Source organism: Variovorax sp. F042 (assembly GCF_057814215.1).
This window is the reverse complement of the sequence record NZ_JBVASX010000007.1, coordinates 218,496-273,448: the sequence shown is the minus strand read 5'-3', so window position 1 is coordinate 273,448 and position 54,953 is coordinate 218,496. Positions and strand designations below refer to the sequence as shown.

Annotated in this window: 55 protein-coding genes (2 of these 55 cut by a window edge); 24 read left to right on the top strand and 31 right to left on the bottom strand. The window is 66.7% G+C overall.

Going from position 1 to position 54,953, the window contains the following annotated elements; genetic code table 11:
- Positions 1-1,204: the 5' portion of an aspartate transaminase gene (locus ACZYSP_RS22665; RefSeq protein ID WP_093077579.1), read on the bottom strand. It extends 5 nt beyond the left edge of the window; 1,204 of the gene's 1,209 nt are visible here — the first part of the coding sequence; it begins with the start codon at positions 1,202-1,204; its stop codon lies off the left edge, out of view.
- A 171-nt stretch (positions 1,205-1,375) separates the two neighbouring features.
- Between ACZYSP_RS22665 and nac the strand changes: the two genes are divergently transcribed.
- From nac to ACZYSP_RS22605, 12 genes are all read left to right on the top strand, one after another.
- Entirely contained in the window at positions 1,376-2,314 is a 939-nt protein-coding gene (nac, locus tag ACZYSP_RS22660) for a nitrogen assimilation transcriptional regulator NAC (RefSeq protein ID WP_176928866.1), read from the top strand.
- Positions 2,315-2,450: 136 nt separating this feature from the next.
- Positions 2,451-2,879, top strand: a complete 429-nt coding sequence (locus tag ACZYSP_RS22655) for an acetyl-CoA carboxylase biotin carboxyl carrier protein (RefSeq protein WP_489016672.1) — start codon at positions 2,451-2,453, stop codon at positions 2,877-2,879.
- A 13-nt stretch (positions 2,880-2,892) separates the two neighbouring features.
- Positions 2,893-4,245 carry an acetyl-CoA carboxylase biotin carboxylase subunit gene (gene accC / locus ACZYSP_RS22650; RefSeq protein ID WP_489016670.1) on the top strand — a complete coding sequence of 451 codons (1,353 nt, stop codon included), beginning with the start codon at positions 2,893-2,895 and terminating at the stop codon, positions 4,243-4,245.
- Complete coding sequence (pxpB, locus tag ACZYSP_RS22645) at positions 4,242-4,913, top strand: 5-oxoprolinase subunit PxpB (protein ID WP_489016668.1); 672 nt, start codon at positions 4,242-4,244, stop codon at positions 4,911-4,913. Before accC ends, pxpB begins: the two co-directional genes overlap by 4 nt.
- A complete protein-coding gene (locus tag ACZYSP_RS22640) occupies positions 4,910-5,893 on the top strand; it encodes a 5-oxoprolinase subunit C family protein (RefSeq protein ID WP_489016666.1) in 984 nt (327 codons plus the stop codon). Before pxpB ends, ACZYSP_RS22640 begins: the two co-directional genes overlap by 4 nt.
- A gap of 298 nt (positions 5,894-6,191) precedes the next feature.
- Positions 6,192-6,587 (top strand): acetyl-CoA carboxylase biotin carboxyl carrier protein, encoded by a 396-nt coding sequence (locus ACZYSP_RS22635; RefSeq protein ID WP_489016664.1) that lies wholly within the window; start codon positions 6,192-6,194, stop codon positions 6,585-6,587.
- A 21-nt stretch (positions 6,588-6,608) separates the two neighbouring features.
- A complete protein-coding gene (locus ACZYSP_RS22630) occupies positions 6,609-7,373 on the top strand; it encodes a LamB/YcsF family protein (RefSeq protein WP_093077571.1) in 765 nt (254 codons plus the stop codon).
- 165 nt (positions 7,374-7,538) lie between these two features.
- Entirely contained in the window at positions 7,539-8,291 is a 753-nt protein-coding gene (locus tag ACZYSP_RS22625; RefSeq protein ID WP_093057360.1) for an SDR family oxidoreductase, read from the top strand.
- A gap of 37 nt (positions 8,292-8,328) precedes the next feature.
- On the top strand, positions 8,329-9,030 hold the full coding sequence (locus tag ACZYSP_RS22620) for an amino acid ABC transporter permease (RefSeq protein WP_093057361.1): 702 nt from the start codon (positions 8,329-8,331) through the stop codon (positions 9,028-9,030).
- A gap of 12 nt (positions 9,031-9,042) precedes the next feature.
- On the top strand, positions 9,043-9,801 hold the full coding sequence (locus tag ACZYSP_RS22615) for an amino acid ABC transporter permease (RefSeq protein WP_489016660.1): 759 nt from the start codon (positions 9,043-9,045) through the stop codon (positions 9,799-9,801).
- Positions 9,802-9,854: 53 nt separating this feature from the next.
- Positions 9,855-10,589, top strand: a complete 735-nt coding sequence (locus ACZYSP_RS22610; protein WP_093057491.1) for an amino acid ABC transporter ATP-binding protein — start codon at positions 9,855-9,857, stop codon at positions 10,587-10,589.
- 47 nt (positions 10,590-10,636) lie between these two features.
- The gene (locus tag ACZYSP_RS22605) at positions 10,637-11,479 is read left to right on the top strand and encodes an ABC transporter substrate-binding protein (protein ID WP_093057363.1); all 843 of its coding nucleotides are present in this window, start codon (positions 10,637-10,639) and stop codon (positions 11,477-11,479) included.
- Positions 11,480-11,490: 11 nt separating this feature from the next.
- Here the strand turns inward: ACZYSP_RS22605 and ACZYSP_RS22600 are convergent, their stop codons facing one another.
- The 4 genes from ACZYSP_RS22600 to ACZYSP_RS22585 are packed head-to-tail and all read right to left on the bottom strand — an operon-like array spanning position 11,491 to position 16,395.
- Positions 11,491-13,875 carry an LPS-assembly protein LptD gene (locus tag ACZYSP_RS22600; RefSeq protein WP_489016658.1) on the bottom strand — a complete coding sequence of 795 codons (2,385 nt, stop codon included), beginning with the start codon at positions 13,873-13,875 and terminating at the stop codon, positions 11,491-11,493.
- 35 nt (positions 13,876-13,910) lie between these two features.
- Entirely contained in the window at positions 13,911-14,600 is a 690-nt protein-coding gene (locus tag ACZYSP_RS22595) for a response regulator (RefSeq protein ID WP_489016656.1), read from the bottom strand.
- Positions 14,601-14,604: 4 nt separating this feature from the next.
- On the bottom strand, positions 14,605-15,366 hold the full coding sequence (locus tag ACZYSP_RS22590; protein WP_093077565.1) for a nuclease-related domain-containing protein: 762 nt from the start codon (positions 15,364-15,366) through the stop codon (positions 14,605-14,607).
- An 18-nt stretch (positions 15,367-15,384) separates the two neighbouring features.
- Entirely contained in the window at positions 15,385-16,395 is a 1,011-nt protein-coding gene (locus ACZYSP_RS22585; protein WP_489016654.1) for a hypothetical protein, read from the bottom strand.
- A gap of 306 nt (positions 16,396-16,701) precedes the next feature.
- Here ACZYSP_RS22585 and ACZYSP_RS22580 point away from each other — a divergent pair, with 306 nt between their 5' ends.
- Both ACZYSP_RS22580 and ACZYSP_RS22575 read left to right on the top strand, forming a co-directional pair.
- Positions 16,702-17,862, top strand: coding sequence for a porin (locus ACZYSP_RS22580; protein WP_093057368.1), 1,161 nt, complete (start codon positions 16,702-16,704; stop codon positions 17,860-17,862).
- Between the two features lie 156 nt (positions 17,863-18,018).
- Positions 18,019-20,145, top strand: coding sequence for a type IV pilus secretin PilQ (locus tag ACZYSP_RS22575; RefSeq protein ID WP_093057369.1), 2,127 nt, complete (start codon positions 18,019-18,021; stop codon positions 20,143-20,145).
- A 21-nt stretch (positions 20,146-20,166) separates the two neighbouring features.
- Here ACZYSP_RS22575 and ACZYSP_RS22570 read toward each other — a convergent pair whose 3' ends face one another.
- The 9 genes from ACZYSP_RS22570 to ACZYSP_RS22530 form a co-directional block, all read right to left on the bottom strand.
- On the bottom strand, positions 20,167-20,715 hold the full coding sequence (locus tag ACZYSP_RS22570) for a hypothetical protein (RefSeq protein WP_489016651.1): 549 nt from the start codon (positions 20,713-20,715) through the stop codon (positions 20,167-20,169).
- A 307-nt stretch (positions 20,716-21,022) separates the two neighbouring features.
- Entirely contained in the window at positions 21,023-21,286 is a 264-nt protein-coding gene (locus tag ACZYSP_RS22565; protein WP_143042626.1) for a hypothetical protein, read from the bottom strand.
- 112 nt (positions 21,287-21,398) lie between these two features.
- Positions 21,399-25,457 carry a pilus assembly protein gene (locus ACZYSP_RS22560; protein WP_489016649.1) on the bottom strand — a complete coding sequence of 1,353 codons (4,059 nt, stop codon included), beginning with the start codon at positions 25,455-25,457 and terminating at the stop codon, positions 21,399-21,401.
- Positions 25,454-26,032, bottom strand: coding sequence for a pilus assembly PilX family protein (locus ACZYSP_RS22555; RefSeq protein WP_177142463.1), 579 nt, complete (start codon positions 26,030-26,032; stop codon positions 25,454-25,456). The genes ACZYSP_RS22560 and ACZYSP_RS22555 overlap by 4 nt, the downstream gene beginning before the upstream one ends.
- 38 nt (positions 26,033-26,070) lie before the next feature.
- Positions 26,071-27,255 (bottom strand): PilW family protein, encoded by a 1,185-nt coding sequence (locus ACZYSP_RS22550; RefSeq protein WP_489016646.1) that lies wholly within the window; start codon positions 27,253-27,255, stop codon positions 26,071-26,073.
- Between the two features lie 8 nt (positions 27,256-27,263).
- Positions 27,264-27,722: a type IV pilus modification protein PilV gene (pilV, locus tag ACZYSP_RS22545; protein WP_489016644.1), complete on the bottom strand. Its 459-nt coding sequence runs from the start codon at positions 27,720-27,722 to the stop codon at positions 27,264-27,266.
- Positions 27,723-27,724: 2 nt separating this feature from the next.
- A complete protein-coding gene (locus tag ACZYSP_RS22540; protein ID WP_489016643.1) occupies positions 27,725-28,399 on the bottom strand; it encodes a GspH/FimT family pseudopilin in 675 nt (224 codons plus the stop codon).
- Complete coding sequence (locus ACZYSP_RS22535) at positions 28,345-28,815, bottom strand: type IV pilin protein (RefSeq protein ID WP_093057377.1); 471 nt, start codon at positions 28,813-28,815, stop codon at positions 28,345-28,347. The genes ACZYSP_RS22540 and ACZYSP_RS22535 overlap by 55 nt, the downstream gene beginning before the upstream one ends.
- 179 nt (positions 28,816-28,994) lie before the next feature.
- The gene (locus ACZYSP_RS22530) at positions 28,995-29,228 is read right to left on the bottom strand and encodes a hypothetical protein (protein WP_489016640.1); all 234 of its coding nucleotides are present in this window, start codon (positions 29,226-29,228) and stop codon (positions 28,995-28,997) included.
- Between the two features lie 144 nt (positions 29,229-29,372).
- Between ACZYSP_RS22530 and ACZYSP_RS22525 the strand changes: the two genes are divergently transcribed.
- Together ACZYSP_RS22525 and ACZYSP_RS22520 are read left to right on the top strand one after the other, a co-directional pair.
- Positions 29,373-29,882, top strand: coding sequence for a hypothetical protein (locus tag ACZYSP_RS22525; protein ID WP_489016704.1), 510 nt, complete (start codon positions 29,373-29,375; stop codon positions 29,880-29,882).
- 38 nt (positions 29,883-29,920) lie between these two features.
- Positions 29,921-30,268 carry a hypothetical protein gene (locus tag ACZYSP_RS22520; protein ID WP_143047822.1) on the top strand — a complete coding sequence of 116 codons (348 nt, stop codon included), beginning with the start codon at positions 29,921-29,923 and terminating at the stop codon, positions 30,266-30,268.
- 19 nt (positions 30,269-30,287) lie between these two features.
- Here the strand turns inward: ACZYSP_RS22520 and ACZYSP_RS22515 are convergent, their stop codons facing one another.
- Together ACZYSP_RS22515 and ACZYSP_RS22510 are read right to left on the bottom strand one after the other, a co-directional pair.
- Positions 30,288-30,839: a pilin gene (locus ACZYSP_RS22515; protein ID WP_093179245.1), complete on the bottom strand. Its 552-nt coding sequence runs from the start codon at positions 30,837-30,839 to the stop codon at positions 30,288-30,290.
- A gap of 225 nt (positions 30,840-31,064) precedes the next feature.
- Positions 31,065-33,266, bottom strand: coding sequence for an ATP-binding protein (locus ACZYSP_RS22510; protein WP_489016637.1), 2,202 nt, complete (start codon positions 33,264-33,266; stop codon positions 31,065-31,067).
- 224 nt (positions 33,267-33,490) lie between these two features.
- Between ACZYSP_RS22510 and ACZYSP_RS22505 the strand changes: the two genes are divergently transcribed.
- Both ACZYSP_RS22505 and ACZYSP_RS22500 read left to right on the top strand, forming a co-directional pair.
- A complete protein-coding gene (locus ACZYSP_RS22505) occupies positions 33,491-34,297 on the top strand; it encodes a response regulator (protein ID WP_093057383.1) in 807 nt (268 codons plus the stop codon).
- A gap of 20 nt (positions 34,298-34,317) precedes the next feature.
- On the top strand, positions 34,318-34,617 hold the full coding sequence (locus ACZYSP_RS22500; protein WP_143047821.1) for a hypothetical protein: 300 nt from the start codon (positions 34,318-34,320) through the stop codon (positions 34,615-34,617).
- Here ACZYSP_RS22500 and ACZYSP_RS22495 read toward each other — a convergent pair.
- The 5 genes from ACZYSP_RS22495 to ACZYSP_RS22475 all read right to left on the bottom strand — a co-directional run bounded on the left by ACZYSP_RS22495 (position 34,562) and on the right by ACZYSP_RS22475 (position 39,143).
- A complete protein-coding gene (locus tag ACZYSP_RS22495; protein ID WP_489016634.1) occupies positions 34,562-35,155 on the bottom strand; it encodes a response regulator in 594 nt (197 codons plus the stop codon). The two genes, ACZYSP_RS22500 and ACZYSP_RS22495, sit on opposite strands and share 56 nt — an antisense overlap.
- A gap of 42 nt (positions 35,156-35,197) precedes the next feature.
- Entirely contained in the window at positions 35,198-35,578 is a 381-nt protein-coding gene (locus ACZYSP_RS22490; protein WP_489016632.1) for a hypothetical protein, read from the bottom strand.
- 139 nt (positions 35,579-35,717) lie between these two features.
- The gene (locus tag ACZYSP_RS22485; RefSeq protein WP_489016630.1) at positions 35,718-37,904 is read right to left on the bottom strand and encodes a TonB-dependent siderophore receptor; all 2,187 of its coding nucleotides are present in this window, start codon (positions 37,902-37,904) and stop codon (positions 35,718-35,720) included.
- A 97-nt stretch (positions 37,905-38,001) separates the two neighbouring features.
- A complete protein-coding gene (locus tag ACZYSP_RS22480) occupies positions 38,002-38,274 on the bottom strand; it encodes a hypothetical protein (protein ID WP_093057387.1) in 273 nt (90 codons plus the stop codon).
- 77 nt (positions 38,275-38,351) lie between these two features.
- A complete protein-coding gene (locus ACZYSP_RS22475) occupies positions 38,352-39,143 on the bottom strand; it encodes a fumarylacetoacetate hydrolase family protein (protein ID WP_093077540.1) in 792 nt (263 codons plus the stop codon).
- A gap of 190 nt (positions 39,144-39,333) precedes the next feature.
- On the opposite strand from ACZYSP_RS22475, the gene ACZYSP_RS22470 reads away from it, so the two are divergent.
- Entirely contained in the window at positions 39,334-40,248 is a 915-nt protein-coding gene (locus ACZYSP_RS22470) for a LysR family transcriptional regulator (protein WP_489016627.1), read from the top strand.
- 67 nt (positions 40,249-40,315) lie between these two features.
- Positions 40,316-41,080 (top strand): sulfite exporter TauE/SafE family protein, encoded by a 765-nt coding sequence (locus tag ACZYSP_RS22465; RefSeq protein ID WP_489016625.1) that lies wholly within the window; start codon positions 40,316-40,318, stop codon positions 41,078-41,080.
- Here ACZYSP_RS22465 and ACZYSP_RS22460 read toward each other — a convergent pair.
- The gene (locus ACZYSP_RS22460) at positions 41,065-42,291 is read right to left on the bottom strand and encodes an ABA4-like family protein (RefSeq protein WP_489016623.1); all 1,227 of its coding nucleotides are present in this window, start codon (positions 42,289-42,291) and stop codon (positions 41,065-41,067) included. The two genes, ACZYSP_RS22465 and ACZYSP_RS22460, sit on opposite strands and share 16 nt — an antisense overlap.
- 133 nt (positions 42,292-42,424) lie before the next feature.
- On the opposite strand from ACZYSP_RS22460, the gene ACZYSP_RS22455 reads away from it, so the two are divergent.
- Positions 42,425-43,051, top strand: a complete 627-nt coding sequence (locus tag ACZYSP_RS22455; RefSeq protein ID WP_489016621.1) for a TetR/AcrR family transcriptional regulator — start codon at positions 42,425-42,427, stop codon at positions 43,049-43,051.
- Positions 43,052-43,054: 3 nt separating this feature from the next.
- Here the strand turns inward: ACZYSP_RS22455 and ACZYSP_RS22450 are convergent, their stop codons facing one another.
- A complete protein-coding gene (locus ACZYSP_RS22450; protein ID WP_093057399.1) occupies positions 43,055-43,498 on the bottom strand; it encodes an Lrp/AsnC family transcriptional regulator in 444 nt (147 codons plus the stop codon).
- Between the two features lie 136 nt (positions 43,499-43,634).
- Here ACZYSP_RS22450 and ACZYSP_RS22445 point away from each other — a divergent pair, with 136 nt between their 5' ends.
- Positions 43,635-44,537, top strand: a complete 903-nt coding sequence (locus tag ACZYSP_RS22445; RefSeq protein WP_489016618.1) for a DMT family transporter — start codon at positions 43,635-43,637, stop codon at positions 44,535-44,537.
- A gap of 69 nt (positions 44,538-44,606) precedes the next feature.
- Here ACZYSP_RS22445 and ACZYSP_RS22440 read toward each other — a convergent pair whose 3' ends face one another.
- From ACZYSP_RS22440 to ACZYSP_RS22420, 5 genes are all read right to left on the bottom strand, one after another.
- Positions 44,607-45,149: an Rrf2 family transcriptional regulator gene (locus ACZYSP_RS22440; RefSeq protein ID WP_093057401.1), complete on the bottom strand. Its 543-nt coding sequence runs from the start codon at positions 45,147-45,149 to the stop codon at positions 44,607-44,609.
- A 30-nt stretch (positions 45,150-45,179) separates the two neighbouring features.
- Positions 45,180-45,878, bottom strand: coding sequence for a Bax inhibitor-1/YccA family protein (locus tag ACZYSP_RS22435; protein WP_093057402.1), 699 nt, complete (start codon positions 45,876-45,878; stop codon positions 45,180-45,182).
- 175 nt (positions 45,879-46,053) lie between these two features.
- Complete coding sequence (locus tag ACZYSP_RS22430) at positions 46,054-46,419, bottom strand: hypothetical protein (protein ID WP_256331010.1); 366 nt, start codon at positions 46,417-46,419, stop codon at positions 46,054-46,056.
- A gap of 79 nt (positions 46,420-46,498) precedes the next feature.
- On the bottom strand, positions 46,499-48,727 hold the full coding sequence (gene yccS / locus ACZYSP_RS22425; RefSeq protein ID WP_489016615.1) for a YccS family putative transporter: 2,229 nt from the start codon (positions 48,725-48,727) through the stop codon (positions 46,499-46,501).
- 47 nt (positions 48,728-48,774) lie between these two features.
- The gene (locus ACZYSP_RS22420; protein WP_489016613.1) at positions 48,775-50,112 is read right to left on the bottom strand and encodes an NUDIX hydrolase; all 1,338 of its coding nucleotides are present in this window, start codon (positions 50,110-50,112) and stop codon (positions 48,775-48,777) included.
- A 130-nt stretch (positions 50,113-50,242) separates the two neighbouring features.
- Between ACZYSP_RS22420 and ACZYSP_RS22415 the strand changes: the two genes are divergently transcribed.
- The gene (locus tag ACZYSP_RS22415) at positions 50,243-51,460 is read left to right on the top strand and encodes an acyl-CoA dehydrogenase family protein (RefSeq protein ID WP_354339473.1); all 1,218 of its coding nucleotides are present in this window, start codon (positions 50,243-50,245) and stop codon (positions 51,458-51,460) included.
- Positions 51,461-51,481: 21 nt separating this feature from the next.
- Here ACZYSP_RS22415 and ACZYSP_RS22410 read toward each other — a convergent pair whose 3' ends face one another.
- Positions 51,482-52,339, bottom strand: coding sequence for a PhzF family phenazine biosynthesis protein (locus ACZYSP_RS22410; protein ID WP_489016610.1), 858 nt, complete (start codon positions 52,337-52,339; stop codon positions 51,482-51,484).
- Positions 52,340-52,341: 2 nt separating this feature from the next.
- Positions 52,342-53,322: a Bug family tripartite tricarboxylate transporter substrate binding protein gene (locus ACZYSP_RS22405; protein WP_489016608.1), complete on the bottom strand. Its 981-nt coding sequence runs from the start codon at positions 53,320-53,322 to the stop codon at positions 52,342-52,344.
- 103 nt (positions 53,323-53,425) lie between these two features.
- Here ACZYSP_RS22405 and ACZYSP_RS22400 point away from each other — a divergent pair, with 103 nt between their 5' ends.
- Complete coding sequence (locus tag ACZYSP_RS22400; RefSeq protein ID WP_489016606.1) at positions 53,426-54,283, top strand: AraC family transcriptional regulator; 858 nt, start codon at positions 53,426-53,428, stop codon at positions 54,281-54,283.
- Here ACZYSP_RS22400 and ACZYSP_RS22395 read toward each other — a convergent pair.
- Positions 54,256-54,953 carry the 3' portion of an SDR family NAD(P)-dependent oxidoreductase gene (locus ACZYSP_RS22395; protein WP_489016604.1) on the bottom strand. 40 nt of this gene lie beyond the right edge of the window, so 698 of the gene's 738 nt are visible here — the last part of the coding sequence; its start codon lies beyond the right edge, outside the window; it ends in the stop codon at positions 54,256-54,258. The genes ACZYSP_RS22400 and ACZYSP_RS22395 overlap by 28 nt on opposite strands.

Sequence of the window (54,953 nt, the reverse complement as noted above, 5' to 3'; positions counted from 1 at the left end):
GCAGTGCGGCCACTGCACGGGCGATGCGCGTGCAGCCTTCTTCCAGCGTCTCGATCGACGTGGCAATGGAAAGACGGAAGTAGGGCGACAGGCCGTACGCGGTGCCCGCGACCACGGCAACGCCTTCGCTTTCGAGCAGGTACATCACCACGTCGCCGTCCTCGTTCAGGCGCTTGCCCTCGGGCGTGGTCTTGCCGATGAGGCCGCCGCAGTTGATGTACAGGTAGAAGGCACCGGGCGGCGTCGCGCAGCTCAGGCCGGGAATGTCGTTGATGAGCGCCAGCGTGCGATCGCGCCGCTGCTTGTACACGGCCACGCTCTCGGCCACGAAGCCCTGGTCGCCATTCAATGCAGCAGCCGCGGCCGCCTGGCTCACCGAGCAGCAGTTGCCGGTGGACTGCGACAGCAGCGTGTCCAGCGCCTTGATCAGGTCCACCGGGCCGGCCGCATAGCCGATGCGCCAGCCGGTCATCGCATAGGTCTTGGAGACGCCGTTCACTATCAGCGTGCGATCGCGCAGCGCGGGCGCCTCCACGAGGAGGTGCGGCGTCGCCTCACCGTCGAAGCGGATGTGCTCGTAGATCTCGTCGGTCATTACCATCACGTGCGGATGGCGTTCCAGCACTTCGGCCAGCGCGCGGTATTCGGCGGCCGTGTAGCTCGCACCGGTCGGGTTGCTCGGCGAATTGATCAGCAGCCAGCGCGTGCGCGGCGTGATGGCGGCCTCGAGCTGCGCGGGCGCGAGCTTGAAGCCCTGGGATTCGGGACAGGCCACGGTAACGGGCGTGCCTTCGCAGGCGAGCACCATGTCGGGGTACGACACCCAGTAGGGTGCGGGAATGATCACCTCGTCGCCCGGCTCCAGCGTGATCGCGAAGGCGTTGTAGATCGCGCTCTTCGCGCCGCTGGTGGCAATGATCTCGTTCATCGCATAGCGCAGGCCGTTCTCGCGTTCGAGCTTGGCGACGATGGCTTCGCGCAGCTCCACCGTGCCCGCCATCAGCGTGTAGCGCGTGGCGCCGCGCTCGATGGCGGCGGCCGCGGCCTGGCGGATGTGGGGCGGTGTGTCGAAGTCGGGCTCGCCCACTACGAGATTCACGATCGACTTGCCCTGCCTGCGCAGTTCGTTGGCGCGGTCGGCGGCCGAGGTGCTGGGCGAGGGCTTGATGCGCCGCACGCGGGCGGCAATGCGGGACGTGGTCACATGACTTCCTGTTCTTGCTGTGCAGAGGCTTGCATGGACCGAACGGTACGCACATCGAACAGCCGAGGCCAAGACGACTTTTCACTGGTTGTATAGGCGCAGCTTATGGTGAGCCCTGATACCGGCTGTGCAGGGCCGGTGCTAGGCTTGGCTTTTGCTTGGGGACAAGGCGTGAACCTGCGACGCCTCAAATATTTCGTGAAGATCGTGGACATCGGCAGCCTGACCCAGGCCGCCGAGGTCCTTTTCATCGCCCAGCCTGCGCTGAGCCAGCAACTGGCCACGCTCGAGGGCGAAGTGCGCCAGCAACTGCTGGTGCGCACCAAGCGCGGCGTGACGCCCACCGAAGCCGGCAAGGTGCTGTACCGCCATGCGCAGATCATCCTGCGCCAGTGCGAGCAGGCCCGCGTCGACATGGAGGCTGCGGGCGAAGGGCTCTCCGGTCAGGTTTCCGTGGGGCTCGCGCCCGGCACGGCGGCCTCGGCACTCTCTTTGCCGCTGCTGCGCACCGTGCGTGCGCGCCACCCGGGCATCCTGCTCTACCTGAACGAGAACTACGGCACTACGCTGAGCGAGCTCATCATGAACGGCCGCATGGACTTGGCCGTGCTCTATGGCGACAAGGCGATTCACGGGCTCACGTTCTTGCCGCTGCTCAAGGAGCCGCTGTTTCTGGTCGGCCCCGCATCGATGCCGGCGCCCTCGCAGCCTGTGAAGCTGGCCGACCTGCGCGACATCGAACTCTTTCTGCCGCGCCCGTACAACGTGGTGCGCAAGCTGGTGGATGCGGCCTTCGTGCGCGCGGGCATGGTGCCGCGCGTGGTGGCGGAGATCGAATCGGCCTTTACCCTCACTGCGGCCATTGCCGACGGGCTGGGCGCAACCATCCTGCCGGCGTCGATGGCGCGCGAGGTGGTCGCGAGCTGCGGGGCCTGGCAATTCCCCATCGTCGACCCGGTCATCGAGGCGCCGCTGGCGCTGTGCCAGTCCGACCACCTGCCGCTGTCCGAGCCCGCGCAGGCAGTGAAAGACATCCTGCTCGAACTCGTGGTCGACCTGGCCCGTACCGTCGCATCGACGCCTGAACCCGAGCTCGCCGCTCTGTCGTAAGGCCGCAAGGCGCCCGTCATAAGGCGCCCTTATCCCGGCACAGCCAATCCGTCTTTGGCTTCGGGCCCGCGGCCCGTTACCTTTCATGCATGCCGTCACGCGTTCGCGGAATGCGTCGGCCATCACAGCCATCGGCATGAAGCAGGAACAGATCAAGACGCTCATCGACGCTTTGGCCGCATCGGACCTGGCGGAACTGGAGTACAGCGAGAACGGCAGCACGCTGCGGCTGGTGAAGCTGTCGGCGCTGGGCGTCGCAACTGCCGTGCGAAGCCCGTCCGCTGCACGCAAGGCTCCGCGACAGGCTTTGGAAGAAACAACGGCGGTTGCCAGCACCGAGTGCCTTGCACCGCTGTTCGGCGTGGTGCACCTGCAGCCCGCGCCTGGCGAGCCGCCCTTCGTGCAACCGGGTCAGGCTGTGGAAGCCGGCCAGCTGCTGTGCGTGATCGAGGCGATGAAGATGTTCAACGAAGTCCGCGCCGATCGTGCAGGCACCGTGCAGCAGGTGCTCGTGCATTCAGGCCAGGAAGTGGAAGCAGGGCAGCCCCTGTTCCGCTTCGGATGAGGAGGCACGCGCGATGTTCGACACCGTGCTCATTGCCAACCGGGGCGAAATCGCCTTGCGCATCCAGCGCGCCTGCCGGGGCCTCGGCCTGCGAACGGTGGTCGTGCACGCCGAGGCCGACCGCGACGCGATGTACGTCGCGCAGGCCGACCAGGCGCTGTGCATCGGGCCGGCAGCGCCGAGGCTGAGCTACCTCAACCAGTCCGCCATCCTGTTCGCCGCCGAGGTGAGCGGCGCACAGGCCATTCATCCCGGCTACGGCTTTCTCTCGGAGAACGCGGGCTTCGCCGCGCGTGTCGAACAGGCCGGCCTCGTGTTCGTCGGCCCCAGCGCTGCCTGCATCCGCACCATGGGCGACAAGGTCTCGGCCAAGCGCGCGATGCGCAAGGCCGGCGTGCCCTGCGTGCCCGGTCCCGACGAGGCGCTGCCGGACGACCCGGCCGCAGTGCTGGCCCTGGCGCGCGACATCGGCTATCCGGTGATCGTGAAGGCCGCGGGCGGCGGCGGCGGGCGCGGCATGCGCGTGGTGCACGAAGAAGCCGCGCTGCTCGATGCCATGGCGCTCACACGCGAAGAAGCGCGCCAGGCCTTTGGCAACCCCGAGGTCTACATCGAGAAGTTCCTGCTGCATCCGCGGCATGTCGAGATCCAGGTGCTGGCCGACAGCCACGGCAACGCCGTGTGGCTGGGCAGCCGCGACTGTTCGCTGCAGCGCCGCCACCAGAAGGTGATCGAGGAAGCGCCCGCGCCCGGCATCGACGACGCATTGATGGCCGAGGTGGGCGAGCGCTGCGCGGCCGCGTGCCGGCAGATCGGCTACTGCGGCGTAGGCACCTTCGAGTTTCTCTACGAGAAGGGCGCGTTCTATTTCATCGAGATGAACACGCGCCTGCAGGTGGAGCACCCGGTGACCGAGATGACCACCGGCATCGACATCGTGCAGCAGCAACTGCGCATGGCGCTCGGCGAGCGCCTGTCGCTGGCACAGGCCGACGTGCGCTGCCAGGGCCATGCCATCGAGTGCCGCATCAATGCCGAGAACCCCGACACCTTCGCTCCCGCGCCTGGCCGCATCACCGGCTGGCAGGTGCCTGGCGGCTTCGGCGTGCGCGTCGATTCGCACGCGGGCGCCGGCTACCGTGTGCCGCCGTACTACGACTCGATGATCGCCAAGCTCATCGTGCACGGCGACACCCGCGCCGATGCGCTCGACCGCATGCACCTGGCGCTGGCCGAGACGCATGTGGAAGGCATTGCCACCAACGTGCCGCTGCACCGCGCGCTGCTGCGCGACGACGGCTTTGCCGCCGGCGGCGTCGACATCCATCACCTCGAACGCTGGCTGCAGCAAAGGAGCGCGGCGTGAGCGCACAGGCATCCCGTACCGAACCGTCCATCAGCCTTCTGGGCACCACGGCGTTGCTGTTCGAAGCGCCCGGCGACATGAACCTGCCGTCTCAGCAGCGCATCTGGGCGCTGGCGCATGAGGCCGAGAGCTGGCCCGAAGTGCGCGAGGCCGTGCCGGGCATGAACAACCTGATGCTCACCTTCACGCGTTCGCCGCGCCATCTCGATGCGCTGTGCGAGCGCCTGTGCAACGCCTGGAGCGCTGCCACCGCCGTGCCGCGCGAAGGCCGCGTGGTCGAGCTCCCCGTGGTCTACGGCGGCGAGGGCGGCCCGCACATGGCCGACGTGATGGCGCACACCGGCCTGAGCGTCGAGACCATCGTCGAGCTGCACAGCGCGCCGCTCTACCCGGTGTATGCGCTCGGCAGCCATCCCGGCTACTGCTATCTGGGCGGCATGGACCCGCGCATCGCCACGCCGCGGCGCAAGACGCCGGTGCTGAGCATCCCGGGCGGCGCGGTGTCGATCGGCGGCGCGCAGACGGGCGTGTCGGCATCGGCCGGCCCCAGCGGCTGGAACACCATCGGCAGCACCTCGATGGTGTTCTTCGACCCCGCGCAAGATCCGCCCGCCATGCTGCAGCCGGGCGACATGATCCGTTTTCGCGTGGAGGGCATCGTCCGATGATCGAAATCCTTTCATCCGCCGCGCTCGCCACCGTGCAGGACCTGGGCCGCACCGGCAGCCTGCGCTGGGGCGTCGGCACCTCGGGCGCCATGGACAACCTCGCGCTGGCCGCTGGCAACCTGCTGCTGGGCAACGCGCTTGGCGCGGCTGCCATCGAGGTGCCGGTGTTTCCGTTCAAGGTGCGCTTCGAGGAAGACTGCGCCTTCGCACTGACCGGCGCCGATTGCGCAGCCAAGCTCGACGAGCAACCCCTGCTGCCCTGGTGGGTGCATCAGGCACGCGCCGGCCAGGTGCTCACGCTGGGCCTGCCGCAAGGCGGTGCGCAGCGTGGCAGCCGCGCAGTGTTGTGCGTGGCCGGCGGCATCGACGTGCCCGAGGTGCTGGGCTCGCGCAGCACCCAGCTGCGCGGTGCCTTCGGCGGGCATGAAGGGCGCGCACTGCGCCGGGGTGACGTGCTCCGCGCAGCCGACGCAGGCAACGCGTGCCGCACCGGGTTCGGCCTGGTGCCGCCCGCGCTCGCACTGCCGCTGGAGCGCGATGGCGTTGTCGCCGTACGTGTGCTGCCCGCTGCCGAGTACCTGGCCTTCGAGCCGGCCTCGCGCGAAGCCTTCTGGGCCGGCGAATGGAAAATCACCTCCCAGAGCGACCGCTACGGCTACCGGCTCGACGGCGAGGCGCTGCGGCCCATTGCACCGATGGAACTGCGCTCCCACGGCATCGTGCCCGGCGTGATCCAGGTGCCGCACAACGGGCAGCCCATCATCCAGATGCGCGACGCCCAGCCTTCGGGCGGCTACCCCAAGTTCGGCACCGTGATCGAGGCCGACATGTGGCGCCTCGGCCAGGCGCCCATCGGCAGCCGCATGCGCTTCATCGAAACCACATGGGACGAGGCGCTGGCCGCGCTCGACGAAGTGCGTGCGTGGCTCGACAAGGTGGCGCGCGTGGTGGCTCTTCATCGGGGGGCGCCTCGTGTTTGAGCGTTGTTGTCGTTCGGGGCGCGATCACGCCGACGGGGTACCTTGCTCCGCGAATGTCCCCCGGCCTGCGGCCTCCTCCTTTATTTCGCTGCGCAAGGCACCCCATCGACGTGATCGTTGGACTGAGCGCAGGTTGATCCGCCGAACGCCAGCAGCGTGCCTCGTGCACAGGGCGTCGGGTGCTCCCCGCAGCGAAATAAAGGAGGAGGGCGAAGCCCGGGGGACATTCGCGGAGGGGAGTACCCGGCGGCCTGTGCACCACCCCGAACAAGAGCACCAAAAAGCGAAGGCCTGAAAAATGCAGGACACAGCACTGCGCGCCCCCCAACTAGCCGCCTGGCTGGCCAACACAGACATCGGCCTGCTCGAACTGCGCACGCCAAACGGAACCCTGCGCCTGGGCAGACAGGGCGACAACATCATCGAACTGCCGGATGAAGAAGCCGAGCTCGAACTCCTGGCAATCCGCGCCCCCTCGCTCGGCGTATTCCTGCAAAGCCATCCACTGGCCACCACACCACTGGTGCGCACCGGCCAGCGCGTTGAAGCCGGCCAGGCCATCGGCCTGCTGAAGATCGGCCCGCTGCTGCTCCCCGTGACAACACCGCAAGCCGGCATCGTCGACAGCATCCACGCAGCCGACGGCCTCGCAGTCGGCTACGGCGCCCAACTGTTCGACCTGCAACCCCTCTGACGAACGAGACAAGGATTCACGATGGACATCGATCTGAATGCAGACCTCGGCGAAGGCTTCGGCCCCTGGCGCATGGGCGAGGATGAAGCCCTGCTCGACATCGTCTCCTCCGCCAACGTGGCCTGCGGTTTCCACGCGGGCGACCCGGTCATCATGGACCGCACCGTGCGCATGGCGCGCCAGCGCGGCGTCGACGTCGGCGCGCACGTGGGCTTTCCCGACCTCATGGGGTTCGGGCGCCGGCCGATGCAGATAGAGACGAAGGAACTGGTGGCATACGTGCTCTACCAGCTGAGCGCGCTGGAGGGCATGGCCCGCACCGCCGGCCACCGCATGACGCACATGAGCTTCCACGGAGCGCTCGGCAACATGGCCGCGGCCGACGCCGCGCTGGCCGAGCCGCTGGTGCGCGCCGTGGCCGATTTCGATCCCTCGCTCACCGTCAGCACCTCCGCCAGCCGCGCCATCGAGGGCGCGGCCGAGCGCTGCGGCCTGCGCGTGCGCACCACCTTCCTGGCCGATCGCGCCTGTGGCGACGACGGCCTGCTCGTGCCGCGCAAGCTGCCCGGCGCGGTAATCCACGAGCGCGACGCGGTGCTGGCGCGCGTGCGCCAGCTTCTCGAAGAAGGCACCGTCACCAGCAGCACCGGCAAGAAGATCCCGATGCGCGTGCATTCGATCCTGCTGCACGGCGACACGCCCGGCGCCGTCGACCTGGCTCGCGCCGTGCGTGGCGTGGTCGAGCAGGCGGGGCGCGTGGTGCCCATCTCAAAACAATCGACCTGATGCATCGGGGCACGAACATGGTGCTTACCCTTACTCATATGCACAGATGCCGGGCGACATAAGGGGGGCTTATCGCTCCACAGTCAATCCGTCTTGGCGCCGCCCGCAGGCGCTGGCTACAGTGAAATCCAGGCAGTCATCTGCCCCTTAACGAAAGAACCCGATATGCCGTTTTCCGACTACAAGACCGCGCTGGTGACCGGAGCCTCTTCAGGCATCGGCGCCGCCGTCGTCGAACGCCTGAGCAAGGAAGGCCTCAAGGTCCACGCGCTTGCGCGCAGCGCCGACAAGCTGGCCGACCTGGCCGCGCGCACCGGCTGCATTCCGCACGCCATCGACGTGAGCGACCTCGCCGCAGTCACGCGCCTCGCGAAGGAAGTCGAGTTCGACGTGCTGGTCAACAACGCCGGCGTGGACCGCCCCGGCTCCATCCTCAAGGCCGACGCCGAAGGCATCGACCTGCTGGTGGACGTCAACCTGCGCGCCGTGCTGCACCTGTGCCGGCTCGTGGTGCCCGGCATGGCGGCGCGCGACCGCGGTCATGTGGTCAACATCAGCTCCATTGCCGCGGCCTACAACTTCGGCGGCAACAGCACCTACCACGCGACCAAGGCGGCCGTGAGCATGCTGTCGCGCCAGCTGCGCATCGACTGCTTCGGCAAGCGCGTGCGCGTCACCGAAATCTGCCCGGGCCGCGTGGCCACCGACATCTTCGCGCACGTGCACGGCGACTCCGAAGACACCTACAAGCGCTTCGTCGAAGGCTATGAACTGCCGCAGGCCGAAGACATTGCCAACGCCATCGCCTTCGCCATTGCCGCGCCCATCGCGGTGAACGTGGGCCACATGGAAATCACGCCCACGCTGCAGGTGCCCGGCGGCCTTTCGACCACGCGGCCGGAAACGCCGCGCGACTGAGCCCCAGCTCCATGCACGCCACGCAAAGGAACAGCGCATGAAGGACTTCGACCTGCTGGCGATCCTGCTGAAGCCGGAGTTCGGCGACATGCTGCTGCATGGCCTGCTGGAGACGCTGAAGATCGCGGCCGGCTCCTGGCTGCTGGCGATGACCATGGCCGTCGTGCTGCTGGTGGTGCGGCTCACGCCGAACCGCATTGCCGAGCGCATCGTGGCCGGCTATGTCTCCTACCACCGCAACGTGCCCACGCTGGTGCAGCTCATGTTCTGGTACTTCGGCATCTTCAGCCTGCTGCCCGATGCGCTGCAGGGCTGGCTGTCGGTGCACAACGCCGAGAGGCTGCTGTCGATCGTCGCGCTCGGCCTGTGCCAGGCCGCCTACTTCAGCGAAGACATGCGTTCGGGCCTGCGCGCCATTCCGTCGGGGCAGGCCGAGGCCGCGCGCGCGCTCGGCCACGGCTACATCGGCTCGATGCGCCACGTGATGCTGCCGCAGGCCATCCGAAACGCGGTGCCGGCGCTGGTGAACCACAGCGTTTCGCTCTTCAAGAACAGCAGCCTGGCCATGGCCATCGGCGTGGCCGAGCTGACGCACGCGGTGAAGGAAATCGAGAGCCAGAGCTTTCGCACCTTCGAGGCCTACAGCGTGGCCACCGTGCTATACCTGGTGTGCTCGCTGCTCATCATGGCGGTGGGCGGCTGGCTGTCGCGGCGCTATCGCATCGTCGGTGCACGTTAAGCCGGAGCCACGATGTTCAGCGTCTACGAAATTCTTCGCGACAACTGGCTGCTGCTGCTGGTCGGCCAGTACCCCACCGGACCGCTCGGCGGCATCGTCGCCACCCTGATCCTGTCGGTGCTCGGCATCGTGCTGGCCTTTCCGCTGTCGGTGCTGCTTGCGCTGGCACGGCTCTCGCCATGGCGCCTGCTGCGCTGGCCCGCCACCGTGCTGGTGTACGTGGTGCGCGGCGTGCCGCTGCTCATGGTGATTTTGTGGGTCTACTTTCTGGTGCCCATCCTCATCGGGCGCGAGGTGTCGGGCTTCACCACCATGCTGTGCACGCTGGTGATCTACGAAGGAGCCTACCTCTCGGAGGTGGTGCGCGCCGGCATCCAGTCGCTGCCCAAGGGCCAGAGCGAGGCGGCGCGCGCGCTCGGCCACAGCCACCTGGGCACCATGTGGTCCGTGATCCTGCCGCAGGCGCTCTACAACATGCTGCCGAGCATGCTGAGCCAGTTCATCTCCACCATCAAGGAGACCACGCTGGGCTACGTGATCAATGTGCAGGAACTCACCTTCGCGGCCAACCAGATCAACAACCAGCTGCTGACCAAGCCGTTCCAGGTGTTCTTCATCCTCGCGATGACCTACTACGTGGTCTGCTTCAGCCTGACCCAACTGGCGCAGTGGCTGGAGCGGCGCATCGCGCACAAGCGGCTCGGCGCCGCGCCGGTGAAGGCCGCCGAAGACGGCGTGCCGCTTCCAACCCCTGTGGTGACCCAGCCATGACAACGCCCGCTCCACACCCCGCAGGGCGGCCCGCTGCCGCCAAGGACGACACCATGATCCTGTTCTCGAACATCAACAAGTGGTACGGCGACTACCAGGCGCTGGCCGACATCAATGCCGAGGTGAAGAAGGGCGAGGTCGTCGTGGTCTGCGGGCCTTCGGGCTCCGGCAAGTCCACGCTGATCCGCACCGTGAACCGGCTGGAAGAAGTGAAGTCGGGGCAGCTGCTGTTCGACGGCCACGACATCCATGCGCCCATGGGCAGCGCGGCGCTGAACAAGCTGCGCAGCCGCATCGGCTTCGTGTTCCAGAGCTTCAACCTGTTTCCGCACCTGTCGGTGCTGGAGAACATCATGCTGTCGCCGATGCGCGTGCTCGGCGTGAAGCGCGGCGACGCGAAGGCCAAGGCCGGGCAGCTGCTCGAACGCGTCGGGCTGTCGAACAAGGCGGGTGCGTACCCGGCGCAGCTCTCGGGCGGCCAGCAGCAGCGCGTGGCGATTGCCCGCGCGCTGGCGATGGAGCCGCCGGCCATGCTGTTCGACGAACCCACCAGCGCGCTCGACCCCGAGATGGTGGGCGAGGTGCTGTCGGTGATGCGCGGGCTTGCCAACGACGGCATGACCATGATGTGCGTCACCCACGAAATGAACTTCGCCCGCGAGGTGGCCGACCGCGTCTGGTTCATGGACGCGGGCCGCATCCTGGAGAAGGCCGACCCCGAGACCTTCTTCGGCAGTCCGCAGCATCCGCGCGCGCAGCGCTTCCTGTCGGACCTGCGCGCGCATTGAGTCCAGTCCCCGTCGTTCACTTTTTCGCAATCTCCCAGGAGCTCACCATGTCGAACAAGACCGTCTTCCGCCTCGCCATTCTTGGCACCTGTCTCAGCGCGGCCTCGCTGCTCGCGCACGCCGACCAGTGGAGCGACATCAGCCAGCGCAAGGAGCTCAAGTGCGGCACCTTCGCCGACGTGCCCCCCTTTGCGGCACCCGACCCGAAGACGCGCGAGATGGTGGGCCACGACGTCGACCTGTGCAATGCGCTCGCCAAGGAGCTCGGCCTCACCGCCAAGGTCACGCCGCTGTCGGTGGAGGCGCGCGTGCCCGAAGTGAAGCTCGGCCGCGTCGACGTGACCATCGCCAACCTGGCCTACACCAAGAGCCGCGGCGAGCAGATCCAGTTCAGCGACCCGTACTACGTGGCCAAGGAAATGCTGGCCGTCAAAGCCTCCGACCCCGGCACGGCCAAGGCCGACTTCAAGGGCAAGCGCCTGAGCTCGACCAAGGGCTCCACCTCCGAGATGTCGATCAAGATGAACGGCTCGGAACCGGTCACGTTCCAGGACACGGGCTCGGCCTTCATGGCGGTGCAGCAGAACAAGTCGGTCGGCATGGTCGCCAACACCATGACCATCACCAAGCTGGTCAACCAGTCGAAGACCGAAGGCGTCGCGCTGAAGATGATCAAGGACCCGATGGTGCTCCAGCCCATCGGCATCGGCATGAAGAAGGACGAGCCCGTGCTGCTGTCCAAGGTGAACGCTGCCCTCTACGCGCTGGAGAAGTCGGGCGAGCTCGACCGCCTCTGGGCCAAGTGGCTGGGCCCGAACACCGAATACAAGATGGTGCGCGAAGAGAAGGTCACGCCGCTGGCTGACCTGAAGTTCGAACTGCTGCCCTGATCTGAAGAGCATCAGTCGTAGTTGGTGAACCGGCTCGGCTCCTGTGTCGACTGGTTCAGCGGCTGATAGCCCTGGATGTTCTGCAGCAGCGTGCTCGTCGGGTTCGAGCCGATATTGCCAAAGCCGTTGAACTGGATCTGGAACATCAGCCGCGTGTCGGGCGTGGTCCGGCCCGACACGAGGCGCTCGAGCACGACGCGGCCCACCCAGCAGCAGGCGTTGTATTCCGCGCCGATCAGGCTGTCGGACATCGCGTGGTCGTGCAGGCTGTAGCTCAGCCGCCCCACCGCATACCAGCGCCCCGGGTCCGTGGGCGACTTGTTGCCGAAGAGGCCTCTCGTCAGCTCGCTCAGCGGCCACTGCCAGTTGAAGTCCACCGTCTTCGTGCCGTCGTCCGCGGTCGAGCTGCTGTCCGCCTGGTAGCGGAAGGCCGCGGTGAGCGTGTGGTACGGCGCGGGCGTGTAGCGCAGGGTGAGCGCGTCGCGCGAGCTCTTGCCGGTATCCATGTTGTATTGCGCGATGCCGTCCACGCTCCACTTAGGATTCCAGTGCACCAGCCCGCCGACGATGAAGTCGCCCGTGCGGTCGGTCACGGCGGTGCCGCTGGGCAGCGTGACGTTCTGGTCGCTGAAGCGAAAGCGCTGCGCGATGCCGAAGCGCGCCGACTCGGCGCCGGTGGTCGGGTCGATCAGGCGCGTGCTCACGCCCGTGGTCAGCGTGTTGGTGTCCGAGACGCGGTCGTTGCCCGAGAACGCGTTCTCGGTGTAGAGCGTGGCAAAGCTGATGTCATTGGCGGCCGTGTCGTACACGGGCAGCTGGCTCTGGTCGCGGTAGGGCGTGTGCACGTAGAAGGCGCGCGGCTCCAGCGTCTGACGCCATGCGCGCCCGAAGAGGTTGGTGTCGCGCTCGAACACCAGACCGCTGTCGAGGCTCACGGTCGGCACCACGCTGGTGATGGAGGTCGCGCCGCTGGCCAGCGACGAATCGAGCTGGTAGGCGGCGGTGTGCAGCAGCAGCTTCGGAATCACGTAGCCGCCTGGTGTGACCCACGGCCGGCTGATCTGCAGGTTGCCGACCATTCGCTCGCCGTTGGGCTGCTTGATGCCGTTGAGCGTGGGCGAGTAGGCCGAATCGATCTCGAAGCGTGTGTAGTCCAGCGTGCCCGACACGTCGAAGCCGTGCCAGTCGTACTTGTTGTAGTTGGCCGTGATCTGCGGCACACGGTTGTACGAAGGTGTGATGGGCGAGGCCGCGTACTGCAGCGTCTGGTAGGCGAGGGTGCGCGCCTGGCCGCTCCAGTCGCCCTTGGTCCAGTTGAGGTCGAACTCGTTGGTGAGCGTGCGCGAGGTCAGCGTGGGCGTGTGCGAGAAGTCGCGCCAGTAGTCGTCGTCGCTCACGCGGTTGATGTTGAACGAGGTGCTTAGCGAATCGAGCCCGAAGGGCTTGGGATCCAACTGCTGGTTGTGCTGAGCCCACAGGCCCCAGCGGTTGATGCCGCGCAGGCTGTCGCTGGGCATCTCGTCCACGCGGATCTGGCCGCTGTAGGTTTTCTCGAGGTAGCGGAACTCGGTGCCCAGGTTCACGCCGCGGCTGGTCATGATCTCGGGGTACAGCGTGAGGTCGCGGTTGGGAGCAATGTTCCAGTAGTAGGGCTGCAGGTACTCGAAGCCGTTGGTGGTGTCGTAGCCGATCACCGGCGGCAGCAGGCCGCTCTGGCGCGCGTTGCTGAGCGGAAAGCTCACCGACGGTATCGAGGGCGTGGTCACGCCGAGGAAGCTGATCTGCGCGTCGGTGGCGGTTGCGAGGTTGGTGTCGGTGTCGGTGGTCATCGTGACCGCCGTGAGCATCCACGCAGGCACCCAGCTCGAATAGTTCTCGCGCAGGCAGGTGGTGTAGGTGGCGTGCCGCGCGATCGACACCTTCGGGTCGACGAAGTCGATGCGGTCGGCCTCGCCATGCCCGCCGTTGGCCAGCAGCGTGTAGCGCACGTGGTTGAAGAAGCCCTCGAAGCTCTCGACCTTCAGGTGCAGCTCGGGGCCTTCGTACACGTTGCCGGCCTGGTTCAGGTGCACGTTGCCTGTGGCCGTGGCCAGGTCGCCCGGCGGCTGGTATTCGAGCCGGTCAGCCGTGATGCGCGTGTCGCCGCGCCGCAGCGAAGCATTGCCTTCGACCACCACTTCGAGGTCGGGCCGACCGCTGAGCTTGTCGCCGTCGACCAGGCTCGGGCGCGTGCTGCGTTCGGTCGGCGCGATGGTCTCCGCGAGCTCCGGCGTGCGGCGCAGCGTCATCGGCGCCTCGGTCCATGTTTCCTGTGCCGGGGCCGTCTGTGCACGCAGCAGGAGCAGCGACAGCAACACCATCGGCGGCCGCGGAAAACCGCGCCAGCGTAATTTCATGTGAGAGGATTTCCAGGAAGCAAGCCGGCGTCGGGTCAGGCGTCTTGCCTGGCGTGCGATTCCCATGCAAAGCCGACGCCATAGACCGAGCGGATCCAGTCGTGCTCGGTCGAGACGGTGGCGAGCTTCTTTCTGAGGTTCTTGATGTGGGTGTCGACCACGCGTTCGTTGACGTCGAGCGCCTCCGGGAACGCGGCTTCGAGCAGCTTCGAGCGCGTCAGCACCCGTCCGGGCTCCTGCGAAAGCGCGCGCAGCAGCAGCGACTCGCGGCGCGTCAGGGGCAGGTAGTGCCCGTCGAGAATCGCGCAGCCGCGCACGGCTCCGAAGGTGATCGGCACCGAAGGGCGCGCGACGATGCGGCGCTGCGCATAGCGCCGCAGCACCGTGTGGATGCGCACCACGACTTCCCTCGGAGAAAAGGGCTTGCACACGTAGTCGTCCGCGCCGAGCTCGAAGCCGCGCAGCCGGTCGGCTTCGTGCGCAAGCGCCGTCAGCATGATGATCGGGTGGTCGCTGCGCGCGCGGATCTTCTCCAGGATCTGCAGGCCGTTGACGTGCGGCAGCTGAACGTCGAGCAGCGTGAGCGCGGGCGGCGAGGTCAGGATGCGATGCAGCGCGACCGCGCCGTCGTCGATGTGGTCGACTTCGTGCCCGGCGCGGTGCAATTCGTCCAGCAGCACCGACGCGGCGTCGCGCCCTTCCTCCACCAGCAGGATCCGGCTCATCGCGTCATTGCAGCTTCAGGACGCCCGGATGCGCCGGCCTGACCGGGGCCTGCGCGCTCTTTTCGCGACTGTTCCTCATGTGGTCGTCGACCGTCAGGTTGCCCTGCAGGCCGGTCAGCAGCCGCAGCGTGCGGTCGATGGCGTTGTCGTCGAGCATCGGATAGCCCTGCTCGGTGCGCCCGTTGTTGCGCGCCACGCGCGCGATGTAGGGCAGGTCCTGCGGCGTGATGACGACGGACGGCATCACGCCCTGAAGTTCCACGCCCTCGAACGGCAGCAGCACGAAGTACTGCACCCGCAGGTCGGGCGGCAGCAGGCTGCGCAGGTGCGTGGTCTTGCGACCGCACTGCCAGGCCGGGTCTTTCACCTCGCGCGCCAGCGAATGCCCGTTCTGGCGCAGGAACCAGCGCGGCAGCGCCTGGGCGGCGGTCTTGCGATACACCACCGCGTTGCGCCAGCCCTTCACCTCGAACAGGTACACGCCGGCCTCGCACACCAGTGCCACGTCGAAGCGGGCCGTAGGCACGGCGCTGCCTTCGTACATGGGGATGACGAGATCCCGAAGCACATGCATCCGATCGAATGCGGGCTGGAACGCACTGACGAGTTGCTGGATGGCCAGCGTGGTCGCCGTGGTGTTGTTCGCTTGCTCGCCCTCCGCCGGGCACGCGCGGCGCACGGGTGCGGCAGTGTCGGGCTTCGGGTGTCCGTGGCCGGCCAGCTTCAGCACGGGGCGGGTGGGAACTTTATGCAAGGCAGTGGTCATGTAAGGCTCCTTCGAACTTCAAGGATTGCGCAACTTTCGGGAGACTTTGTGCAGAAACGGCAATTGATCCGTTTGTTCGGCCTGCGCGGATTGCGGGCCCGCGATCGAGTCGATCGACGGGCTGTTTCCGATGCTTCCCATGAAGACGACCCACGCAAGAGCCAGCTCGCCGTTGGCTGCGGCCAGCACGTGCAGGTCGAGCAGCAGGCCCTGGAAGTCCTCCATCAGCTGCACTTCGGAGATTTCACCGCGGTCGCGGCGCTGCTTCGACGATTCGAATTCGGCCCTTGCATTCGCGACGCGCGCGTACGCGGTGTTCGCGATGTCGCTCTGCGCCTGCAGGCGGCGCAGTGCCTCTGAAACCTGCTCTCGTGCTTGCGCAACCGCGTGCACGTAGAAGGGATTGCCGGGCACGTCGATGTCCTGTTGTGCTTCGTTCGTCGCTTCGTTCGTCGCTTCGATCACGCCGTCGGGCATCGCGCTCGCGTCGGCGCCGTAGAGTGCGGCGGCCAGGTTGACGTCGTTCCTGTTTGAAAGCACCGCCATCGGGAGCTCGCGCGGCACCTCGGCTGCGAAGCGGGGCAGCGACTTGTCCTGCAATGCGTCGGCGAGCATTTCGTTCAATGCGGCTTCCGACATGTGGCACTGCTTCGCCAGATAGGCGATGTAGCTCGCGCGTTGCGCCTGCAGCTTGCCGATGGTCGTTTCCGCGCTGGCGTGCCGCGCCGCGAGCTGCTTCGCAAAGTCGTCGTATGGCTGCGCGGTGCCCTGGATGAGCATGGTTTGCCGCACGACGGCAGAACGCGTGTTCTCCAGATAGATCAGCTCGAGCGTCTTTACCTTGAGCGCGATGTAGGTCGCGGCCACGCCCGATTCGTTGGCGCCGCCCGATGCGGCCATCAGCCGGTTCATCGCCGTGTCCTCGAAGCTGGCCCACCAGTGTTGCTGCTGCGTGTTTGCCGGCGCCTGCGTGCGCACCTTGTGGTCGACGAACATGCTCGCCGCAAGCACGGAGGTGGAGTGAACCATTGCGATGCTCGTGCTGGCGCATGCGATGGCCAAGGCGCCGCAAATCGCCGCTATCAGGATTCGTGAGCGCTTCACCTGTGAGTCTCCAGCTTCGTCATGCGTGGATCTTTTCAGGCGATCTGGGAGAAATTTGAAGGACGCTGCAATGGCCCTGCCGCATGAGGCCTGCGCGTGTGTGATGTACGCGCACAACACTCGAAGCCGCAGAAAACGGAACCACCAAATTCCTCCTGATTTGGGCGAAACCATGCGTACAGCCGGTCGATACCGAACGGCCGCATCAGACCTGAAACTGGAGAACCCTGAATGAAGAAAACCCTCACGGCATTCGCTGCCCTGGCCGTCTGCGGCCTGGCTTCTGCCCAATCGTCCGTCACGTTGTTCGGCGTCGTGGACGCTGGCCTGACCTACCAGTCGAGCACCTCGCGCGACACGACCACCGGCGCGTCGGTCAAGCAAAGCAAGACGAGCCTGGGCAACTCGGCCTACAACTCCAGCCGCATCGGCTTCCGCGGCACCGAAGACCTCGGCGGCGGGCTGGCAGCGAGCTTCTGGCTCGAAGCGCCCATCACCAACGACGACGGCGCCACCGGCATCTCCACCTTCGCGCGCCGCTCCACCGTGAGCCTGTCGGGTGGCTTCGGCGAGCTGCGCCTGGGCCGCGACTACACCGCCACCTTCTGGAACGACACCGTGTTCGACCCGTTCGGCACCAACGGCTCGGGCACCAACGTCATCAGCACCGTCAGCGGCAACACCACCATCAACAATGCCAACTACGTGCGTGCCAGCAACTCGATCGGCTACTTCCTGCCGCCGAACCTGGGCGGCTTCTACGGCCAGGTGCAGTACAGCCTGCACGAGAACGCCAGCACCGACGCCACCAGCACCACGGCAGCTTCCAGCAGCACGGCTGGGCGCTACGTCGGTGGCCGCTTCGGCTATGCCAACGGTCCCCTGGACGTGGCACTGGCCGTGGGCCAGAGCACCGTCGTGGACACCACCGCGCTGGAGCGCAGGGTGCAGACCATCAACCTGGGCGCTTCGTACGACTTCGGTCCTGTGAAGCTGTTCGGCGAGCTGTCGAACGTGAAGAACAAGTTCGACTACGCGGCAGCGGCTGACACGCACGACACCTACAACGGCTACCTGATCGGCGCGACCGTGCCGGTGGGCGCAGGCCTGATCCGCGTGGCGTACTCGCAAGTGCGCTACAACGAAGGCACGGCCGGCATCACGGGCGAAGACCCGATGGCACGCAAGTTCGCAGTTGGCTACGTGCACAACCTGTCCAAGCGCACGGCGCTGTATGCGACGGTGGCGCGCGTGAACAACCGCAACGACGTGAACTACACGGGCAGCCTGGTGTCGGCCAGCACCACGGGCTACGGCAGCACGGGCACCAGCTACACGGGCCTGCCGCGCTCTTCCACCGGCTACGACTTCGGTATCCGCCACGCGTTCTGATGACGTGAGGACGTGAAGGGAGCAGCGCGGCCAGCAAGCGGCCGCGCTGCTCGCCCCCGCTGCGCAGCATGGACTGCGCGGCGCCGGGGCATCGCTGCGCTCGGGAGGGACCTCAGGGCAGCGAGGAGATGGAGCCGCAGTTTCAAGGCAGGTGAAATGAAAAAACAGTCATTCGTGCTCGCGCGCTGGTTGCGCGCGTCCGTCTTCTTGCTCGTTGCCTTCGGGTCGCTCGCAGCGGCGCAGGCACAGGCACAGAACAGAATCGAATCAGTCACGGGCTCCGTGCAGGCAGGCAGCGAAGTGCTGCGTGTCGATTTTTCCGAACCGTTGGCCGCAGCGCCCAACGGCTTCGCCATCCAGTCGCCGGCGCGCATCGCGCTCGACTTTCCTGGCATGACCAGCCGCCTGGGCCGGGAAGCCATCGATATCAGCCAGGGCAACCTGCGCTCCGTCAACGTGGTGCAGGCGGGCGAGCGCTCGCGCCTCGTGCTCAACCTGAAGCAGGCGACCGCCTATACGACCGAGCTGCGCGGCAAGTCGCTGCTGGTGGTGCTGCAACCCGCGGCGGGCCCCGCGCTGGTGGCTTCCACACCCTTCGAGTTTGCCGAGAACCGCAACCGCGACGTGCTGCCATTGCGCGACGTCGATTTCCGCCTGGGCACCGAGGGTGCCGGCCGCGTGATCGTGTCGCTGCCCAACGACCAGGTGGGCGTGGACATCCGCCAGCAGGGCAAGGGCCTCGTGGTCGAGTTCACCAAGTCGTCGCTGCCCGAGGGGCTGAACCGCCGGCTCGACGTGTCCGACTTCGGCACGCCGGTTCAGTCGGTGAGCATGCAGCAGTCCGGCGACCGCGTGCGCATGGTGATCGACCCGCGCGGCGAATGGGAGCACAGCGCCTACCAGAGCAACAGCCAGTTCGTGGTGGAAGTGCGTCCGCGCAAGGAAAACCCCAACAAGCTCGCGCAAGGCACGGGCTACAGCGGCGAGAAGCTGTCGCTGAATTTCCAGAACATCGAGATCCGCTCGCTGCTGCAGGTGATTGCGGACTTCACCAACTTCAACATCGTCACTTCGGACTCCGTCAGCGGCACGCTCACGCTGCGCCTCAAGGACGTTCCGTGGGACCAGGCGCTCGAGATCATCCTGGAGGCGAAGAACCTCGGCATGCGCAAGAGCGGCAGCGTGCTGCGCATCGCGCCGGAAGACGAGCTCAATGCCAAGGAAAAGATCAAGTACGAGGCGCAGGCCACGCTGCAGGGACTGGAGCAGCTGCGCACGCAGTCCTTCCAGCTCAACTATGCGAAGGCCGCTACCGTGGCGCAGGGCCTTACCGGCACCGGAAGCAGTGGAGGCGGCGGTGGCAGCTCGGGCTCGACCACCCGCATCCTGAGTTCGCGCGGCAGCGTGCTGGCCGAGGTGCGCACCAACCAGCTCTTCGTGACCGACATTCCCTCGCGGCTGTCGCAGGTGGCTGACCTCCTGCAGAAGCTCGACGTGCCGGTGCGTCAGGTTCTGATCGAGGCGCGCTTCGTCGAGGCGACCGACACCTTCAGCAAGTCGCTGGGTGTCAAGCTCGGCGGCGGCTCCGTCAATTCGAACTCGTCGGTAGGCGTGACGCCTTCCGTCAGCTCGACCACGACCGGCGGCGTGACCACCACCACCAGCACCAACACTTACTCGAGCACCAGCTTCGTCAACCTGCCGGCTACCAGCACGACCGGCGATGCGGTCGGCACCTTCGCGCTGTCGCTGTTCAATTCGAGCCTGACGAAGATGCTCAACCTCGAAATCTCCGCGCTGGAGGCGGACGGCAAAGGCAAGGTGGTTTCGAGCCCGCGCGTGGTGACGGCCGACCAGACCAAGGCGCTGATCGAGCAGGGCACCGAGCTGCCCTACCAGGTAGCGACATCGAGCGGCGCCACGTCCATCGCGTTCCGCAAGGCCAACCTCAAGCTCGAGGTAACGCCGCAGATCACGCCCGAGGGCAACATCATCCTGGCGCTCGACGTCAACAAGGACACCGTGGGCCAATCGACCACCGCGGGCTACGCCATCAACACCAAGCACATCCAGACCGAAGTGCTGGTGGAGAACGGCGGCACCGTCGTCATCGGCGGGGTCTTCGAGCTGACGGACACCAACTCGGAGTCCCGCGTGCCGGTGCTGGGCGAACTGCCGATGGTCGGCGCGCTGTTCCGCACCCGCAGCCGGGTCAACAACAAGACCGAGATGCTGATCTTCATCAGCCCGAAGATGATTTCGGATCGGAACGCGGCGCGTTGAGCCTGATCGCTACAGGCGCATCTACAGGCGCATCAGGGATCGCTTCTGGCTCTCGGCCTTCTTCGCGGCCTGCAGTCTCAGTCCCAACGCTGTCGCCTGTGCTGCAATCTGGTCTCTCAGGGCCCTCACCCGGTCCCTGAGCGCGACGAGATTCGCCGTGATGGTGGCTCGGCGCACGGTGTCGGCTCCATCGATCAGGCGGCACACGTTTTCTATGCCCGACAAGAGGCCTTCCAGCTGGGTGATGAGGAACAGGCATTCCTTGCGCAGCAAAGTGAGCTTCTTCACCAGCGCCTTGAGGGCCTCCAGGTTCCCTGTCAACCCGACCGCGAGCTGTTGTGTGATCTCTGCCGCATGTGGCTGCCACTGCGTCTGGAATCTGAAGAGCATGTTGGTGAAGATCGGTACGGTCGCCAGATGCATGTCGGACCCCAGGGCCAGCTGGGTCAGGTGGTGCGTCCGATTGCTCGTTCGGTGCAGCGCACCCACTACCGGCACCAGCCCGGGCCCGATGTTGGTCAGGATCAGGTGGAGTATTTCCACGGGCATCGACAGCAGGCCGACCGGCATGGGCTGGTGTGCGATGGGAACTATCGTGATGGTGTTGGAGGCAGACTGAACGGCCACCGAGCCGCCTGGGGGCGGTGGCAGATCGGGAGGCGGGTGAGGAGAGTCAGGCGCCAAGTCCTCCGGCAGAGTGCCTTCGTCAACAAAGGGGCCGCACCTTGGGCGCTGGGTGCAATAGACCGGGGGAGTGTGCGGGTCCCAGCATTTCAGACCGCAGCTGCAAACATAGGGTGGCATCGCTGTTCTCCTCGAAGTGCGATGGAGGCCGTCGTCCCGCTCGCGATTCTCGAAGAGTGCCGTCCGGCTGCAATCACCCGATCATGTGATCCGCCCCTGGCGCCTGCCGGATGGCCGTCCTGTCCGGCGCCGCCTCGGCTTCTTCCTGCTCCATCCAGTGCGTCCCGGCGCCATGTGCCTTGTTGCCGGCCTCCACGGCCGCCTGGAATGCGGCGCGCACCGACGGCGTGTCAGGCTCCCACAGCCAGTGGCCCTCGACGGGGTGCCCGAACAGGCCCACGCACGGCAATCGCCAGCGCAGGCGGATCCATGGGCGCGAAGCTGCGGGAGTGCACATGCCGGCGAGTCTGCGCGGCGATGTGGGAGACATCTTGAGGGGAGCGCCTTGTGTGCAGCGGCGTTGTTTTCCAACGCCGACTGTCAGGTAGGCAATGCCCTTGTGCCCTTCCTCACTGCCCATCGGTCAGCCGCCGCCACGAGATGCGGCGTGTGCTGCTTGAAGAGGAAACCGGAATGGTGGTCGTCGTCACGGTACCGGTGGAGTCCTTGGTGGTGGCGACGGTCTTGCCGCTGCTGGTCACCGCGAGCGCAGCCGAACTCGACAAGCCCGAGCTCGACAGCAGAACGCCCGTATTGCTGGCGCCCGACACCGCCAGGCCGGTGGCGTAGTTGACGTAGTTGATGTAGCTGGAGCCGCCGGTGCTGCAGGCGCCCGAGGTGCTGGGCGTGTTGGAGACGTAGACCAGCGTGCCGGAAGAAAGCACCGGGTCCTCGTCGACGCGTTCGCCCGACTCGGGCATGTCCACGAACCAGCCGTACATGGTGCTGAAATTGGTGGTGTAGCTCACTGAACTGGCAGCCGTGCGCACCCCGGAGGTGTCGGTGAGCGTCAGCTTGACGAAGCAGTTGGTCACCGTTCCCGTGCTGCACGCATTGCTGCGCGGGTTGCTGTAGATGGCGCTGGTGGTGGAGCTGCCGCTCAGCGAATCCTTGATGGCGTACATGGACTGCACCTGTGTCGTCGTGATGTCGGTCACGCCCAGGTATGAGCCGGTGCCGACGAAGACCACGTGCTGGCTGCTCACCAGCCCCAGTTCCGGCGCGGTGGTGATGGGCTGGCGGTTGCCCGAGCTGTCCGACAGCGTGGCCAGAAGCTGCACCGTGGCGCTGCCGCTGCTGGAGGCCAGGGCGCTGATGTCGAAGCGCCAGAGATTGCCGAACAGGTCGCCGCCGTAAAGCTGTGTGGTCGTGTTGTCTGTGGAGCTGTTGGTCCAGCCGCTGATCTTCGCCAGGCCGCTGGGGCAAGGCGCGACGGAACAGCCGGTCACCGTGCCACCGCTGGAGGTGGTGCCCATGCCGTTGTCTACCTTCTTGATCAGCGCGCCGGTCATGGCGTTTCTCACCCACAGATGGCCTTCGCCGTCGCCGTCGGAGACGTTGTTGTAGCCGGAGCTGAGGATGACCGCCCAGGTCCCGTCCGACAGCTTGGTGATCACCGGGGCGCCATAGGTGTAGCCCAGGTCCACGTCGTATAGATTGGGCGTGAGCGTGCTGCTCGAACTGAACTCCCACAGCACCGTCGGGGAGGCCGGGTCTGTCACGTCCAGTGCGAAGTACGCGCGGCCGCCATCGCCCAGGCCGCCCACGATGATGGTGTGCCAGGCACTGTTGTAGTAGACGTCGGCCTGCGTGATCTGGCCGTCCACGAAGTAGACGTGGTTGGACGCATAGTTCTTGTCCGCCAGCTTGTACAGATTGGGCAGCAGAACCGAAGGGATGTACGCCCAGGTCTCGGCGCCCGTGTCGGCATTGAAGGCATGCAGCATGCCGTCGTTGGAACCCACATAGACCATGCCCTGTCGCGAGGCGTAGGTGGACTTGAAGGTGGCATAACCCGAGTCGCTGTAGCTGCGCGAAGGGGCCTTGATGTACACCGGCGTGGAGTTGACGACGTCGCCCAGGACGTGGGTGCGCGAACGGTAGTACTTGGTGTTGGTGGAGCCTTCGTTGCTGCGGTCGCCACGCAGGTAGTTCACCAGGTTCACCGCGCCCGCGCCGGTGGTGGTGCCAGCGGTGGAACTGTTCACCTGGGATGCCGTCGCCAGACAGGCGCTGCCCGAACTGCACAGCTGGGACAGCGAGCTGATCGACGCGATCTTGAAGTAGCCCTGCATCGTCGTCGTGAGCGCATCCCAGGAAAAACTGAGCTTCGTCGCGGTGCTGGGGTCGTAGGTGAAGATGGTGCGCGAGGCATAGCCGACGTTGTCCAGCAGTGCCGTGGTGGTGAGGCTGCCCGAAGTGCTCGAGCAGTCGGAGCCCGCGCCCGACTCGGCCCAATCGGCGGTGGTGGAGGTGACCCCGGTGCTGGAATCGACCGCGTAGCGCGCCAATTCACCAAACCACTTGCCGGAACAATAGGTGGTCGAGAAGGTGTAGCCGGCCGTGGTGGAGGTCAGCACGGGCGCGCTTTGCGCAACGGCTGCGGAGCTGCTGGTCGTGGCGTCCACGGTATTGAGGAAGTTGGTCAGGCCGGTCTTGATATCGGCCGCGTTGGACGCGCTGTAGTAGCTGCCCCGGCCGTTGACGGCGGCATGCCACAGGTCGTCGATGGCGGTTTGCGTGTCGCTGACCGGCGTGGGCCAGTTGCAACTGCCGGAGCTCTGCCAGCCGCACACTCCGGAAGTCTGCGTCGTGCTGCTGGTGGTGGTTCCGTTGGCGACGTCGTAGTAGTCGCCGCTCGTGGCATTTGCATAGTCCGCATCGAACAGCATGTAGCCCGAGGCACCCAGGCCGATGGTGGATGTCACCATGTTCTGGCGCTTGTTGGAATAGCTGTTGCTGGAGACATCCGTGCCGCTCGAATTCGTCGTGTTGCTCAGGGAGGATGAGCGCAGGTCGGTGACGTAGTAGTACTCCGCCACGTCGGCCAGCGTGTTGGACACCTTGTTGCCATCGAGATAGGGGCGGGACTCGCTGCTGTCCTGGTCGCCGATTGCGGTGGAGCCGTCGGCCTTGTAGGGCGTCGCGGTCTCGTTCCAGTAACCGTCGGTCGACAGCAGTGTGTAGTTGCGCTGGCAGGCGTACTGCATCGGATCGGTGGTTGCGACTCCATTGATGGAGGAAACCTTGGCGGCGAAGTAGCGCCCGGCATTCGACAGTGCAGTGCGAAGCGGCGTGGTGCTGCTGGCCTGGGCGGCCACGAGCTTGCCGTACCACAGCGACTTCTGCCCGCCGCTGGTGGTGGTGTTGTCGGCGATGTTCAGGAAATCCGTCGAACTGCTGACTTTGTTGATGGTCATGTAGCCCAGCCGGTAGCTGGAGGTCAGCCCGCTGAAGGCGAGCGTCGTGGCGCTCTTCATCGTTTGCATGCGGGTGTGGTAGTAAGCCCACCAGTTGGCGAAGTTGGTCATCTCCTCCGCATAGGTGCAGGTGGTGCTGTTGGTGGTGCAGTCGGTGCGCGTCGTGGAGCGGGCGCTTGTGCCGGGGTAGGCATAGGTCGACGTGCTGCTGCTGATGGTGGTCTGCACCCAACTGCCCGGCGTGCCGCCGCTGAAGGCGGTGACGGTGGCCGTCATGCTGCCGGATTGCGTGACCAAGGGCGAATAGCCATAGGCATCGGTGCCCTTGGGCGAGGTGATGGTCACGGTGCTGCCGCTGCGGCTGGCGCTGTAGCCGGCAATGCCGCAGTTGCCGGTCTTGCTGCTGGTGCAGTTGTTGATGGCCGTGACGATGTTGGTGGCCACCGTGGTGGACGACGTGCTGGCCGTGGTCGTGGCCGAGAGAATCTGCACGCCGTTGACAGTGATGCCGCTGATGCTCGTGCTGCTCGATCCGCTGATGACGATAGTTGCGGTGGAGCTTATGCCCGGATACCGCGGGTACTTGTAGGTGGCCGGCGCGGAGGTGCTGTCGATGTATGCGGCCTGGCAGGTGCTCAATGCGGACGTGGTGCACCAGCGCAGGTAGGCCGGGTAGGCATAGGCAGTGGTGGCCGCACTCTGCTTGTTGCAAGTGCGCAGGTTGGCCGAGGAGCAGTACTCGCCCGGAATGAAGGTGTAGTACGTGGCGGGGGTGGTTGTTCCCGTGAGGTCGGTCGTGCCCGTGGAGATGATGCCGAAGCCGTCGGTCGGCACCTTGGCCCATGCCGACGTGTTGGCCGAAGTCATGCTGGTGTAGCTGGTGCCGGCGTAGTTGACAGGCGGCGAATAGGTGACCGACGGGTCGTAGTAGATGCCGTTGAAGCGGCTGTTGCGGTAGAGGTACGGATAGCTGCTGGCGCTGTAGTCGTCTGCCCAGTCCGGCAGGTAGGCAGACGCCATGCTGCCGGAGTTGTCCAGAATGAACATGATGTTGGGCTTGACCAGCGTGGCCGAGGATGTTTCCAGCGGGGCCGTGGCCAGGTCGGTGAGAGCACCGAAGGCGGGTGCTCCGAGGATCAGCGCCAGGGCGCCCATGCAGGCACGCCAGCGGCCGGCGATCGACCTGCGGCCGGGAAGGAACATATTCATAGGGCGACCATGGCTTGCGTGAAGGAGACGGTGTTGCGCGGCCCGCTCACCTTGACGGTGATGCGGTAATAGACCTGGGTACTGGACGTTTGGGTGCTGCCGGACTTCTTGCTTCCACCGGTGTTCACGGTCAGGGGTGAACTGCCACAACCGTTGGTGGATGACGCATCGCCTGTGCTGGCGCACATGCGCTGGATCAGATAGGCAGCGGTATTGCCCGAGCTGTCCTGGCTCAGCTGGATGGCGGTGTAACCCGCACTGGCCAATTGGGTCCACAGCTGCGACCAGGACTGCGTGCTGCCGGGATCGGTGCGCGTGGCGGCGTAGCCATGGCTCGCCTGGTCGCAGGCCAGCACGGAGGTTCCTGTCGAACAGGTGCTGGCGGTGCTGGAGCTGGTCTGTCCGCTGTTGTTCTCCAGCCAGGTCACCGCCGTCTCCACCGCCTGGTCGGCAGAGGTGGCAGCCGCCTGTTCGAAGGCCAGGTTGCCGGCGATGCTCGCCGAGCTGGAGACGGTGCGCATGAGGCCGATAGCGGCCATGCTCATGATCGCCAGCGCAATCAGGACGATGATCATGACGAAGCCACTCTGCCTGCGTTGCCTGCGCTGCGGGCTCAGCATGCGACGTCTCCGCTCTGGTAGGTGACCTGGTTGCCGTTCCAGATGATGTCGCGCAGCGGCACCGTGGTCTCGATGGTTTTGTAGCGGTAGTGCTTCCAGTCCGAGTTGGTGCTGAGGTCGATCGCCAGAGCGGTGGGCGTCACGGTGGTCAGCGTGCTGGTGGTGCTGGTGTTGGCGCTGCTGCCGGACCAGGTGGGTGCGGTGGTGGTGACCGAGTCCTTGTCGTATTGCTGGCTGCGCGCGACCACCGCGAGCCGCAGGCCAACCACCCGCAGCCAGCCACAGTAGCTGGACAGGCCCGAGGTATCGCTCGTGCTGCCGGGGGTGGTCTGGTCGTAGCTGTCGACCACGCCGTCCATCTTCGGCGTGCTCAGGTCGCTGGTGTCGCGGCCGTACTGGGCCCGCAGGCTGGCGACGTGGCTGGCCACCGGGACCCAGACGCTGCTGTTGAGCGTGGTGGTGTAGCTGGTGTTGCCGCAGTTGTAGGCCGCGTAGTCGCACACGGTGAGGTTGCCGTTGCGGATCGCATAGGCATGGATGACAGGGGCAGCCCCCAGGTTGTAGACGGCGGCCTCCGCTGACGCCAGGCCTGCGGTGCCGCTGGACACAGTCAGCACATAGCTCGCAATGGCAGTCACCTTGCCCAGAGTCATGGCGCATGAAGAGGTGCTGTCGCGCGTGGTCGAGGCGGCCATCACCCAGTCACCCGTGGCGAAGGACGACGGGGTGGTCACGGTGTAGCTGGTGGCGGTGCTGGTGCCCGCGAGAGCATCCCCCTCGGTGGGGCTGGCTGAACTGCCGCTGACGACCAGCAGCGTGTCGGTGCCGGTGTCGCCCGCGGGCACGAGCGAAGTGCCGGGATTGACCGTGACCGGGGCCAGCGACGACAGCGTGACGCTCTTGCTGTCGGAGGTCGTGGTGTACGTGAGACTGCAGCCCAGCAGCGTGTAGGCACTGATGCCCAGGCCGGCCTGGCTCAGTTCACGCGTCAGGATGTGGGTGGCCGTGGCGCCGTTGATTTCAGCGTCGCCGCTGGTGCTGGTCAGTCGCTGCTGTGTGCTTGTGGAGTACAGCAACTGCACAACGATCAGCACCGCCAGCATGCCGACCAGCAGGCCGACCATGAGTTCGATGATGCTGAAGCCGTGCTGGCTGCGAATGGGGCGTGGGACGGGCATGAAGGTTCTCACGGCTTCATCTGCGCCATGGCCACGTACTGGTGGGCGCTGCTGTCGCCTGGGCCCTTCCAGTAGATGGTGATGGTGGCCAGACTGCTGCTGACGGCCGAGCTGCCGCCGCCGGCTACCGTGCTGAAAGTGACGGTCGGCGGCAGGCTGCTGATGCCCGGCAGGTTCGATTTGTCGACGGTGGCCTTCCAGCTCGTGTAGCCCGTGCCGGCGGCCGTGCTCCCGTAGTTGGCCTGGAGGGTGGCCGCTGTGCGGTCGCTCATCCACATGCGGCTGATCAGGTCGCTGGCGAGCATGGCGGCGGTTGTACGGAATTCGGCACCGGTAGCGGTGCGCGCTGCGCTGGCATAGAGGCCGGTGATGCCCAGCAGGCCGATCGCGAAAATGAGCAGCGCGGCCATCACCTCGATGAGGGTGAAGCCGTCCGTGGCGGATGAAGGTGTTTGGCGGCGCGGCATGGTCAGCAGGTCATGGGGTCGGTGCTCCCGCTGCGCGCGGGGTCGCAGATGCGGGCATCACCGCCCGGCGAGACGATCACGTTCAGGCAGCGCACCGAGCCGCCGGAGGCGACGCAGGTGCTGCTGGCGCTGGTCAGCTGCACCGTCAGCGTGGCGACCGACGTGGTCGGGTTGCTCGTGGCCGACTGGCGGCCCAATGCATCGAAGCCTACGGTGCTGCGCGTTGCGGTAAGCACCAGATCCGAGCTCTTGCTGGATTCGATCGGGCTCTTGCTGATCAGGTAGGGCGTGCTGGTGGCGCTCGGGGCATTGCCGCAGGCGCCGGCCGGTGTCTGGGAGATGCCGGCGTTCACCACCCAGATCGCCACGCTGGTACTCAACGCGCAACTGGCGTCCAGTGAGCTGACGAACTGCAATCGCGTGCCGGTGTTGCGGCGGATGGCTTCCGCCCTGGCCGTCTGCAGATCGGAGCGCAGCGACTCGGCCGTGCTGCGCAGGCGGTTGTTGCGTGTCCAGTCACTGAACCCGGGTGTGGCCAGCAAAGTCAGGATCGCCAAGAGCGTGATAGCCACCATCAACTCGATCAAGCTGAACCCCGCCGACGAAGGCTGCCGCATGCGCATCAGCAACTCCCGCCCCTGGTTGTGATCCAGCAACTCGACGAGGTTGCGGTCCATCCGGACACGCCGGTGATGGTGGTAGTCCGCGTGCCGTCCTGGTCGATGGTGTAGACGAAGCCGGCCATGGTGGACGTGCCGGTGGCAGTGATGGTGTAGCTCGTGGACGAGCTGGGCGAGCAGGTGAGCGTGAAGTACTTCAGGTTGGTATTCGAGATGCTCACGCCGCATGCACTGGTGGACCCGGTGGCGTAGTAGCTCTTGGCATCCTGGAACCACTGCTCCATCTTTGCGTTGCTGGCAGAGAGATTGGAGGTCGCCTCCGGGATGCGGCCGCGCCGGACGTAGTCCGTGTAGGAGGGCAGGGCGAGGGACGCCAGGATCGCCACGATCGCCACGGTGACCATCACCTCGATCAAGGTGAAGCCGGGCGCTCGCGCACGGAGCTCTGGAGGCTTCTTCTGCAGCCGCGTCATGGTGGTTCTTCTCCTCGTGTACCGGAAGCAATCAGAAACTTCCTGGACGCCGAGTCGAACATGCAATTTGGGAGAAAGCTGGCTGATGCGTTGGGGTTTGTGTGCGCGTGGGTGCAGTGAATCCGACGTTTCTCCGACTTTGTTGCCCAGCATCACTGCTGTATCGGATCGACCGATGTTCAGGAGAAGTGATCGATGAAAAAGAAGATGTTGCTGCTGTCCCTTGGGATGGCGTGTCTGGTGGGATGTTCGGCCGCGGCTTGGGCTGCGTCGACGACCACGGAAAGCAGCAGTGCAAGCACCGGCAGCACTGGCGGCAACTCGGCTGTTGATGCTGCGTTGAAGACCTGCGCGGCCAGCGTGGCCAAGGATTCGAACGGCGGCCCCGACGAGACCGCGATGACCGCGTGCATGACCAAGGCAGGCTTCACCAAGCCCGCGCAGGACGGCGGCAGGCCACCACCCCCTGGCAGTGCATCCCGGAAATGACGGTACGGCAGCGGCTGCCTCGCAGCAGCCGACGCCGGAAGGCGACTGAGAGCGAGACGTTGCCGCATGTGCACGACGGCCTCGAGCCCGAGGGCGGCCCGGAGCTGAGGTCGGACGCCATCAGCCTCGAGGCCGCCATCGCGATGACCGGCATCAGCAAGCGCACGCTGTGGCGTCGCGTGTCCGACGGCACCATCGCCAAGCACAAGGAAGACGCACGGGGACGGGCGATGCTCGCCTTCGCGCAAATCGTTGGTCTGATCAAGCTTGAGCTGTCTGACGAAGACCTGCACATGATCGTGAAGGCCGACAGCGGTGATGCGAACTCGCAGGCCGATGTCGGCGGGATGTTCTTCGTCGCGGGCCACTTCGATGCGGCCGTCTACTGGTTCGACCTGGCGGCTGCGCAAGGCAATGCCGACGCAATGCAGTGGCTGGGCAACTGCCATGCATCGGGCCTGGGCGTACCGAAGGACGACAGCCTCGCCATCATGTGGATCGCCAAGGCGGCGTCGTTGGGGCATCCGGTGGCTTGCCAGCAGATTCAGGGCATGAGGGCGGGATGCGGCGAACCGTAGGCATGCGGTTGCCTGGTTTGATCGCATGTTCCGCTCTCATGCTTGTGGTGCTGGCAGGTTGTGGGGGCTCGCATGTGCCGGATGACGAGCAGGCCGACTTCGGCGCAAGCGTCGTGGCTCGCTACGTGATCGTCGCGCAGCAGAAATGCAATACAGCGGGAGTGCCTGATCTCTATGAATGCGCTGAAGCGCCATCATCGAAGACCGGCGAGCGAATGGCGGCGCGTGTGGCGCTCGATGTGTACCGGATTTTTCAGCGGAGCTGCTACGAGACGGCGGGCGCGGAAAAGTGCGAGGCGATGGTGGAGGCTGCGTACCTGAAGGCCAGTGCGCAAGAGACTCATCGTTCTGAAGCAAACGCAAAAAAGCCACCCGAGGGTGGCTGATGCAAGATTCGCTCGCGAATCAGCGGCAGGTCGCGGGGGCGTACTTGGCGAGCAGCGTGCCCGCGGTGGCCGACATGTTGGCGTTCGTTGCGGAGACGTTGGTGGCGCTGGTGCAGGCCCAGTCGATAGCGCCACTCACTCCCGTGGACAGAGCCGTAGCCAGCGTGACCGCCGTGCCTGCGCCGGCCGAGCGCACATAGGGCGAAAGGATGATCGTGTTGGCACCCGTCGCGACACCGGTCGCGGTCGCGTTGAACGTCACGGTGATGATGCCGCCGTCCGCGATCTGCACGCTGTTGACGAACTTGGAGTTCGCGCCGGTGTTGCTGTTTTGCGCATTCCACGTCGTCAGCACATTGGCCAGTTCCGTAGTGCTGGTGCCGTCAGTAGCCACCATGGTCTTCGCGCCCTGAGCGAGCCCGAGGCCTTCAGTCACACGCGCACGCACCGTGTAGTCCTGATAGGCCGGCAGCGCCACGGCAGCCAGAATGCCGATGATCGCCACGACGATCATCAACTCGATGAGGGTGAAACCCTTTTGCACGTTGCGTGCGAAGGAACGATGGTTCATTGTGAAACTCCTGCTGTTGAGAAAAGTGCGCCCGGAAAAACTCACCGGGACGAGCTTCTTTCTGCAGTCCGCATGCCACCCGTCCTGCGGTGGTTCATGCGTGTTTCGACAGGTGTTTCAGGAGGTAAAGGCGCGGACCCGTTCGTGCCGCTTCGTTATGACGCGCGGCGGCGCGTGCCATGGCATCTGAAGGGTGGTGTCATCGCGCGTATGCGCCGGCGTTGCTCAGTGCGCCGCAGACGCCAGCCGTTGCGCCTCGAGCGCCAGCGGCACGCGAACCTGCGCAACAAGCCCGTGCGAGCCGGATCTCAGCACGACATCGCCGCCATGCGCGCGCGCGATGGAGCGGCATACCGCCAGACCAAGGCCGCTGCCCGCAGCACGCGAGGACCGCGCCTGCGCGGTGCGATAGAACGGCTTGAACACCTGCTCGATTTCGTTTGCGGGCAGCCCCGGCCCACGGTCGCCGATCTCGACCACGGCGTCATGCCCATCGGTGAACAGCCGCACGCGTGCCAGGTGCCCGTACTTGACGGCGTTCTCGATCAGGTTGTCGAGCACGCGGCGCATGCCGATGGGGTCAACCTCCACCTGCGCGCTCTCGACGCGTCGCAGCTGCACGTTCTTGCCGACGAAGATGGCCTGCTCGACCACGTCCTCGACAAGGCTCGAGAGGTCCATGCGCTCTCGCGCGCTCACCACCGAGGCATCGCGGATGAAGCTGAGCACGGAGCCGATCATCAGCTCCATCTCCTGGACGTCTTCGAGCATGCCGGCGCGCACGTCGTCGGGCACGTCCTCGATGCGAAAGCGCAGCCGCGTGAGGGGCGTGCGCAGGTCGTGGCTGATGGCGCCGATCATCACCGTGCGGTCGTCGACGAAGCTGCGCAGCCGCGCCTGCATGCGGTTGAAGGCCTGTGCTGCGCGGCCGATCTCGGCGGGGCCCTCCAGTGCCAGCACCGGGGCTGCCGGGTCGCGGCCCAGCTGGTCGGCCGCGCGTGCGAAGCCGGCAATCGGCCGCACCAATCGGCGCGAGAACAGCCAGCCCGCAGGGGCGACGATTGCCGCGGCAATCAGGAACCACAACAGCACGCGGCGCTGCCACGCGTTCGGAAAAGACTCGGGCACCGGCTGCACGACCACCCAACTGCCTTCGGGCGTGTAGACCGCGGCGATGAAGTCGCCTTCGACGAACGGCGCGGGAGCGAGCCCGAAGAGGCCGCGCGCGGCGGGGCGCTCGTTCTCGGTGGTCGCAATGGGCGTCGTGATCGTCGTGTCGGTGTCTCTGGACGCACGGGGCGGTTCGGCGGGGGTGACGACGCGTGGCGGTGCGGCCGCAGTCGCCGGTGGCGTGCTGGCCGAGGACGGCCGCGTGGCGGGCTCGGCGCGCGGCGACTGCGCGGGAGGGGCTGCAACAGGCGCCTCAGCCCTGGCGGGGGCCTCGCGGCGTGGGTGGCTTTCGATGACCGGCGGCAAGGCTCGCATGGAGGGCCCTGACTGTATGGAAGGGGCTCCGGGCTGGCCTTGAGCGGGACCCGATGGCGGCGCCGTGGGCGAGAGGCCCGGTGGAGGGGCGGCACCGGGCGCGCCCGGCGCGGTCGTTGAGCCCGGCGCAGTCGCCGTGTTCGGTGCTGCCGGCCCGGGCGATGGTTGTGTGCCGACGGGGCCTGCGCCGCTACCAGGGGGCGCCGCTACCGTGCTGCCTGGAGGGTTTCCGGCCGCGGGCGTGGGGGCGGATGTACCGACTGGTGCATCCGGTGCAGTGGCCGGCGCGTTGCCCGGCGCGGAATTCGTTGTCGTGCCGCCAGGCGGCGGCGGTGGAGTGCCTGTGGTGTTCCCTCTCGGGCCCCTGTCAGTGCCGAAGCCGCCGCCCGAGGGACTCATCCCACCCGGAAACGCCATGCCTCCAGGTCCACCGGGTCCTCCCGGTCCGCCACCGCCACCCCCCGGCCCACCCCTCGCCTGGACCCGCAGAAAGCCGGCTCCGGCGAAGGTATCGGCGATGCGGCGCGGCACCGGCTGCGCTGCGTCATGCCCGTTCTCCGTCGCCGCGACAGGCCCCGTGGCGCCCGCGAATGGCAGCGGCGTGAAGAAGTACAGCCGCACCTCGGCTTCGTCGCGCGTCAGCAGCTGCGCGAGGTCGCGCCGCGAGCGTTCGGATGTCAGCCAGCCTTGTCCCTTGGGTTGGGGCGCGTTCGCCTGCAGCGTGCGCTGCAGCAGGTTCGCGTTGCGGCCTTCGGCGCTCCGGCCAGACAGCACGCGCGCGATGTCGCCCATCTCCCATTGGCGCTGTGGTTGCGGCGGGAGAAGCACGGTCAGCGCCAGTGTCACGACTTGCGCCACCACCAGCCCGCCCAGCAGCAGGCCCATGATTTGCCACGCGAGCGGCGGGCCCGACCAGCGGCGCGCGGTACCTTGGGAGTTCATGGGTTGATGCTGGCACGGACGGGAAGCGATGTCACGCCGGCATGGCTCGATCTTTGCGTTCCCATCTTTTTTCTCCCAGCTGTCAGCGCGCATGCGCGAGGCGGGGGGGCATGCGCAAACGTTCGAGCGCACGAGTCTGTGAAGCGGATGTTGCAGCCGGATTTCAGCGCATTGCAAATTATTTCAAGGCTCGCGGGGCTTCGGGCGGAGGCCGCGCCCGGCCTATGATCCGCTACCCGATCCGCCGTAACGTGAACCTGTCTACCCGAATCCTCATCGTCGACGACGACGCCGGCATCCGCAGCCTGGTGGCGTCCTTTCTGGAGAAGCACGGCTTCCATGTCGATGCGGCCGGCCATCCCGCGGAGATGCGCGAGCGGCTCGCGCAGGCCGACTACGCGCTGATCGTGCTCGACGTGATGATGCCCGGCGAAGACGGCCTGAGCGCGCTGCGCGAGCTGCAGCGCATCGGCGGGCCGCCCGTCATCATGCTGTCAGCCGTGGGCACGGACATCGACCGCATCGTGGGCCTGGAGATCGGCGCGGAAGACTACCTGGCCAAGCCTTGCAATCCGCGCGAACTGCTGGCGCGCATCCGTACCGTGCTGCGGCGCACTGCGCATGCGGCCGCTGTCGGATTACCGGCGCAACAATCCGTGCCGCCGCCTTCTGGCACGCCTGCGGCGCAAGAAGCGCAGCAGCCCGAGGTGCTGTACTTCGCAGGCTGGCGCATGGACCTCGAAACCCGGCTGCTGCATGACCCGCAAGACCGCCCGGTGGACCTCTCCGACGGCGAGTTCCGCCTGCTGCGCGCGCTGGTGCAGCACCCGCGGCGGGTGCTGACGCGCGACCAGCTGGTGCAGTACGCGCTCGGCGCCGAGAGCGATTCGTACGACCGCGCCATCGACGTGCAGATCAGCCGCCTGCGCCGCAAGCTGGCCTCCGGCGAGACGCGCGCCGACCTGATCCGCACCGTGCGCAACGAGGGCTACATGTTCGTGCCCGCCGTAACGCGCACCCGCGAAGCCTGAACCGCGATCACCGTAACACGGTGAAATTCGCAGGCAATGCGAAGACCTCAATCTCGGGGCTTCGCATTCATCACCTCTACCGACTCATGACTTCGTTCGACTGGCTGTGGGACTGGCGCACCCTGATCGCGCTGGCCGTGTGCGACGTCGCGTTGCTGGCGATGTTCCTGGCCTGGGATGCCCGGCGGCTGGCGTTCCTCCTTGCCCGGCGTTGCATCGTCGAGCACGAGCTGCCGCGCGAGAGGAAGCGCCTTCGTGTCGGTGTCAGCCTGGAAGACCGTGGCGTGTTCCCTCGGGAATCGCCGGGGTCAGGGATCTGAGCTCGAGCTTGCGGAAGGCGCCGCCCGCGTGGAAGTCGCTGGTGCGGATTGGCTCCGCCAGCGTCTCGGCGAACATGGCCACCACGTGGCGCGCCACTCGCGGGTCCAGCACGGCGCCGCCGCTCGTCAGGGCGCGCAACGCGTAGGCGATCTCGGCGTCTTCCGCCTCGCTCAGCAGGTAGCCCGTCGCCCCGGAGGCGAATGCGGACAGGGCCAGATCCCGGTCGTCCGTGTCCGACAGGGCAATGATCCGGGCGCGTGGCTGCATCGCACGCACGTCGGCGATCAGCGATGCGCCGTCGCCGATCGGATAGAGCTGCATGTCGACGAACACCAGGTCGAAGGACAGCGTGTCCAGCATCGCATCGGCCTCTTCGCGCGTGGGCACTAGCACCACGCACCGTCCCGGCGCGAGGACCCCCAGGACGCTATTCAGGCGGCTCGCCACGGCGGGATCGCTTTCCACTACAAGCGCACTGAAGAAAGGCTGTGGCCGGAACACCCGCGAGGCGCCACCGGGCAGCTTGGTATCGAACACGGATGTGCTTTCTTCTGAAGTGGGCTGTCGCAAGTGGGCGTGCTAGAGCATCGTCTTCGGATGCTCTAGGAGGCCGGGCTCCTGCTTGCGCTTGCAACTGCCGCCGGCCGATGTGATCGGTGCGAGCGTCGATTGGCTGTAGTTGCCCGAAGCGCCGGCTTCACGCGCTGCGCAGCCGGTGTCGCTCGCGGCCACGAGGACGCCGAACGCCAGCGCGCCGAAGGCCAGCAGGCCCGCGAGAAGCGACAGCCAGAAGGACTTCTTCAGCCGCGGCGCAGCGACGAGGGCGGGCTGTGTTCTGCTCCAGCGTGCTTGCATGGTGAGTCCCGGGGAGTGGCGATCCGCATGCGCCAACGCCGGCAGGCCGGTGAAGCGCAGCGCGTGCGATGCGCCGTGCGGGTTGCGATGCGGGGTGGTGTTCATGACCCGTATCGTGAACTTCAAAGGGGGAGAAAAATTGGATGACGGCTCCCCCGATGGCCATCGGCCGCTGCAGAAATCCAAAAGCCGGCGCGCCGTCGAAGACGGCGGCCGGCCAAGGAAGCAGAGACTGCGAGAAGGCCTAGAAGTCGAGCTTGGCGCTCAGGCTGAAGGTGCGCGGGTCGCCGGGCTTGATGTAGTTGTCGTACTGGTATTCCCAGTACTTCCGGTTCGCCACGTTGTTGATGGCCGCGCGGAAGGTCGTGTTGCGCCCGCCGATGCGCGTCGTGTAGCTCGCGCCGATGTTGGCGATGGTGTAGCCAGGCACGGTCAGCTGGTTCGCCGCGTTCAGCATGGTGTTGCCCGTGTACTTCATGTCGGCCGACAGCTTGAGGCCCGGCACCTGAGCCACTGCGTACGACACCTGCGCCGTTGCCACCAGCTTCGGCGCACCCGCCACGCGGTTACCGACGTAGCTGCTGCCGCGCTCGTAGGAGCTGTCGAGCAGCATCAGGTTGCCGCCGATCTGCCACTGCGAGCCCAGCCGCGTGGAAGCGCCGAGCTCCAGGCCCTGGTAGATCGACTGGCCGTCCTGCACCAGCACGTTGGAGCTGTTGGCGTATTCGGCGCCGCGCTCGATGCGGAACAGCGCGGCCGTGGCGCTCCAGCGTTCACGTTCGGTTTTCACGCCCAGTTCGTACTGGCGGCTCTTCAGCGGGTTGAGCAGCGCGCCGTCGTTGGCGTAGAGGTTGCTCACCGTGCTGCCGGGCTCCAGCGATTCGACATAGCTGGTGTACAGCGTGGTGTCGGGCGCGGGCTTGTACATCAGCGCCAGCGTGGGCGTGATCACGCCGCTCTTGCGGTAGGTGGAGTTCTGCAGGCCGGTGGTGTCGTAGCCGACCTGTTCGTAGGTGGTGCTGCGCAGGCCGGCCAGCACTGACCACTTCTCGGACAGCTTCATCGTGTCGCTCGCGAACACGGCGCGCTGCGTGATGTCGCTGTTGCGGTAGGGCGTGAGGTTCGTCACGCTGTTGTAGCTGTTGATGTTCTGTCCGAAGATGCTGCCGGTGCCCACCAGCTGGTAGACAGCGTTGCTGCTGTAGTAGTTGACCTGCTTCTGCCACGACGCGCCCAGCGTCACCTGGTGCTCGAAGTCGCCGGTGCGCAGCTTGCCCGTGGCCATGGCCTGCCACTGGTTGAAGCGGTGGCCTTCTTCGCTGTCGGAGCGGTAGTCGTCGTAGCTGCCGCTGGCGTCCTGCAGGTAGGAGATTCCTTCGTTGCGGCTTCGCGTGGCGCTGCTGTGGCTGTAGCTGGTGCTGAGCGTCCAGTCGGGCGATAGCTGGTATTGCAGGCCGGTCGAATAGAGCCTGAAGTCGGTGGCAAGGTGCTGGCCAGGGCCCACCAGGCTTGCGTTGTTGGCGCTGATCGTGGACGGCAGGCTCGTGCCCGTATAGCTGCCCAGGTAGATCGATGGCGTCTGGCCGGTGGAGGTGCGCTTCTGGTAGAGCGAGTCGAAGGTCCAGGTGAGCTTGTCGGTGAGCTTCGCGTCGAGCCCGAGCGACACCGAGTCGCGGCGGATGTTGCCGTCGTTGTAGGTCTTGCCTTCCTCGTGCGTGGCGTTGAGCCGGTAGCCGAAGCGGTCGTCGGTGCCGAAGCGCCCGCCCAGGTCGACGTGCTCGCTCCAGATGCCGGCGGTCTTGTAGCCGACCTCGATGCTGCGCACCGGCGTGTCGGTCGGCTTCTTCGTCACGTAGTTGACGATGCCGCCCGGCGAGCCGAAGCCGTACATGAAGCCCGACGAACCCTTGAGCAGCTCGATCTGCTCGAAGTGCTCGTAGGGCATGGTGATGGCGTAGCTCAGGAAGGGCTGGCCGTTGATGCGGTAGGCGTTCTGCCAGTCCAGCGGCAGGCCGCGCACCGTGATGTAGCTGGCCCAGCTGCTGTAGGCGCCGCTGTTGTCGGACACCGACGCGTCGAGCGCGAACACGTCACCCAGCTTCGACACCTGGCGCTCGGCCATGTCCTCGCTGGTCACGACGGTGGTGGAGAAGGGCGTTTCAAGCTGCGAGCGCGCACCGAGCGCGCCGCTGCTCACCTTGGCGCCGAGGTGCTGCTGCGAGTCGTCCTGCGATTCGGCTGTGACTGTGACGGTCGGCAGCGAGGAGTTTTCTTTGTTTTGCGCCTCCTGTGCATGCGCGCGGCCGATCTGGGCGGCCGCCCACAGCACCAACAGCGTGGCGCGCGCGGGCGGGCCGAATGCGCTGCGCCTGAATGAGGTCGGGGAGGGGACCGTGACGGTGCCGGCGGTGTTCTGGCGTCCAGGATTCAACGTTGACTCACTTCGCAAATAAGAATGCTTCTCATTTTAAAGTTGAATCTCGGAGAAATCTTGGAGGCCACCCGCCGCCGGGTGCTGCTTGTCCTCGTCAGTGCCCGTTGCCAGGCGCCGGCGCCAGCCCGCGCTGCTTCAGGAAGTCATAGAGGCTGACCGCGAGCACCTGCGCAATGGGTATCGGCAGCGTCACGCGCAGCACGGCGGCCCGATGGACCGGGCACCGGTCGGAGCTATGGTCGACGCGGCTGGCATCGAAGGTGATGTGCACGCAGCCCGCGTTGACCCAGTATCCCGAGACTTCGTCCGCGAACACCTGCGGGGCGTGCAGGTCGTCGATGTAGGTGGCTTGCGGAGGCTGGGACATGATGGCTCTGGAGATGCAGGAGCCCCGATGATCGGCACCAATCTGGTAGGAAAAATGGTGCGTCGGCCTCCGCGCTCTCAGACGATCCGCACCGACAGCTCTGGCAGCCGGTCGATGTGGATCTCGATCAGGTCGCCGCGCACCACGGGCCCGACGTTCTCCGGCGTGCCCGAGTAGATGATGTCGCCCGGCTTCAGCTCGAAGGCCTGCGACAGCCGGCTGATCTGCTCGGCCACCGACCAGATCATGTGCTTGAGCGTGGCGCTCTGCTTCGTCTGCCCGTTCACCTTGAGCCAGATCGCGCCGTCGGTAAAGTGCCCGACCTTCGCCACTGGGTGGATCGGTCCGATGGGCGCCGAATGATCGAAGCTCTTGCCGATTTCCCATGGCTTCTTCTGGTCGCCCATCTCGCGCTGCAGGTCGCGGCGCGTCATGTCGAGACCGAGCGAATAGCCGTACACGTAGTCGAGCGCCGAGCTCGCCGGAATGTTGCGTCCGCCCTTGGCCAGCGCCACCACCAGTTCAACCTCGTAGTGGTAGTTCTTCGTAAGTGTGGGATAGGGATGGTCGGCCACCACGCCGGGCGTCACGACCTGGATCGCATCGGCCGGCTTCTGGAAGAAGAAGGGCGGCTCGCGGCTCGGGTCCGAGCCCATCTCGCGCGCATGGGCCTCGTAGTTGCGGCCGATGCAGTAGATGCGGCGCACCGGATAGACCTGCTCGCTGCCCACGATCGGGATGGTCGATGCGGCGACATCGAAAGGCGTTGCCTGCGTGCGGCTGGCGCCTGCGGGCAATGCACAGCCGGCAATGGCGCCCGTGGCCATGGCGGCGGAACCGGCCAGCAGGCCGCGACGGGAAGTGATCATGAGGGTCTCCTTGGTTTTATGAAGAAACGCGAAGAAGCGCCAGGAAAGGCGCACGCCGTACCTCGCACGGCAGCTTCATTCTGGGACGGCGAACCGCCGCGCAACCGTGCGCATCTACGCAAAAACAGGACAGAACCCACCACTGCAGAATCGGCGTACAGGCCGCGGCACTGGCCAGCAGGACGTTCCCATGCTCACCCACAAACAGCTCCGTTATTTCGTCGACATCGTCGACGCGGGCAGCTTCAGCCTCGCAGCCGAGCGCCTCTTCATTGCGCAGTCGGCCCTGAGCCGGCAGGTCAAGGAGATGGAGCGCCATCTGCAGGTGCCGCTGCTGGAGCGCGACGCGCGGCATCTGGAGATGACGCCTGCGGGCCGTTCGCTGTACGGCGATGCGCGGCGCATCCTTGCCGCCCTCGAGAGCGCGGCCGTGGGCGCGCGACATGCGCAGCGCGGCATCGAGGGCACTGTGCAGTTGCTGCATTCGAGCTCGGTGCCCCTGACGCATGGCTTGCTCGAATGCCTGAAGGACCATGCGCAGCGCCATCCAGGCGTTTCCATCGAGGTGTCGCAGCGCGCATCGGAACATCAGGCGCAGGACATCGAGCAAGGCAATGCCGACGTCGGCTTGGCGCGCGAACCGGTGCTGCGCCGCTACCCAGGCGTGCGACAGGCGCCGCTCTTCTCGGAACCGCTGGTGGTTGCCGTGCCGGCCGCGCATGCCCTGGCGGGCCGCGAGCACGTGGCCATCGCCGAACTGCGCCACGAGCCCTTCGTTGCGACACCGCATCTCGAACGCGGCGGCCTGAGCCATCGCGTGGCCGAGCTATGCCGTGCGCAGGGCTACCACCCGACCAGCGCGCAGGTGCGTTCGCGCAAATGGTCGCAGCTGGCGCTGGTGCAGGCGGGCTTCGGTATCGGGATCGTGCCCGAGTCGATGGGACGCATGGCGCCCGAGGGCGTGAAGCTGCTTGCGCTGGACGGCGACGATGCCAGCACCGCCGTGCTGGTGCTGTGGCGCGCCGACGATGCCACGCGGCTTGCGCAAGACCTGGTCGGTTCGCTGTGTGCCGCCATGCAGGCACCGCGCGGCGGAGCCAGCTGATTTCGAGATCGAAGGGCGCCCCATTCGGCATTGGCGCGCAAGGCACGAAGCCTCTAGATTCGCGGGCATGGATTCCTTCTTCGGCGCCTTGCCGGTCACGCCCCATCAGTTCGCCGTTGTCTGCGCGGGTGTCGTTGCCGCCTACGTCATCTTCGGCATTGCGGGCTTCGGCACTGCGTTGATCGCGGGGCCGGTGCTGGCCAACTTCATTCCGGTGGCCAGCGTCGTGCCCTTGCTGGCGCTGCTCGATTTCTTCGCGGCCGTGGTCAACGTGAGCCGCGACGCGCGTTCGGCTGACACCAGCGAGCTGCGGCGGCTGGTGCCGGTGATGGCGCTGGGCAGCCTTGTCGGCGCGGCGTTGCTGCTGCTCGGGCGGCCGCAGGTGATGCTGCTGGCGCTGGGCATCTTCGCGGTGGCCTATGCGCTGTATTCGCTCAGCGGCATCAAGCCTGTTTCCAGGCTGTCGCCGCGCGCGGCCGTGCCCTTCGGCTTCCTGGGCGGCATCTTCTCTGCAATGTTCGGCAGCGGCGGCTTCATCTACGCGATCTACCTGTCGGGGCGCATCGCGGCGAAGGAGCAGATCCGCGTGACCCAATCGACGCTGATCGGGCTCAGCACACTCACGCGAGCTCTGCTTTTCCTGCTGGCCGGCGTGTACGCGCAGACGTCGATCCTGTGGCTGGCAGCGCTGTTGTTCCCGGCCATGCTCGTGGGCACGGCGGTCGGGCGGCGCATCACGCTGCGGCTGTCGCGTGAGCAGTTTCTCAGGGTGGTGGCGCTCGCCGTGCTGTGTTCTGGCGCCTTCCTGATCTACCGCTATGCCGCGGCCTGAACGCCGAGCGCAATCAGCGGCACGCCCGCATAGGCTAGGCTGAACATCCGCAGAATCAGCGCCGCGTAAAGGCCCGTCAGGAGCCAGACTGCCGCACGGCCCCATGGCATGAGCGACACGCTGATGAGCGCGCCCGCCAGCGGCAGCAACTGTTGTGCGTGCACGCCGAGGAAGTGCGGCACGCGCAGATCGCCGCCGGTGGCTGACCAGCCGAACAGGGGGAGCGTTGCACCGCCAGCGATGGCGCCGATGGTCGATCCGCCGTGCTGGCTGATCGCGATGCCCGCGCCCGCTCCGGCGACGAAGGTCAGGACCAGCCCCAGCACCACGGCCAGCCGGTAAGGCGCCGCCAGCGCGTCGCCGTGGCGCGCGAACAGCCACGCGAGCGGCAATGCCGTGGCGTTGAGCGACAGCGCACCCACACCCATCAGGCTGTACATGACGATGTGGAAGGTCGAGTCTTCATTGAAATGCGAGGCCTGCCCGAGGGCACCTTGCAGCGTGATGTAGCCGACCTCGAAGACGCCCGTGGCGATCACCACCGCGACGATGGCACGTTCGATGCGGCTGCCGCGTCGCTCGCGCGGCAGGTCGCCGAGCAGCCATGCAGTGGTCAATGCATACAGGCTGACCGAAGCCATGAACTTCAGCGGCTTGACCCATACGCCTACGCCGTTCAGCGTGCGCGGATCGAGCCATGCAGCCACGAGGGCAGGCACCATCACCGCGAGCAGCAGGCCGCCGAACCAGGCCAGCTGCGGTTGCCGCCGATGCACTTCGCGCGCCAGCGCCATGCATGCGGGCGCGACCCGCAGCGCCAGGAAGGCCAATAGGCCGACTGGCCCGAACAGGAAGGTGAGAGCGAAGCAAGGAATGAGCAGCACCGGCGCGATGCCCGCGCGCTCTCCCTCGCGTGCGATCCACGTGCCCACGAACAGGTCGAAGGCGAGGTAATGGAACCATCCGGCGGTGAGCAGGCCCGGATGCTGGAACAGCGCATGCACCGCCGACAGCGAGCTGTAGCCGCCACCGGCCGCGGACCAGTACGTCGCCATCAGCCACCAGTACGCCAGTCCCAGGCCAACGGGAATGACGATGCCCGTCGTTGCCCATATCACCGGCTTGGCACGCCCGAGCCACGGGGCTGCGCCGAGCGCGGCCCAGGCAGGAAGGGCGACGGTGCTGCCTGCGCTGAAAAGTGAGTCGAACATGGAAGAGCCTCGCGTTCAAAAAAGGCATGCCGGGATTGGCATGGCATAATCTTTACACTGTTTAGATAAAAACGCCAGCAGATTCTTTAAAAGGTAGAGTCGCCCCTTTGAAGACCGAAAGCAGCAACCAGCCATGGCGGCAAAGAAAACAGAGGAAGCCCCCGCGCCCTATCACCACGGCGATCTGCACGCGGCGCTGATCGGAGCTACCGAAGCCCTGCTCGCCGAGCGCGGCATCGAGGGCTTCACCCTGCGCGAGGCGGCGCGGCGCGCCGGCGTGTCGGCGGCCGCGCCCATGCATCATTTCGGCAGCGCAGCCGGGTTGTTGACCGAGGTGGCGATCCTGGGCTTCGAGGAACTCACACGCTGCCTGCGTGCCGGCACGGAAACGGGTGGTACCGACCCCGCGCGTCGCTTGCGTGGGCAGGGCATGGGTTATGTGCGATTCGCGCTGGCCTACCCGGCGCGCTTTCAGCTCATGTTCCGCAAGGACCGGCTGACGCAAGACCTCCGGCTGCAGGCGGCCGGCGATGCGGCATTCGCCGAACTGGAGCAGGCAGTGCGCGACTACAACGGCTGGAGCAGCAAGAAGCCGCCGAACCGCGCGATGCAGGCCGCCGCGCTCGGCGCCTGGTCTGTCGTGCACGGCTTTGCGCATCTTGCGCTGGACGAGAAGTTCGGCGAGCAGGCCGGCAGCGCGTGCACGAACGATTTTGTCGCGAGCATGCTGCCGGAAATACTGAAGCAGTTCTGGCCCTGACCTTCACTGAGCCGGAAAGGGCGGCAGCCGCCTGCGGATCGTCTGCGCCTTCACGATGGAGGTGTTGGTCTCGGCCTTGCTCGCGATGCGGTCGAGAATGCCGTCGAGCTGTTCGAGCGATTGCAGGAACAGCCGCGCGACGAAGCAGTCTTCGCCTGTGACCTTGTCGCACTCGCAGAACTCGGGCGTGGCCTCGATCAGCTTCTGTACTGCCTGCAGTTGCCCCGGCAATGGGCGGATGCGCACGATGGCCTGGAACTGGTAGCCCAGCGCCTTCGGGTTCACGTCCAGCGTGTAGCCGCGGATCACGTCGCGCTCTTCAAGTCGTCGCAGCCGCTCCGACACGCTGGGAGACGACAGCCCCACGTGGTGGGCCAGTTCTTTCAGGGACATCCGCGCGTTGCCGGCCAATGCCTGCACGATGGTTTCGTCGATTGCGTCGAGCATGTTGCCGATCTCCGGTGAATGGGCCGCGATGGCTTGTTTTGAAAGGTCATCAGCGGTAATTGCCTTATTCAAAGCATATCCAATCCGCGCCGGACGTGGCACGCTTGTTCCTTCCTTTCTGCCATTCGAGACAGACATGCAGACACAGCTTCGCGGTGCGCTGGAAATGAGCGCGGCCATGGTGATTTCCGGAACCATCGGATGGTTCGTCGTGCGATCCGGACAGCCGCTGCCCGACCTGCTGTTCTGGCGCTGCGTGTTCGGCGCGGCCACGCTGCTCATCGTGTGCCTCGCTCTGGGCCTGCTGCGGCGCGGCCTGACGTTGCGCAGCTTTACGCTGGCCGCGTTGGGCGGCGTGGCGCTGGTCGTCAACTGGGTGCTGATCTTCGCTTCCTTCTCGCGCGCGTCGATCTCGATTGCCACGGCGGTCTACAACACGCAGCCCTTCATGCTGGTCGCGCTCGGCGCGCTGCTGCTGTCGGAGCGGCTGACCGCGATGAAGGCCGTGTGGCTGTGCATCGCGTTCGCCGGCGTGGTGCTGGTGGCGCAGGCCAAGCCTGGTGGCGGGGCCGACGGTTCGGCCTATTTCGTCGGCGTGCTGATGGCACTGGGCGCGGCCTTCTGCTACGCGGTGGCCGCGATCATTGCGAAGAAGCTCGACGGCATCGCCCCGCATCTCATCGCGCTGATCCAGGTCTGCGTGGGCATCGTGATGCTCGCGCCGTTCGCGCATCTGAAGACGCTGCCCACCGATGCGGCCACGTGGGGCGTGCATTTGGCCATGGGCGTGGTCTACACGGGCCTGGTTTTCGTGCTGCTGTACGGGGCGCTGCAGAAGCTGTCGACGCCCGTGGCCGGCGCGCTGTCGTTCATCTATCCGCTGGTGGCCATCGGCGTCGACTACGTTGCCTTCGGCCAGCGGCTGGGCGCATTGCAGGTGGTGGGCGCCGCGGCCATCCTGATAGCCGCGGCGGGCATGACGTTCGGATGGACCCTGCCCGGCGTGCCGAGGCGCTCGCCCGCCACCGAAGAGCGCTGAGTCAGGACGTCGTCGCGTGCGGCCGCGCCGGGCGACCGCATGGTCCGTGATGGCGTTGACCGGCTGAGGCTAGCTGGCGCTCTGCTGACGCCGTCCCAGTGCGAACACCGAGTTCGGCGCGTCGACCACAAAAGGCTTGCGCGTGGCCGGCTGACCGGTCGGCGTACGCCGGGTTTCGGTCCGTACTGCGGCTTGCACGCCCTTGGCCTTTTGTTCGTCGACCAGGCTTTGCAGCGAGATCGACTTGAGGAACTCGACCGCCCGCAGGTTCACGGTGGCCCAGAGTTCGTCGATTTCGCAGCGGCCGGTCTCGCCCGGGGCGTCGGCGTCGCGCCGGCGGGTGGATTCGGCATCGTGTTCCTCGATCGAGAGAACGATGTCGGCCACCGAAATCTCCGCCGCCTTGCGGCTGAGCGAATAGCCGCCGCCGGGGCCGCGGGTCGATTCGACCAGGCTGGCGCGCCGCAGCTTGCCGAACAGCAGCTCCAGGTACGACAGCGACACGCGCTGGCGCAGGCTGATCGAGGCCAGCGTGACGGGGCCCGACCGGCCGTGCAGGGCGATGTCGATCATCGCGGTGACCGCGAAGCGGCCCTTGGTGGTGAGACGCATGGGATGTTCCTTTCCTTCCTTCGTGGGGAATTACTCGTCCCGGCCGCCCGCGATGCCCAGCAGGGCCAGCAGCGACTGGAAGACGTTGTAGATGCTGAGATACACACCCAGCGTGGCGGAGATGTAGTTGGTCTCCAGGCCGTCCTTCACGCGCTTGAGGTCGTGCAGGATGAAGGCCGAGAAGATGCCGATGGCCGCGACCGACAGCGTCATCATCAGCGCGCTCGACTGGATGAAGAAGTTGGCGATGCCAGCCACCAGCAGCAGGATGGCGCCGATGAAGAGCCACTTGCCCATGGCCGACAGGTCGCGCTTGATGACCGACGACAGCGTGGCCATGCCGAAGAAGATCGCGCCGGTGCCGGCGAACGCCGTCATCACCAGACTAGCTCCGTTGGCCAGGCCGAGCACGGAGCCCACCAGGCGCGAGAGCATCAGGCCCATGAAGAAGGTGAAGGCCAGCAGCACCGGCACGCCGGCGGCCGATTCCTTGGTTTTCTCGATGGCGTACATGAAGCCGAAGGCGCCGCCGAGGAACACCATCAGGCCGATGCCCGGCGACATGGCGCGCGAGAAGCCGGTGGAAACGCCGATCCAGGCGCCCAGAACGGTGGGCACCATCGACAGCGCGAGCAGCCAGTAGGTGTTGCGCAGCACGCGGTTGCGTTCCTGCGGCGAGGCGAGCGGGAGGTCGAAGCCGTCGTGATAGGTGGAGGGACTGTTGTTCATTGTGTTGATTCCTTGAAGCTGGACCGGTGCCGGCTGCACGCAATGGCGCGCAAGGGGCACAGGGCCGGAAATGAGAGATGTCGTTGCTGCGATGCGGGTGCCGCCGGATGGCGGGAGCCCGGATCGAAAGGGCGGGAGCCATGGCGGCTCCCGGTCGCGCAAGGCCTTGAGGGGCCTAGGCGACGAAGGCAGCGGCGCGGGGTGGCCGCTTGGGTCGAGCGAGGAACGGCGCGACGGAGGTGGTCAGGCCGAGCTTCGGCGGCTGTTCCGTAAAGCGCAGCAGCGCGGGGGCGCCGTTGCGTGCGTCGACCAGTTCGGCATGCTCGGAGCCGGCTTCGTCGACGGAAAGGGAATCGTCCGACGCCTTGTCGGCATCGCTTGCCGGCGTTGCTGCATCGGAGAAGTCAGCACTGACAACCAGCGCGGACTCCTGCTGTTCGCCGTGCGAATGGCCGCCACCGATCACGCTGTGGGCAAGCACGGCAAAGCCGTAGCAGGACAGCATGATGGACAGGACAGTGGCGACAAACCAGCGGGACATGTAGGGGTAATCTTACCTGCCGCGCCGTGGGGTGTTCACGGCGGGTGCTTTCAACCGACCGGATCGCATGGATGTTCGCTCAGGCTGGCGCGGTCGTGGTTTCGCTGCCTTCGGACTGCAGCCATTCGCGTGCATGGGTGCGCAACGCGTCTATCTGCAGCCAGATCAGACCGAGTTCGGTATGAAAAGTTCGCGCCTGCGGGTCGCCGCCGTCCCCGTTCTCGCCGCTGGCGGCAACGGCCTGCGTCAGTGCGGCGCGCGCGGTTGATTCCGCAACTGCATCGCCCGGCGCCTCGATCACGCCCTTTTCCAGCCCGGCCGCCAGCCCTTCCAGCGCTGCGATCGCACCTTCGGCCGCCGTGCGCAGCACCGCCATCTGCGCCGAGTCTGGCAGCGCCGCACGGTGGGCGCCCAGGGCCGAGAGGTAACTCAGCAGCGTGTGCGACCGGATCAGGAAGCGCAGCGCCACCCCCGCGCGCGGACGCACGTAGCCCGGCTCGCGGAACATGTCCGACACGGCCGTGGACAGCGCTGCATCCGCGTTGTGGTCGTTGCGCCGCGCCAGCCGGTAGTCGAGGTGGTCGCGCGCGCCGGTGCGGTACTGCCCGACGATCTGCCGCAGGTAGCCGGCATGGCCGCGCATGGCGGCGGCCGCCAGTTCGTTGATGCGCCGCGCCTGCCAGTGCGGCAGCACCAGCAGCACGGCCAGCCCGGCGATCGCGCTGCCGATGGCGGTGTCGACCAGCCGCGGCACCAGCAGCACGCCGCTGTCGCCGACCTGGTTGAAACACATCAGCACCAGCAGCGTCATCGAGGCGGTGGCCAGCAGGTAGCGCGTGGTGCGCGTCGCGAAGAACAGCACGCCCGCCACCACCGCGATCACCGACTGCACCAGCGGCTGCGGAAACAGCTGCAGCAGGGCCCATCCGGCCACCACGCCGAGCGCGGTGCCGGCAATGCGCTGCCCCATGCGCGAAATGGTGTCGCCATAGGTCTGCTGGCAGACGAACAGCGTGGTCAGCAAGATCCAGTAGCCCTGCGCCGGGTGAATGGCGTGCATCACGCCATAGCCCACCACCAGCGCCACCGACAGCCGCAGCGCATGGCGAAACAGCGGCGAGCGCGTGGTGAGCTGCCGCCGCACGCGCTCGACCGCGTCGCGCCACGAGCGCGGCGAGCGATCGAACAGGCCCATCTCCGTACGGCCCGCGCGTGCCGACGGCTGGCTGGCCCCGGCGAGCTGCCCGTCGAGCAGCGCGAGGTTGCGCGCCAGCGCCTCGACGGACGCCAGCAGCGCCAGCCGCCCGGGCGTATCGGCCCGCGCGCGCTCATGCTCGATGGCGCTGCGCAGGTCGGCCAGCGCCTGCACCGTCTCCGTTCCCACCTCGAAGGGCTCGCGCCGAGCGATCGAATCGGCCAGCCGCTGGCAGGCCAGGCCCTGCAGGCCCAGCAGGCGCTGGCAGCGGTAGAGCAGATCGCTGTGGAAGAAGGCGTCGGCCAGCGCGTTGTAGTCGTCGTGCGAGGAACTGGCGCGCTCGTGTACGTCCTGCGCGATCAGGTAGAGCCCGCGGTAACGCGAAAGGCGCCCGGTCGGCGCGCGCGCGCCGATGCGCAGGAAGATGCTTTCCTTCGCCGCGTTGAGCTCCGCCACCACTTCGGCATTGAGCTGCGCCAGTGCGAGCCGCTTGCGTTCGATGTCGATGCCGCGCAGCGGCTCGAACAGCGATGCCTTGAAGCGCACGAAATTGCCCAGCACCGCGAACAGCGTCACGAGCCGCGCCTGCACCGGCTGCGCCGGAAAGGCCGCGCACCACAGCACCGAGAACACGCCGTACCACGCAGCGCCCGCCAGCAGCAGCAGCGGTTCGCGCCCGCGGTGCGTCACGCCGTGCGCGCCCATGTTCTCGATGCCAAGCGTGGCGTACATCGCGAGGATCAGCGTCGCATAGGCAATCGCCTTGTAGCGCGCCCCCACCGCCCCGAGCATCGTGAGGCAGAAGGCCGCGAGCGCAAGCCCGGTGATGAACAGCAGCGGCAGGCCGAACGCCGCCTCGACCGCGAACGCGATGGCCGCGAAGCAGCCCAGCGTGACCACCTGCGCGCGCAGCCGGCCGCGCCAGCTGTCGTCGGTCTCGGCGAGCGCGCTGGCGATGGCGCCGAGGAACAGGGGAATCACCGCATCAGGATGGCCGGTCCAGGCGCAGGCCGCCATGAGGCTGCCGAGAGTGAGAAGAATGCGAACGGGTTGCGCGCGGGAAGCGAAAGACCGCAGCCGCTGGCGCAGCGCGTCGGGGGACAGGGGAAGCATGGGCTGATCTTGCACGATGCATGCCACGGCCGTGTGGCGCCTTGTGGCTAGGGCGCAGGCCGGCTGCGCAGGAAGCCGTGGCGCGGGGCGATCCACCGGGCTCGGGCGTTGTCGGCTGCGGGGGCAACCCCTGTGAGCAGCATCTCGTCCTCGACTTGCAGGAACTGACGGGATTGCGCCCCGTCCGTACCCGGCAGCACGCGCAGCGTGGCGCCGCCCAGGTCGATCAGTTCGCCCGGCGCGGGCGACACAGCGGAGGCATCGGGCCAGATATCGCGCAGGCTGTCGAAGGCGCCCATGGCTTCTTCCGATAACGCCTGCGTAGACAGGATCCATCGCACGCGCCCGGGTGCCGCTGCAACGAGGGCCGCGATGTGCCCGGGGCTAGCGGGCAACGCATCGATCAACGCGCAATCGCCGCCCTCAGCTCCCACGAAGTAGCTGTGCGCCAGTTCGCCCGATGCTTCGCCCGTAACCCGCAGAACCCGCGCCGACAGCCGCGCCACCAGCCCGGCTTCGTGCGCATAGCGGCCACCGCCCTTGCCGTCCGGGTCGAGATGCGCCACTTCTTCGTATGCCGGCTCGTCCATGTTCACCGGCCGTCGTCCCGCGGGCCCGTCCGCCAGCCGGGGCATGACGCGCGGAATGTGCTGCAGGCCGCGCGCATGGTCCATGAGCTCGGCCGTGCTTGTGAACTGCGCGAGCTGCTCGAGGATGCGGCGCGTCACGTTCATCAGCTTGAGCTCGCGCACCGGGTCCACGGCCTCGGCGGGGCGCAGCCACATGTGCTCGACCGTCTCGCGGCCATCGGGCTGCACGCGCTGCGCCTCGGGCATCGGCGCGATGAAGAAGCGCGTGTCGAAGCGGCGCGGCATGCCTGGCGGCGTGAGCCAGTAAGCGAAATAAGCGAGCCGGTCGGCCGCGAGCCGCCAGCCGTGCCGCTCGCACAGCGAGAGCAGCGCATCGGTGCCTTGCTCCGCCGCGTGGCGCATGGCGGCGAGCTGGTCGGGCGGCAGGCTGTCCAGCGACACCAGCCGTTCGGTGCCGCCATCGGTAGCGAACAGCACGCCGGCTTCCTCGAAGCACTCTCGGATCGCGGCGGCGTAGTAGTCGAGCCCGCCATCAGGCACCGCGAGGCGTTCGCTCGCGGCCCTGTCGTCCATGCCGTCGCAGTGCACGTGCAGGCCGCGGTCGTGCGCATCGATCACGCCGCCCGGAAACACGCTGGCGCCGCTGTTCTGATCGTTGGCCTTCTCGGCCCGCCGCAGCATCAGCACTTCGAGGCCGTGGCTTGCGTCGCGCAGAACGATGAGGGTGGCCGCCGAGCGCACGGGGCGCGGCGGCGAAGCGGGTTGTGGCGTGGCATCCGGAGTGCTGGCTGTCATGCACGCATTGTCGCGCCGGTGGCTGCTGCGAAGGCGACAGCAGGGGCCCCGGCTGTCGCTCGGAAGACCGTCCGGAATGCGGTGTGCGACGTACCTTCAAGGCACATCGACTGTTGCTGAAGGACGCACCATGCATTTCGAATTCACACCCAGGGTGATCGCGCTGCGCGAGGAACTGCTCAAGTTCATGGACGAGTTCGTCTACCCGAACGAAAAGCGCCATGAAGAAGAACTGGCCGCCAACGCCCGCGCAGGCCGCCCCTACGCCGAGCTGCCGATGATGGCCGGCCTCAAGGCCAAGGCGCGCGAACGCGGGCTGTGGAACCTGTTCCTGCCGGAGTCGGAGCACGGCCCGGGCCTCAGCAATGTCGAATACGCCCCGCTGTGCGAGATCATGGGCCGGCGCTATTGGAGTTCCGAAATCTTCAACTGCTCTGCGCCCGACACCGGCAACATGGAAGTGCTGGCGCGCTACGGCACCAAGGCCCAGCAGGAGCGCTGGCTCACACCGCTGCTGGCCGGCGAGATCCGCTCGTCCTTCGCGATGACCGAGCCCGAGGTGGCGTCGAGCGACGCCACCAACATCCGCTGCAGCATCCGCCGCGAAGGCAATGAGTACGTCATCAACGGGCGTAAGTGGTACATCACCGGCGCGATGAACGAGCGCTGCGAAATCTTCGTGCTGATGGGCAAGACCGACCCCGACAACGCAGATCGCCACAAGCAGCAGTCGATGATCCTCGTGCCGAAGAACACGCCCGGCGTGACCATCGTGCGCGACATGGCACTGCTCGGCGTCTACGACCCGCCGTTCGGCCACCCCGAGATCGTGTTCGACAACGTGCGCGTGCCGGTCGAGAACATCCTGCTCGGCGAAGGCCGCGGCTTCGAGATTGCACAGGGCCGCCTCGGGCCGGGGCGCATCCATCACTGCATGCGTGCCATCGGCATGGCCGAGGCCGCGCTGGAAATGATGTGCCAGCGCCTCGTGTCACGCGTCGCGTTCCACAAGCCGCTGTCGGAGCAGGGCGTGTGGCGCGAGCGCATTGCCGAGTCGCGCATGCTCATCGAGCAGTCGCGCTGGATGGTGCTCAACGCGGCCTACCGCATGGACACCGTGGGCAACAAAGTCGCCGCAAAGGAGATCGCGATGATCAAGGTGCTCACGCCCAACAACTGCGTGAAGGTGATCGACTGGGCGATGCAGGCCTTCGGCGCCATGGGCCTGAGCCAGGACACGCTGCTCACACATTTCTACGCCTACGAGCGCCACCTGCGCGTGGCCGACGGTCCCGACGAGGTGCACCGCAACGCGATTGCCAAGCAGGAGCTGGCGGCGTACCAGTAAGGCAGGACCAGCCGTGCTGCTTCAGGGGCGGTCCGCTGCGGCGTCGCCGCCCACCCAGCAGCCTTCCTGCGCCATCGCCTCCGAAGGCAGTCCGACGTGGATGGCAGAGGGCGACCCCATGGCCTCGCCCTGGCGCACCGTCACCGACAGCGCGCCGCGGCCGACCAGGTCCAGATGGCGCAGGCCCCACGCGAGCGCGGCTGCGGCGATGCCCGTAGCCGCATCTTCCGGATAGCCCGAGGATTTCGGAAACTGCCGCGCGCTGACCGTGTCGGCTGCGTCTGGTGACATCGCGTAGGGATACAGCCCCGTCGACCCGAGCCGCTCGCACAGCGATTCGACGCGCGAGAAATCCACGTGCAAGCCGTGCAGCTGCGCCGTGTCCGCCAGCCGCACCAGTGTCTTCACGCGGCTGGTGGCGGCATTGAGCACCGGCCCCGCGATCTGCGATGCGTCGATGCCCAGGCATTGCGCGATCTCTTCGACCAGTGCTTGCTTCGTCACCTCCTGCACCACCGCGCGCGGCTGGCTGATCTGCACCGTGCCATCGACACGCCGTCCCGTCACGGTGCCGCTCAGGGTCTCGATGGCGACCGGTGCGCCGTTCCATTCATCGCGCTGGTGCAAGAGCCACAGCGCGCCGACCGTGGCGTGGCCGCACATTTCCATTTCGTGGTTCGGTACGAAGTAGCGCATGCGCAGGGCATGAGCGGGCGTCGCGGGCTTCAGCACGAAAACCGATTCATGCCCGCTGCGCCGCGTGTATTCCTGCATCTGCGCGCTGGAGAGGTCGTCGGCATCGAGCCAGACCGGCGCGGGGTTGCCGCCGACCTTCGGGTCGGGCCCCACGAAGACGCGGATGTTGTGAACGCTGGCCATCGTCAATCGGCCCTCGCGTTCACCGAGCGCGCGATGCCGCCCCAGAGCTTGATGTCGCCGCGGATCTGCGCCTGGAACGCGTCGGGCTGCACGTTCCACGGCGTCACGCCCTTGGCGAGCATGTCGGCGCGCAGGGCCGGGTCGTTCATTGCTGTGTCGAGTGCGGCGCGCAGGCGCTGCATCACCGGCTGCGGCGTGGCTGCCGGAGCCATCAGGCCGTACCAGAGCTGAGGCTTGAAGTCCTTGATGCCGGCCTGCTCGAAAGTGGGCACGCCGTCGAAGCCGGCCGAGGGCTCGCTGATCGCCAGCGCCCGCATGCGGCTGCCGCGCACCTGCGCCAGCAGCGCGGGCGGGTTGTCGAACAGCGCCTGGATCTGCCCTGCCATCAGGTCGGCCTGCGCGGGCGCTGCGCCGCGGTAGGGCACGTGCGTCATCTCGATGCCGGTGCGCTGCTTGAAAAGTTCACCTGTCAGATGGCTCAGGCTGCCGTTGCCGATGCTTCCGTAGTTGAGCGCCTGGGGATGCGCCTTGGCGTAATCGATGAAGCCCTTCAGGTCGCGCGCCGCCAGCGAAGGCGTCACCACCAGCACGAAGGGCGTGGTGCCGATGGTGCCGACCGGCACCAGGTCCTTGATCGGGTCGTAGGGCAGCTTGGGGTACACCGCGTCGGCCGATGCGATGGTCGACGTAGTGGCGGCCACCAGCGTGTAGCCGTCGGGATTCGCCTTTGCGCCGAAGCCCGTGCCCACGGTGCCGCCCGCGCCGGAGCGGTTGTCGATGATCACCGACACGCCGAGCGCGGCCTGCAGCCGCTGCTGCACCGAGCGGAAGATCACGTCCGTGCCGCCGCCGGCGGGGAAGGGTACGATGATCGTGACCGGCTTGCCCGGATAGTCTGGGGCTGCCCAGGAGGCTGCAGGGCCGTACAGAAGCCCGGCGGCTGCCAGACCGAGGAGCGCGCGGCGCAGAGGTTTTGAGGTCATGCTTCTTGCTTGCGGGAGTGGTGTTTCCCGATTCTGTTGAGCGTGCACAAATGCGCGCGACCGATTGCGACATGCACGAATCCAAATGCGACAAGGAGTGGCCATGCACCTGAACAACGCGCCCTCGACGCCTCGCCAGTCGCTGTTCGTCGAGCGGCTGTCGCACCACGCCACCATGGTCGCGAACACCCGCGACCGCTATGCCACCGACACCCACGTGCACGATTGCGACATGCTGTTCGTGCCCCTCGCGGGACGCTTCAGCGTCGGCGATGCGCAGGGCGAGGCGCAGCGCCTCGGTCCCGGACACTTCGTGTGGTTTGCGGCGGGGAGCGCGCATTCGACGACCACGCTCACCGCAGGGCAGACGCACATCGCGGTCTATGTCGATCCCGCGCTGTGGGCGACCGCGTTGCAGGCGCAGGGTGTCTCGGGGCCGCCGCAGGGCATGCGCGCGGGCAGCACCGCGCTGCGCGCGCTGTCGCAGCGGATGTTCGAATCCGCGAAGACCGGCACCGGTGAAAACTACGCGCTGTGCGGCGCGCTCGTCATGGAGGCGGCGCGGCTCAGCGGCAACCCGCTGTCTGGTGGCGATCCGTCATCGGCCCTGCTGGTGGCCGAACTGCTGGCCGAAGCCATCGAAAGCGACCTGGCAGAGCCATTGGCGCTGGAAGCCTTTGCCCAGCAGCATCGCCTCTCGCGCCGCCAGGTGGAGCGCATCTTCCGCGCGAAGTACGGCGTGTCGCCACTGGCCTACCTGCAGCGCCGGCGCCTGGAGCGCGCGGCCTACTTATTGGCGCACACGCGGGAGTCGGTGCTGTCCATCGCCCTGCAGGTGGGGTGGGAGTCGGGCTCGTACCTGTCGCGGATGCTGGAGAAGACCTGGGCGAAGACCGCGACGCAGATCCGCGCCTCGGGACCCGGCTCTAGCCTTTACAGCGTCATTCCCCCGTCCACATGAATCACCTGCCCTGTGATGAAGGCTGCCGCCGGACTCAGCAGGAAGGCAATCGGGGCCGCGATGTCGTCGGGGGTTGCGAGCCTGCCCATGGGCACCTGCGTCAGGGCCGCCTTCCATTGCTGCTCGTTGAGCGCGCCTGCCTTCGCACTGTCTTTCCGGACATAGCCCGGCGCCACTGCATTGACGGTCACGCCGCGCGGCGCCATTTCGGCGGCCGCGGCTTTCACCAGAGCTTCCACGCCGGCTTTGGCAGCCGCCGTCGCGGGAAATGTAGAGCTGCCCAGCCGGAAGCGGTGCGCGACGAATGAACTCACCGCAACGAAGCGGCCCTGCCCGCTCGCCTCCAGCAGAGGCAGGCTTCTGCGCAGGAGATGTGCCAGCGAAACGACCATGACGTGCAGAGAACGCTCGACGCTGTCGTCGTCCAGTTCCGCGAGCGAGCGCCGGTCGGCAAAGCCGGCGTTGGCCACCACGCCGCGCAGGCCGCCCTGGGCTTGCGCGGCATCCAGCAGGGTGTCGATCGTCTCCGGCGTGCCTACATCCCCAACCACGACGGTGCTTCGCACCGCGCCGCATTGCTGCGCCACCGCTTCGGCCGCCGCGCGGTTGCTGCCTGTGTGGATCACAAGGTCGATGCCTTGCGCTGAAAGGAGCCGGCAGGTTGCGGCGC

Bases quoted from the DNA above. Each gene is read 5' to 3' on its own strand.
- ACZYSP_RS22655 (WP_489016672.1), top strand. From the start codon at position 2,451: ATGAAGCAGGAACAGATCAAGACGCTCATCGACGCTTTGGCCGCATCG.
- accC (WP_489016670.1), top strand. From the start codon at position 2,893: ATGTTCGACACCGTGCTCATTGCCAACCGGGGCGAAATCGCCTTGCGC.
- ACZYSP_RS22640 (WP_489016666.1), top strand. From the start codon at position 4,910: ATGATCGAAATCCTTTCATCCGCCGCGCTCGCCACCGTGCAGGACCTG.
- ACZYSP_RS22635 (WP_489016664.1), top strand. From the start codon at position 6,192: ATGCAGGACACAGCACTGCGCGCCCCCCAACTAGCCGCCTGGCTGGCC.
- ACZYSP_RS22630 (WP_093077571.1), top strand. From the start codon at position 6,609: ATGGACATCGATCTGAATGCAGACCTCGGCGAAGGCTTCGGCCCCTGG.
- ACZYSP_RS22625 (WP_093057360.1), top strand. From the start codon at position 7,539: ATGCCGTTTTCCGACTACAAGACCGCGCTGGTGACCGGAGCCTCTTCA.
- ACZYSP_RS22620 (WP_093057361.1), top strand. From the start codon at position 8,329: ATGAAGGACTTCGACCTGCTGGCGATCCTGCTGAAGCCGGAGTTCGGC.
- ACZYSP_RS22615 (WP_489016660.1), top strand. From the start codon at position 9,043: ATGTTCAGCGTCTACGAAATTCTTCGCGACAACTGGCTGCTGCTGCTG.
- ACZYSP_RS22610 (WP_093057491.1), top strand. From the start codon at position 9,855: ATGATCCTGTTCTCGAACATCAACAAGTGGTACGGCGACTACCAGGCG.
- ACZYSP_RS22605 (WP_093057363.1), top strand. From the start codon at position 10,637: ATGTCGAACAAGACCGTCTTCCGCCTCGCCATTCTTGGCACCTGTCTC.
- ACZYSP_RS22600 (WP_489016658.1), bottom strand. From the start codon at position 13,875: ATGAAATTACGCTGGCGCGGTTTTCCGCGGCCGCCGATGGTGTTGCTG.
- ACZYSP_RS22595 (WP_489016656.1), bottom strand. From the start codon at position 14,600: ATGAGCCGGATCCTGCTGGTGGAGGAAGGGCGCGACGCCGCGTCGGTG.
- ACZYSP_RS22590 (WP_093077565.1), bottom strand. From the start codon at position 15,366: ATGACCACTGCCTTGCATAAAGTTCCCACCCGCCCCGTGCTGAAGCTG.
- ACZYSP_RS22585 (WP_489016654.1), bottom strand. From the start codon at position 16,395: ATGGTTCACTCCACCTCCGTGCTTGCGGCGAGCATGTTCGTCGACCAC.
- ACZYSP_RS22580 (WP_093057368.1), top strand. From the start codon at position 16,702: ATGAAGAAAACCCTCACGGCATTCGCTGCCCTGGCCGTCTGCGGCCTG.
- ACZYSP_RS22575 (WP_093057369.1), top strand. From the start codon at position 18,019: ATGAAAAAACAGTCATTCGTGCTCGCGCGCTGGTTGCGCGCGTCCGTC.
- ACZYSP_RS22570 (WP_489016651.1), bottom strand. From the start codon at position 20,715: ATGCCGGTCGGCCTGCTGTCGATGCCCGTGGAAATACTCCACCTGATC.
- ACZYSP_RS22565 (WP_143042626.1), bottom strand. From the start codon at position 21,286: ATGTGCACTCCCGCAGCTTCGCGCCCATGGATCCGCCTGCGCTGGCGA.
- ACZYSP_RS22560 (WP_489016649.1), bottom strand. From the start codon at position 25,457: ATGAATATGTTCCTTCCCGGCCGCAGGTCGATCGCCGGCCGCTGGCGT.
- ACZYSP_RS22555 (WP_177142463.1), bottom strand. From the start codon at position 26,032: ATGATCATCGTCCTGATTGCGCTGGCGATCATGAGCATGGCCGCTATC.
- ACZYSP_RS22550 (WP_489016646.1), bottom strand. From the start codon at position 27,255: ATGCCCGTCCCACGCCCCATTCGCAGCCAGCACGGCTTCAGCATCATC.
- pilV (WP_489016644.1), bottom strand. From the start codon at position 27,722: ATGCCGCGCCGCCAAACACCTTCATCCGCCACGGACGGCTTCACCCTC.
- ACZYSP_RS22540 (WP_489016643.1), bottom strand. From the start codon at position 28,399: ATGGACCGCAACCTCGTCGAGTTGCTGGATCACAACCAGGGGCGGGAG.
- ACZYSP_RS22535 (WP_093057377.1), bottom strand. From the start codon at position 28,815: ATGACGCGGCTGCAGAAGAAGCCTCCAGAGCTCCGTGCGCGAGCGCCC.
- ACZYSP_RS22530 (WP_489016640.1), bottom strand. From the start codon at position 29,228: ATGCACGCGGTCATCGCGGTCTCGTCGGGGCCGCCGTTCGAATCCTTG.
- ACZYSP_RS22520 (WP_143047822.1), top strand. From the start codon at position 29,921: ATGCTTGTGGTGCTGGCAGGTTGTGGGGGCTCGCATGTGCCGGATGAC.
- ACZYSP_RS22515 (WP_093179245.1), bottom strand. From the start codon at position 30,839: ATGAACCATCGTTCCTTCGCACGCAACGTGCAAAAGGGTTTCACCCTC.
- ACZYSP_RS22510 (WP_489016637.1), bottom strand. From the start codon at position 33,266: ATGAACTCCCAAGGTACCGCGCGCCGCTGGTCGGGCCCGCCGCTCGCG.
- ACZYSP_RS22505 (WP_093057383.1), top strand. From the start codon at position 33,491: ATGATCCGCTACCCGATCCGCCGTAACGTGAACCTGTCTACCCGAATC.
- ACZYSP_RS22490 (WP_489016632.1), bottom strand. From the start codon at position 35,578: ATGAACACCACCCCGCATCGCAACCCGCACGGCGCATCGCACGCGCTG.
- ACZYSP_RS22480 (WP_093057387.1), bottom strand. From the start codon at position 38,274: ATGTCCCAGCCTCCGCAAGCCACCTACATCGACGACCTGCACGCCCCG.
- ACZYSP_RS22475 (WP_093077540.1), bottom strand. From the start codon at position 39,143: ATGATCACTTCCCGTCGCGGCCTGCTGGCCGGTTCCGCCGCCATGGCC.
- ACZYSP_RS22470 (WP_489016627.1), top strand. From the start codon at position 39,334: ATGCTCACCCACAAACAGCTCCGTTATTTCGTCGACATCGTCGACGCG.
- ACZYSP_RS22465 (WP_489016625.1), top strand. From the start codon at position 40,316: ATGGATTCCTTCTTCGGCGCCTTGCCGGTCACGCCCCATCAGTTCGCC.
- ACZYSP_RS22460 (WP_489016623.1), bottom strand. From the start codon at position 42,291: ATGTTCGACTCACTTTTCAGCGCAGGCAGCACCGTCGCCCTTCCTGCC.
- ACZYSP_RS22455 (WP_489016621.1), top strand. From the start codon at position 42,425: ATGGCGGCAAAGAAAACAGAGGAAGCCCCCGCGCCCTATCACCACGGC.
- ACZYSP_RS22450 (WP_093057399.1), bottom strand. From the start codon at position 43,498: ATGCTCGACGCAATCGACGAAACCATCGTGCAGGCATTGGCCGGCAAC.
- ACZYSP_RS22445 (WP_489016618.1), top strand. From the start codon at position 43,635: ATGCAGACACAGCTTCGCGGTGCGCTGGAAATGAGCGCGGCCATGGTG.
- ACZYSP_RS22440 (WP_093057401.1), bottom strand. From the start codon at position 45,149: ATGCGTCTCACCACCAAGGGCCGCTTCGCGGTCACCGCGATGATCGAC.
- ACZYSP_RS22435 (WP_093057402.1), bottom strand. From the start codon at position 45,878: ATGAACAACAGTCCCTCCACCTATCACGACGGCTTCGACCTCCCGCTC.
- ACZYSP_RS22430 (WP_256331010.1), bottom strand. From the start codon at position 46,419: ATGTCCCGCTGGTTTGTCGCCACTGTCCTGTCCATCATGCTGTCCTGC.
- yccS (WP_489016615.1), bottom strand. From the start codon at position 48,727: ATGCTTCCCCTGTCCCCCGACGCGCTGCGCCAGCGGCTGCGGTCTTTC.
- ACZYSP_RS22420 (WP_489016613.1), bottom strand. From the start codon at position 50,112: ATGACAGCCAGCACTCCGGATGCCACGCCACAACCCGCTTCGCCGCCG.
- ACZYSP_RS22415 (WP_354339473.1), top strand. From the start codon at position 50,243: ATGCATTTCGAATTCACACCCAGGGTGATCGCGCTGCGCGAGGAACTG.
- ACZYSP_RS22410 (WP_489016610.1), bottom strand. From the start codon at position 52,339: ATGGCCAGCGTTCACAACATCCGCGTCTTCGTGGGGCCCGACCCGAAG.
- ACZYSP_RS22405 (WP_489016608.1), bottom strand. From the start codon at position 53,322: ATGACCTCAAAACCTCTGCGCCGCGCGCTCCTCGGTCTGGCAGCCGCC.
- ACZYSP_RS22400 (WP_489016606.1), top strand. From the start codon at position 53,426: ATGCACCTGAACAACGCGCCCTCGACGCCTCGCCAGTCGCTGTTCGTC.